This is a genomic window from Alteromonas sp. 5NW40-0090, assembly GCF_057552975.1.
Map to the genome: position 1 here is coordinate 57672 of NZ_BAAJLT010000005.1, position 57165 is coordinate 114836.

At 42.5% G+C, this 57165-nt stretch carries 61 protein-coding genes and 1 tRNA gene (2 of these 62 running past the window's edge); 47 read left to right on the top strand and 15 right to left on the bottom strand.

Annotated elements, in window-relative coordinates; all coding sequences use genetic code 11:
- The 3 genes from AC27KT_RS07460 to AC27KT_RS07470 form a co-directional block, all read right to left on the bottom strand.
- Positions 1 to 208 carry the 5' portion of an LPS-assembly lipoprotein LptE gene (locus tag AC27KT_RS07460; protein ID WP_487128713.1) on the bottom strand. It extends 329 nt beyond the left edge of the window, so the window shows 208 of its 537 coding nt (coding positions 1-208); it begins with the start codon at positions 206 to 208; its stop codon lies beyond the left edge, outside the window.
- Positions 209 to 219: 11 nt separating this feature from the next.
- Entirely contained in the window at positions 220 to 2823 is a 2604-nt protein-coding gene (gene leuS / locus AC27KT_RS07465) for a leucine--tRNA ligase (protein ID WP_487128715.1), read from the bottom strand.
- Between the two features lie 311 nt (positions 2824 to 3134).
- The gene (locus AC27KT_RS07470; RefSeq protein ID WP_487128717.1) at positions 3135 to 3752 is read right to left on the bottom strand and encodes an SRPBCC family protein; all 618 of its coding nucleotides are present in this window, start codon (positions 3750 to 3752) and stop codon (positions 3135 to 3137) included.
- Positions 3753 to 4264: 512 nt separating this feature from the next.
- Between AC27KT_RS07470 and AC27KT_RS07475 the strand changes: the two genes are divergently transcribed.
- The 3 genes from AC27KT_RS07475 (at position 4265) to AC27KT_RS07485 (ending at position 8505) form a co-directional block, all read left to right on the top strand.
- On the top strand, positions 4265 to 6661 hold the full coding sequence (locus AC27KT_RS07475) for a Lon protease family protein (protein WP_487128719.1): 2397 nt from the start codon (positions 4265 to 4267) through the stop codon (positions 6659 to 6661).
- A 126-nt stretch (positions 6662 to 6787) separates the two neighbouring features.
- A complete protein-coding gene (locus AC27KT_RS07480) occupies positions 6788 to 7594 on the top strand; it encodes an alpha/beta fold hydrolase (RefSeq protein ID WP_487128721.1) in 807 nt (268 codons plus the stop codon).
- On the top strand, positions 7591 to 8505 hold the full coding sequence (locus tag AC27KT_RS07485) for a GGDEF domain-containing protein (protein WP_487128723.1): 915 nt from the start codon (positions 7591 to 7593) through the stop codon (positions 8503 to 8505). Before AC27KT_RS07480 ends, AC27KT_RS07485 begins: the two co-directional genes overlap by 4 nt.
- Before the next feature lie 111 nt (positions 8506 to 8616).
- Here the strand turns inward: AC27KT_RS07485 and AC27KT_RS07490 are convergent, their stop codons facing one another.
- Complete coding sequence (locus AC27KT_RS07490) at positions 8617 to 9393, bottom strand: 3-hydroxyacyl-CoA dehydrogenase (RefSeq protein WP_487128725.1); 777 nt, start codon at positions 9391 to 9393, stop codon at positions 8617 to 8619.
- 114 nt (positions 9394 to 9507) lie between these two features.
- On the bottom strand, positions 9508 to 9801 hold the full coding sequence (yhbY, locus tag AC27KT_RS07495) for a ribosome assembly RNA-binding protein YhbY (RefSeq protein ID WP_039220582.1): 294 nt from the start codon (positions 9799 to 9801) through the stop codon (positions 9508 to 9510).
- 95 nt (positions 9802 to 9896) lie between these two features.
- Between yhbY and rlmE the strand changes: the two genes are divergently transcribed.
- The 9 genes from rlmE to AC27KT_RS07540 all read left to right on the top strand — a co-directional run bounded on the left by rlmE (position 9897) and on the right by AC27KT_RS07540 (position 19202).
- Complete coding sequence (gene rlmE, locus AC27KT_RS07500) at positions 9897 to 10526, top strand: 23S rRNA (uridine(2552)-2'-O)-methyltransferase RlmE (protein ID WP_487128727.1); 630 nt, start codon at positions 9897 to 9899, stop codon at positions 10524 to 10526.
- Between the two features lie 101 nt (positions 10527 to 10627).
- Positions 10628 to 12574 carry an ATP-dependent zinc metalloprotease FtsH gene (gene ftsH, locus AC27KT_RS07505; RefSeq protein WP_014949365.1) on the top strand — a complete coding sequence of 649 codons (1947 nt, stop codon included), beginning with the start codon at positions 10628 to 10630 and terminating at the stop codon, positions 12572 to 12574.
- Positions 12575 to 12784: 210 nt separating this feature from the next.
- Positions 12785 to 13609: a dihydropteroate synthase gene (folP, locus tag AC27KT_RS07510; RefSeq protein WP_487128730.1), complete on the top strand. Its 825-nt coding sequence runs from the start codon at positions 12785 to 12787 to the stop codon at positions 13607 to 13609.
- A 9-nt stretch (positions 13610 to 13618) separates the two neighbouring features.
- A complete protein-coding gene (glmM, locus tag AC27KT_RS07515) occupies positions 13619 to 14962 on the top strand; it encodes a phosphoglucosamine mutase (protein WP_014949367.1) in 1344 nt (447 codons plus the stop codon).
- Positions 14963 to 15058: 96 nt separating this feature from the next.
- The gene (gene tpiA, locus AC27KT_RS07520) at positions 15059 to 15802 is read left to right on the top strand and encodes a triose-phosphate isomerase (RefSeq protein WP_487128732.1); all 744 of its coding nucleotides are present in this window, start codon (positions 15059 to 15061) and stop codon (positions 15800 to 15802) included.
- 10 nt (positions 15803 to 15812) lie between these two features.
- Positions 15813 to 16226: a preprotein translocase subunit SecG gene (gene secG / locus AC27KT_RS07525; protein WP_039232721.1), complete on the top strand. Its 414-nt coding sequence runs from the start codon at positions 15813 to 15815 to the stop codon at positions 16224 to 16226.
- A gap of 10 nt (positions 16227 to 16236) precedes the next feature.
- Positions 16237 to 16322 (top strand) — tRNA-Leu (locus tag AC27KT_RS07530).
- A 232-nt stretch (positions 16323 to 16554) separates the two neighbouring features.
- Entirely contained in the window at positions 16555 to 18849 is a 2295-nt protein-coding gene (locus tag AC27KT_RS07535; RefSeq protein ID WP_487128734.1) for an EAL domain-containing protein, read from the top strand.
- A 194-nt stretch (positions 18850 to 19043) separates the two neighbouring features.
- Complete coding sequence (locus AC27KT_RS07540; protein ID WP_014949371.1) at positions 19044 to 19202, top strand: YqaE/Pmp3 family membrane protein; 159 nt, start codon at positions 19044 to 19046, stop codon at positions 19200 to 19202.
- A gap of 140 nt (positions 19203 to 19342) precedes the next feature.
- On the opposite strand, the gene AC27KT_RS07545 is transcribed toward AC27KT_RS07540, so the two are convergent.
- The 3 genes from AC27KT_RS07545 to AC27KT_RS07555 all read right to left on the bottom strand — a co-directional run bounded on the left by AC27KT_RS07545 (position 19343) and on the right by AC27KT_RS07555 (position 23015).
- Complete coding sequence (locus AC27KT_RS07545; RefSeq protein ID WP_487128737.1) at positions 19343 to 19798, bottom strand: hemerythrin domain-containing protein; 456 nt, start codon at positions 19796 to 19798, stop codon at positions 19343 to 19345.
- Positions 19799 to 20026: 228 nt separating this feature from the next.
- Positions 20027 to 21379: an NADP-specific glutamate dehydrogenase gene (gdhA, locus tag AC27KT_RS07550; RefSeq protein ID WP_487128739.1), complete on the bottom strand. Its 1353-nt coding sequence runs from the start codon at positions 21377 to 21379 to the stop codon at positions 20027 to 20029.
- 7 nt (positions 21380 to 21386) lie between these two features.
- On the bottom strand, positions 21387 to 23015 hold the full coding sequence (locus AC27KT_RS07555) for a diacylglycerol kinase family protein (RefSeq protein WP_487128741.1): 1629 nt from the start codon (positions 23013 to 23015) through the stop codon (positions 21387 to 21389).
- Between the two features lie 153 nt (positions 23016 to 23168).
- Here AC27KT_RS07555 and AC27KT_RS07560 point away from each other — a divergent pair, with 153 nt between their 5' ends.
- Positions 23169 to 23699, top strand: coding sequence for a DUF2878 domain-containing protein (locus AC27KT_RS07560; protein ID WP_487128743.1), 531 nt, complete (start codon positions 23169 to 23171; stop codon positions 23697 to 23699).
- Between the two features lie 19 nt (positions 23700 to 23718).
- Complete coding sequence (locus AC27KT_RS07565) at positions 23719 to 24423, top strand: SDR family NAD(P)-dependent oxidoreductase (RefSeq protein ID WP_487128745.1); 705 nt, start codon at positions 23719 to 23721, stop codon at positions 24421 to 24423.
- 90 nt (positions 24424 to 24513) lie between these two features.
- On the opposite strand, the gene AC27KT_RS07570 is transcribed toward AC27KT_RS07565, so the two are convergent.
- Complete coding sequence (locus AC27KT_RS07570; protein WP_487128747.1) at positions 24514 to 25344, bottom strand: HAD family hydrolase; 831 nt, start codon at positions 25342 to 25344, stop codon at positions 24514 to 24516.
- A 174-nt stretch (positions 25345 to 25518) separates the two neighbouring features.
- Positions 25519 to 26109, bottom strand: a complete 591-nt coding sequence (locus tag AC27KT_RS07575) for a hypothetical protein (RefSeq protein WP_487128749.1) — start codon at positions 26107 to 26109, stop codon at positions 25519 to 25521.
- 579 nt (positions 26110 to 26688) lie between these two features.
- On the opposite strand from AC27KT_RS07575, the gene AC27KT_RS07580 reads away from it, so the two are divergent.
- The 5 genes from AC27KT_RS07580 (at position 26689) to AC27KT_RS07600 (ending at position 33068) form a co-directional block, all read left to right on the top strand.
- Positions 26689 to 27735, top strand: a complete 1047-nt coding sequence (locus AC27KT_RS07580; RefSeq protein WP_487128751.1) for a DNA topoisomerase IB — start codon at positions 26689 to 26691, stop codon at positions 27733 to 27735.
- Between the two features lie 367 nt (positions 27736 to 28102).
- Positions 28103 to 29617, top strand: a complete 1515-nt coding sequence (gene putP, locus AC27KT_RS07585; RefSeq protein ID WP_487129068.1) for a sodium/proline symporter PutP — start codon at positions 28103 to 28105, stop codon at positions 29615 to 29617.
- Between the two features lie 16 nt (positions 29618 to 29633).
- A complete protein-coding gene (gene proB, locus AC27KT_RS07590; protein WP_487128753.1) occupies positions 29634 to 30743 on the top strand; it encodes a glutamate 5-kinase in 1110 nt (369 codons plus the stop codon).
- On the top strand, positions 30740 to 31987 hold the full coding sequence (locus tag AC27KT_RS07595) for a glutamate-5-semialdehyde dehydrogenase (RefSeq protein WP_487128755.1): 1248 nt from the start codon (positions 30740 to 30742) through the stop codon (positions 31985 to 31987). The genes proB and AC27KT_RS07595 overlap by 4 nt, the downstream gene beginning before the upstream one ends.
- A 130-nt stretch (positions 31988 to 32117) precedes the next feature.
- Positions 32118 to 33068, top strand: a complete 951-nt coding sequence (locus AC27KT_RS07600) for a mechanosensitive ion channel family protein (protein ID WP_487128757.1) — start codon at positions 32118 to 32120, stop codon at positions 33066 to 33068.
- A 65-nt stretch (positions 33069 to 33133) separates the two neighbouring features.
- Here the strand turns inward: AC27KT_RS07600 and AC27KT_RS07605 are convergent, their stop codons facing one another.
- Positions 33134 to 33700, bottom strand: a complete 567-nt coding sequence (locus AC27KT_RS07605; RefSeq protein ID WP_487128759.1) for an HNH endonuclease — start codon at positions 33698 to 33700, stop codon at positions 33134 to 33136.
- Positions 33701 to 34039: 339 nt separating this feature from the next.
- Here AC27KT_RS07605 and pnp point away from each other — a divergent pair, with 339 nt between their 5' ends.
- The 6 genes from pnp (at position 34040) to AC27KT_RS07635 (ending at position 39657) form a co-directional block, all read left to right on the top strand.
- Positions 34040 to 36151, top strand: a complete 2112-nt coding sequence (gene pnp / locus AC27KT_RS07610) for a polyribonucleotide nucleotidyltransferase (protein ID WP_487128761.1) — start codon at positions 34040 to 34042, stop codon at positions 36149 to 36151.
- A gap of 174 nt (positions 36152 to 36325) precedes the next feature.
- On the top strand, positions 36326 to 36619 hold the full coding sequence (locus tag AC27KT_RS07615) for a DUF1244 domain-containing protein (RefSeq protein ID WP_012518312.1): 294 nt from the start codon (positions 36326 to 36328) through the stop codon (positions 36617 to 36619).
- Between the two features lie 270 nt (positions 36620 to 36889).
- Positions 36890 to 37474, top strand: a complete 585-nt coding sequence (locus AC27KT_RS07620) for a hypothetical protein (RefSeq protein WP_487128764.1) — start codon at positions 36890 to 36892, stop codon at positions 37472 to 37474.
- Positions 37475 to 37619: 145 nt separating this feature from the next.
- Positions 37620 to 38189: a DUF6932 family protein gene (locus tag AC27KT_RS07625; RefSeq protein ID WP_487128766.1), complete on the top strand. Its 570-nt coding sequence runs from the start codon at positions 37620 to 37622 to the stop codon at positions 38187 to 38189.
- On the top strand, positions 38182 to 39117 hold the full coding sequence (locus tag AC27KT_RS07630) for a hypothetical protein (protein WP_487128768.1): 936 nt from the start codon (positions 38182 to 38184) through the stop codon (positions 39115 to 39117). Before AC27KT_RS07625 ends, AC27KT_RS07630 begins: the two co-directional genes overlap by 8 nt.
- A gap of 87 nt (positions 39118 to 39204) precedes the next feature.
- Positions 39205 to 39657, top strand: coding sequence for a hypothetical protein (locus AC27KT_RS07635; protein ID WP_487128770.1), 453 nt, complete (start codon positions 39205 to 39207; stop codon positions 39655 to 39657).
- Positions 39658 to 40159: 502 nt separating this feature from the next.
- On the opposite strand, the gene AC27KT_RS07640 is transcribed toward AC27KT_RS07635, so the two are convergent.
- The 3 genes from AC27KT_RS07640 to AC27KT_RS07650 form a co-directional block, all read right to left on the bottom strand.
- Positions 40160 to 40477 carry a CcdB family protein gene (locus AC27KT_RS07640; RefSeq protein WP_487128772.1) on the bottom strand — a complete coding sequence of 106 codons (318 nt, stop codon included), beginning with the start codon at positions 40475 to 40477 and terminating at the stop codon, positions 40160 to 40162.
- A complete protein-coding gene (locus tag AC27KT_RS07645) occupies positions 40477 to 40722 on the bottom strand; it encodes a type II toxin-antitoxin system CcdA family antitoxin (RefSeq protein ID WP_157316039.1) in 246 nt (81 codons plus the stop codon). Before AC27KT_RS07645 ends, AC27KT_RS07640 begins: the two co-directional genes overlap by 1 nt.
- Positions 40723 to 40863: 141 nt before the next feature.
- Positions 40864 to 41841 (bottom strand): transposase, encoded by a 978-nt coding sequence (locus AC27KT_RS07650; protein ID WP_487128774.1) that lies wholly within the window; start codon positions 41839 to 41841, stop codon positions 40864 to 40866.
- Between the two features lie 211 nt (positions 41842 to 42052).
- Between AC27KT_RS07650 and AC27KT_RS07655 the strand changes: the two genes are divergently transcribed.
- From AC27KT_RS07655 to AC27KT_RS07755, 21 genes are all read left to right on the top strand, one after another.
- A complete protein-coding gene (locus tag AC27KT_RS07655) occupies positions 42053 to 42223 on the top strand; it encodes a hypothetical protein (protein WP_487128776.1) in 171 nt (56 codons plus the stop codon).
- A 70-nt stretch (positions 42224 to 42293) separates the two neighbouring features.
- The gene (locus AC27KT_RS07660; protein ID WP_487128778.1) at positions 42294 to 43082 is read left to right on the top strand and encodes a PhzF family phenazine biosynthesis protein; all 789 of its coding nucleotides are present in this window, start codon (positions 42294 to 42296) and stop codon (positions 43080 to 43082) included.
- A 364-nt stretch (positions 43083 to 43446) separates the two neighbouring features.
- Positions 43447 to 43950 carry a zf-TFIIB domain-containing protein gene (locus AC27KT_RS07665; protein WP_487128780.1) on the top strand — a complete coding sequence of 168 codons (504 nt, stop codon included), beginning with the start codon at positions 43447 to 43449 and terminating at the stop codon, positions 43948 to 43950.
- Positions 43951 to 44014: 64 nt separating this feature from the next.
- Positions 44015 to 44464, top strand: coding sequence for an acyltransferase (locus tag AC27KT_RS07670; RefSeq protein WP_487128782.1), 450 nt, complete (start codon positions 44015 to 44017; stop codon positions 44462 to 44464).
- A 20-nt stretch (positions 44465 to 44484) separates the two neighbouring features.
- Positions 44485 to 45087, top strand: coding sequence for a GNAT family N-acetyltransferase (locus AC27KT_RS07675; protein WP_487128784.1), 603 nt, complete (start codon positions 44485 to 44487; stop codon positions 45085 to 45087).
- A gap of 63 nt (positions 45088 to 45150) precedes the next feature.
- Entirely contained in the window at positions 45151 to 45387 is a 237-nt protein-coding gene (locus tag AC27KT_RS07680) for a hypothetical protein (RefSeq protein WP_487128786.1), read from the top strand.
- 103 nt (positions 45388 to 45490) lie between these two features.
- Entirely contained in the window at positions 45491 to 45868 is a 378-nt protein-coding gene (locus AC27KT_RS07685; RefSeq protein WP_487128788.1) for a hypothetical protein, read from the top strand.
- Positions 45869 to 45933: 65 nt separating this feature from the next.
- Positions 45934 to 46125: a YHS domain-containing protein gene (locus AC27KT_RS07690; protein WP_071951487.1), complete on the top strand. Its 192-nt coding sequence runs from the start codon at positions 45934 to 45936 to the stop codon at positions 46123 to 46125.
- A gap of 180 nt (positions 46126 to 46305) precedes the next feature.
- Positions 46306 to 47154, top strand: coding sequence for a DUF1444 family protein (locus AC27KT_RS07695; RefSeq protein WP_487128790.1), 849 nt, complete (start codon positions 46306 to 46308; stop codon positions 47152 to 47154).
- Between the two features lie 73 nt (positions 47155 to 47227).
- On the top strand, positions 47228 to 47722 hold the full coding sequence (locus AC27KT_RS07700; RefSeq protein WP_487128792.1) for an AAA family ATPase: 495 nt from the start codon (positions 47228 to 47230) through the stop codon (positions 47720 to 47722).
- Between the two features lie 73 nt (positions 47723 to 47795).
- A complete protein-coding gene (locus AC27KT_RS07705; RefSeq protein WP_487128794.1) occupies positions 47796 to 48392 on the top strand; it encodes a DUF998 domain-containing protein in 597 nt (198 codons plus the stop codon).
- Positions 48393 to 48700: 308 nt separating this feature from the next.
- Positions 48701 to 49270 carry a hypothetical protein gene (locus AC27KT_RS07710; RefSeq protein WP_487128796.1) on the top strand — a complete coding sequence of 190 codons (570 nt, stop codon included), beginning with the start codon at positions 48701 to 48703 and terminating at the stop codon, positions 49268 to 49270.
- An 89-nt stretch (positions 49271 to 49359) separates the two neighbouring features.
- Positions 49360 to 49746: a tautomerase family protein gene (locus AC27KT_RS07715; RefSeq protein WP_487128798.1), complete on the top strand. Its 387-nt coding sequence runs from the start codon at positions 49360 to 49362 to the stop codon at positions 49744 to 49746.
- A gap of 9 nt (positions 49747 to 49755) precedes the next feature.
- Positions 49756 to 50154, top strand: coding sequence for an MAPEG family protein (locus AC27KT_RS07720; RefSeq protein WP_487128800.1), 399 nt, complete (start codon positions 49756 to 49758; stop codon positions 50152 to 50154).
- Positions 50155 to 50420: 266 nt separating this feature from the next.
- Positions 50421 to 50678 carry a hypothetical protein gene (locus AC27KT_RS07725; protein ID WP_487128802.1) on the top strand — a complete coding sequence of 86 codons (258 nt, stop codon included), beginning with the start codon at positions 50421 to 50423 and terminating at the stop codon, positions 50676 to 50678.
- A gap of 77 nt (positions 50679 to 50755) precedes the next feature.
- On the top strand, positions 50756 to 51805 hold the full coding sequence (locus AC27KT_RS07730) for a DUF2157 domain-containing protein (RefSeq protein WP_487128804.1): 1050 nt from the start codon (positions 50756 to 50758) through the stop codon (positions 51803 to 51805).
- Positions 51806 to 51951: 146 nt separating this feature from the next.
- Complete coding sequence (locus AC27KT_RS07735; protein WP_487128806.1) at positions 51952 to 52665, top strand: DUF4328 domain-containing protein; 714 nt, start codon at positions 51952 to 51954, stop codon at positions 52663 to 52665.
- Positions 52666 to 53043: 378 nt separating this feature from the next.
- Entirely contained in the window at positions 53044 to 53433 is a 390-nt protein-coding gene (locus AC27KT_RS07740; RefSeq protein WP_487128808.1) for a succinylglutamate desuccinylase/aspartoacylase family protein, read from the top strand.
- Positions 53434 to 53755: 322 nt separating this feature from the next.
- The gene (locus AC27KT_RS07745; RefSeq protein ID WP_487128810.1) at positions 53756 to 54448 is read left to right on the top strand and encodes a TonB family protein; all 693 of its coding nucleotides are present in this window, start codon (positions 53756 to 53758) and stop codon (positions 54446 to 54448) included.
- A 9-nt stretch (positions 54449 to 54457) separates the two neighbouring features.
- Complete coding sequence (locus AC27KT_RS07750; RefSeq protein ID WP_487128812.1) at positions 54458 to 55060, top strand: RNA polymerase sigma factor; 603 nt, start codon at positions 54458 to 54460, stop codon at positions 55058 to 55060.
- 2 nt (positions 55061 to 55062) lie between these two features.
- A complete protein-coding gene (locus tag AC27KT_RS07755; protein WP_487128814.1) occupies positions 55063 to 55731 on the top strand; it encodes a hypothetical protein in 669 nt (222 codons plus the stop codon).
- Between the two features lie 98 nt (positions 55732 to 55829).
- Here AC27KT_RS07755 and cdd read toward each other — a convergent pair whose 3' ends face one another.
- Complete coding sequence (gene cdd / locus AC27KT_RS07760; protein ID WP_487128816.1) at positions 55830 to 56303, bottom strand: cytidine deaminase; 474 nt, start codon at positions 56301 to 56303, stop codon at positions 55830 to 55832.
- Positions 56304 to 56372: 69 nt separating this feature from the next.
- On the opposite strand from cdd, the gene nlpI reads away from it, so the two are divergent.
- On the top strand, positions 56373 to 57165 hold the 5' portion of the coding sequence (gene nlpI / locus AC27KT_RS07765) for a lipoprotein NlpI (protein WP_487128818.1). It continues 110 nt past the right edge of the window; the window shows 793 of its 903 coding nt (coding positions 1-793); its start codon is at positions 56373 to 56375; its stop codon lies off the right edge, out of view.

The window sequence follows — 57165 nt, forward strand, 5'->3', positions numbered from 1 at the left end:
CTGTTTTATCTACGCTGACACTGGTTAGCCCGTAAACGTTCAAGCGTTTATCAAGCGCACGCGCCAAAGGCGCATGTGCTCGAGCACTTTCAATGGCAACCGTGTTAATGTCATCTGGAAGGCTAGGGCTGCTTCTTAAATGAAAGCCACAGCCTGTTACCAAAACGGTACCCAACACGGCGACTGCGAATTGTAAGTGCTTTTTCATCACTACCTGACCTAGTTAGCTACAATGTTTACAAGCTTGCCAGGTACAACAATTACTTTACGAATGGTTTTACCTTCGATGAATTGCTGAACGTTTGGCTGCTCTTGCGCAGACGCCTCAATGCTCTCTTTGCTTGCATCAGCAGCAATTGTCATTTTAGCGCGAACCTTACCGTTAACCTGAACAATGATAAGTTTTTCGTCTTCAACCAATGCAGCTTTATCAGCTTGTGGCCAAGGTGCAAGGTCAATATCTTCGCTGTGACCCAACACTTTCCATAGCTCGTGAGCAATGTGCGGCGTAATGGGGTTTAGAAGCAACAAGATTGATTCACAGGCTTCGCGCATAATCGCGATATCCTGCGCGTTTTCTTGTGGCGCTTTTTGAAGGTGGTTTAATAATTCCATCACCGCTGCTACCGCAGTGTTAAAGGTTTGACGACGGCCTAAGTCATCAGACACTTTTTCAATGGTCTTGTGTACTTCACGGCGAAGTGCCTGTTGGTCTTTCGACAGTGCCTTAATATCAATTGCTTCTGGCGTGCCTTTTTCAACGTGTTCGGTCACTAATTTCCAGATACGACGTAAGAAGCGGTTTGCACCTTCAACACCAGAGTCTACCCACTCAAGGGTTTGCTCCGGTGGCGCAGCAAACATGGTGAATAAACGCACCGTATCGGCACCGTATTGGTCAATAACTTCTTGCGGGTCGATACCGTTATTCTTCGACTTAGACATTTTCGTCATACCGCCGTGAATAACTTCTTCACCGTCAGCAGTTAGCCATGCTTTAACAATACGGCCTTTATCGTCCTTTTCAGTGCTTACTTCGGTGGGCGAGAACCAGGTTTTCTTACCTGATGCGTCTTCACGATAGTAAGAGTCGGCTAATACCATGCCTTGACATAGCAAGCGCTTGAACGGCTCATCAGAGTTTACCAAGCCTTCATCGCGTAACAATTTGTGGAAGAAACGCGAGTAAAGTAAGTGCAAGATAGCGTGTTCGATACCACCAATGTACTGATCTACTGGCAACCAGTAGTTAGCTGATGTCGGGTCAAGCATGGCATCGTTGTTAGTAGCACAGGCATAGCGCGCGTAGTACCACGATGACTCCATAAAGGTGTCGAAGGTATCCGTTTCACGTAACGCGGCTTCGCCATTGTATGTGGTTTTTGCCCACTCAGGGTCAGCTTTAATTGGCGAGGTAACGCCATTCATTTCTACGTCTTCAGGTAAAACGACCGGTAGTTGGTCGGCAGGAACTGGAACAGATTCACCGTTTTCCAAATTTAGCATTGGAATAGGTGCGCCCCAGTAGCGCTGACGGCTTACACCCCAGTCACGAAGACGGTAATTTACCTTGCGCTTACCACAGCCTTTGCTTTCAAGTTCATCAGCAATACCGTTAAATGCGGCATCGAACTCAAGACCGTCGAACTTACCTGAATTGATCAAGCTACCTTTTTCAGTAAATGCAGAGGCGGTAAGGTCGCACTTATCTTCATCACCTGCGTTTGGCGCAATGACTTGTTGAATAGGTAGGTTGTATTTAGTCGCAAATTCCCAATCGCGCTGGTCGTGGCCAGGAACAGCCATTACCGCGCCTGAACCGTAGTCCATCAACACGAAGTTAGCGACCCAAATTGGAAGCTTTTCACCGGTTAGTGGGTGAACAACCTCAAAACCAGTGGCGAAACCTTTCTTCTCCATGGTTGCTAATTCAGCTTCAGCAACTTTGGTGTTTTTACATTCTTCGATAAAGGCCGCTAAATCTGGGTTCGATTTTGCTGCGAAATCGGCAAGAGGGTGCTGCGCAGCCACTGCAACGTAAGTAACGCCGTAGAAGGTATCTGGACGCGTGGTATATACCGTCAAATCGGCAATGTCGTTAACCGCTGACGCTAAATCGAAGGTAATTTCAACACCTTCAGAGCGGCCAATCCAGTTTGCCTGCATTGCGCGTACTTGGTCTGGCCATTCTTCAAGCTGTTCCAAGTCTTGTAAAAGTTCTTCGGCGTAGTCAGTAATTTTAATAAACCACTGAGGGATCTCTTTTTGCTCAACCAGTGCACCAGAGCGCCATCCACGACCGTCGATAACCTGCTCGTTAGCCAAAACAGTTTGGTCTACAGGGTCCCAGTTCACAGTAGAGTTTTTCTTGTAAACTAGACCTTTTTCGTAAAGACGTGTGAAGAACCACTGTTCCCAGCGATAGTAATCTGATTTACATGTGGTTACTTCGCGATCCCAGTCGTAACCGAAACCCAACGAGCGAAGCTGGTTTTTCATGTAATCAATATTTGAGTATGTCCATTTCGCAGGCGCAGTATTGTTGTTAATTGCTGCATTTTCAGCCGGAAGACCAAAAGCATCCCAACCCATTGGCTGCAATACATTTTTACCCTGCATGCGCTGGAAACGGCTGATCACGTCACCAATGGTATAGTTGCGCACGTGGCCCATGTGAAGTCGGCCACTAGGATATGGGAACATAGACAGGCAGTAGAACTTTTCTTTTTCTACGTCGTCATTTGCTTTAAACGATTGGTTTTCTTCCCAGTATTGCTGAACGCGTTGTTCAATGTCTTTCGGATTGTACTGATTATCGGCCATGAAACTTAGGCTTCCGCATTAAAAGTTAAAACGTTTATGGGGCGGCATAAGGCGAGTTTGTAGCAACGCCAACTAACCGCGCGTGGGATTCACCCACTTAACATACATATAGCCCAATAGAATAACCCAGCGCTAAGCCATGCCTCAATAGCTTAACACCGAACTAGGCAATATTTATTGTTGCTTGCTTGAAAAGTGAGCATTAATGACACAGTTTACGTCGATTGAACATAAGAACTCGCCCCATTTGCTCATCTTACTTGCTCTTGGCGCCATCTTATCTTGTCGATAAACAGGCCCTAGTGTCGCATCTAATTATTGTCACTAAACGCGGTTAGCGCATTTAGCTGTTGCGCCTGCACGTTGTCAACCACTCGAACTAAATTGGCGGCGTCTTCGTTAGATGCTTTTTTGCCATTAAAGTGAATATTACCTGAGGCGTGGTAGGTAAGGGTGACTTTGGTTTTCGGTATGCGGCCGTCTTGTGTGTTTGCATCCGATGATGTGCTCGATGCTATTGTGCTGAATTCCCATGTTAGCGCTCCTGAGATACCCATCTCTTGAAGCGGGCCTAACCCGCCAGTCATTACCACTTTTTTATTCGGTTCAACATAGCTTACCTGCATATGCGCCGCACTCGCCGTGTCTGTCGTTTCACAGAAACAGCCACCAGCCTGCTCATCTATGCGCAAAGCACCTTTCCACCATGTGTGGTCTTTCGGCCACCACATATCCACATGTTGAATAAAATGAGAGTACACTACTTCAACAGGCGCATAGCTTTCACTCTCATTGGTAATAGAAAACCCTGAGTTATCTGCATAGTTTACGTTAGCGATGCTCATTGAAGAAAATGCCGTGCCCAGAAAGGTTGCAAGGAAAGAGGAGGTGAGCAGAAGGGTTGAGCGAGTTTTCAATTTTTTTGTCATTGTTATTCCCCTGTTTTTGTTTATTGGTTATTGCCCGCGAAATCTGTTCTCGTCGCCAAAACGAATTTCGATCTTTGTGTTTTCTAAGGTAATTGAAAGCAGCTTGCGTTGCTACTTACTTTAAAGCCTTACTGTTACAGGATTCTTCAGAGCTTTGTCTTGACCACATTGTCCTTACGGCTCTGACGTTGGCGCGCTTTTCTTAACGCTGTGATTTTAATGCTCTGATCCAAATTATGTGGCAGAAGTAAATGCAGCGGTTAAATTGAAGTAAGTTCTTTCGTACTTAACTCCTTTTCGGCTTTAATTAAACGCTACACCCTGTGTCGCAAGGTATCAGTTTTAATGAAGGCCACAAAAAGCTCGTGGTACTTGCCAATTCCTCTCTAAAGTCATGAAGGTGGTTGTTTGTTGTGCAATTAGCGATGCAAAGCTGTCTTATTCGGGATAAGCGTTTGACACTAATGTTAATTAGGGTTTCACTTAAGTAAAGAAACAAAGATAGAACAGACATGTCTGTAGACAGTAAATTATATGCGTTAGATGTAGACGCGCTTTCACCTACCATAAATCGCCGAGCGATAAACAGTGCCTTAAAAGATGATGAAGCGCTAAATGCGACCTTCATTGGGCAAGAGCGTGCGCGTGAAGCACTTACGTTTGGGTTAGGTATTAACACCAAAGGCTATAATCTTTACGTGATGGGTGAGCCCGCTACGGGGCGCTTCACTCTAGTGAAGGATTACATTGAACGCCAAGTTGCCCAGCTACCGGCGCCTGATGATTGTTGTTATATCAACAATTTTGACGAAGAGCGCGAGCCTGTTGCGTTAAAATTTCCTCCCGGTGGTGGAAAAGCATTCCACAAGGACATGGCTGCCCTTATCGACGATGTCTTAGACTCGCTGCCTGTTGCCTTTGATAACCCAGGGTATCAGCGCCGTCGTGCCTCAATATCCAGAGAGTTCGAGCAAAAGTACGATGCGGCAATCGACGCGGTAGAACGTTACGCACAAGCGAATGATGTTGCGCTGTACGAAGAAGGCGGCTCTATCACGTTTTCACCCATTGTTAACGGGAAGCCTATAAGCGATACCGAATTTGCCTCGCTAACTGATGAGCAGCGGGAAGGATTTTATACCCTTATTGATGAACTAGAAAATAGATTGAGTGAGAGCCTGTTAAGCCTTCCTACGTGGAAGCGCGAAAACTCTGAGCGTCTGCGTGAGCTTGACAAAAAGACCGCAGAGCAGGGGATTAAGCCGCTGCTAAAAGTGCTTGAGCACAAATACGCATCTGAATTAGGGGTAATGAAGTACCTCAAGCAGCTTAAAACTGCATTGGTCAATGCTATCTTAGTCATTCACAGTGAAGAGCAGAAAGAAGAGAAGAGTGATGACTTCGACAAGAAGATATTTTTAGAAGAGCAATTTCTTCCTAACGTTTTGGTGTCGAATAAACTCGATGACGCAGCCCCCGTTATTTACGAGCCAAACCCAACTTATCAAAATTTATTTGGCAAAATAGAGTACACCAACATTCACGGCAGCGTGTTTACTAATTATCGTATGATCCAGCCCGGTGCATTACACCGTGCAAATGGCGGTTATTTGTTATTGGATGTTGACCAACTTATTGAGCAACCTTTTGTATGGGATACCCTAAAGCTTGCCATTAAGTCACAACGCTTACGCATGGACTTACCTCAGCAAGACGTGGGTATGGTGAATAACATTACGCTAAACCCACAGCCTATAGACTTAAATGTGAAAATCGTTTTGTTAGGCTCTCGCGACCTGTACTACACGCTGCAAGATTATGATGACGAGTTTGACGAACTTTTCAGAGTGTTGGTGGATTTTGACTTGGAAATTCCCGTTACCCGGCAGGCGCTTTTCGACTTTGTAGGCAAGGTGCGTGCGCATCTTATTACATTAGGGCTTGAAGGGATAACGGCTAATGCCATGTGCAGGTTGGTTGAGTATTCGCTTAGAATGGCCGAGCACAAAGAAAAACTATCTGCGCATTTTGCTGAAGTTATCGAACTGGTTAATGAAGCCTATTATTTCTGCCAAAAATCTAACGCCGACACGCTAGAACTTGACCACTTAAAGACAGCATTAAGTGCGAAAAAGCGTCGCACCGGCCGCGTTAGTCAAACGCTTTTAAACGATATTAAAGAAGGGCACGTGCTTATTGCCACTGAAGGCAAAGCGGTAGGAAAAGTAAACGGATTAACCGTATTGGATATTGGTGATACGGCATTTGGTACACCCGCACGCATTACATCTACTGTGTTTGCTGGGGCAAGCGGTGTGGTTGATATTGAACGCGAGGTAGAGCTTGGACAGCCTATTCACTCAAAGGGCGTAATGTTGCTTAATGGGTATTTAGGTAATAAATACGCTCAGCATTTCCCGTTAACGCTTTCTGCAAACATCGCATTGGAACAGTCTTACGGTCATATAGACGGCGATAGTGCATCCCTTGGTGAGCTGGTTGCGCTTATCTCTGCGTTGACTGAAATTCCTTGCTTACAAACCTTGGCCATTACGGGTTCCATAAACCAGTACGGTGAAGTGCAGGCCGTTGGCGGTGTTAACGAGAAAATAGAAGGCTTTTTCGACTTGTGTCAACATCGTGGCCTAACCGGTACACAGGGCGTTATTATTCCTAAATCGAATGCGATTAATTTGGTATTAGACACCACCGTTATCGACGCTGTGAAAAAAGGTCTGTTTCACATTTACACCGTTGAAACCGTTGATGACGCGCTAACTATTCTAATGGAACAGGAAGCAGGTAAGATTAGCAGTAAAGGACGTTATCCGAAAAATTCAATCAATTACCATGCCGTGAATCGTTTGTACAATATTGCCCTTATTGTGAATGGTGGGGAAGGTGAGTGAAGTTATGTTAATCTGTTCAAAAAAATTTCTTGATACTTTATTATTTATTTGAAGTGTAGGTCGGCGCTGTCGTTCAAATTTTTTGCTTTTTCACGCTGACAACTCAACAACAATTGAGGTGCAACCATGCAAACTTTCCAGAGTGTAGAGGCGAGGAATAACGTAAAGATTTGTGGTTCAGGAAGTACCATCATTATGTTGGCACACGGCTTCGGCTGTGATCAAAAAATGTGGCGGCATCTACTACCTTACCTCGATGATAAATATACAGTGATACTGTTTGACTATGTTGGATGTGGCGCCTCTGACTTTGCAGCCTACGACAAGGTCCGTTACTCTTCGCTAACTGGCTACGCTCAGGACGTACTTGATATTTGTGAGGCGTTGAACTTAACTAAGGTCAATTTTATCGGTCATTCAGTAAGTAGCATGATTGGCATGCACGCTGCCATTCAGTCTCCAGATACCTTCTCAAAACTCACAATGATATGCCCTTCTCCTTGTTTTCTGAATTTTCCACCTGATTATGAAGGCGGTTTTGAGAAAGAAGATTTGGAGGAGTTAATTAACCTCATGGATAAAAACTATGTGGGATGGGCAAATTATTTGGCGCCTTTAGTAATGGGTCAAGATAGTGATGCCAACTTAACTCAGGAGCTTGAAACGAGTTTTTGTTCTACTGATCCTAAGTATGCTAAGCCTTTTGCTAAAGCCACGTTTTTTGCTGACGACAGAGCGCTACTTTCTAAACTTACCCTTCCCACACTTATTTTGCAGAGCAAACACGACAATCTAGCCTCAACAGCTGTCGGTAACTATATGAATCAAATAATTCCAAATGCTCAGCTTGAAATCGTTGATGCCCATGGGCATTGTTTACATATGACGAACCCATTGACTGTCTCTTCAATCGTGCAGGAGTTTGTCAGTTGAATGAGTGGAAGGAGGAAGATTTTCCCTGTTTATTATTAAAATCTGATATTGAAACGACGAAAATAACATGGCTAAACCCATTTGCTTATTCCTTCCTTGGTTTAACACGCCCTGTTGAAGCTAAAATAGCTAGTATCCTATCGAAAGCGAGCTTAATATTTTATGAAAGCTACATAAAGCCGATAATTCTCGCTAATGGAAAATATTTAGAGGTTCAAATAACGTTGATTTCTGATGCGGGAAGACGTGTTCCCGCCGTAGCGAATTTAACGGTTACAGACAACATCGTTTACTGGGCTATTTACGTAGCGCAGGAAAGAGATAAGCTCTATCAGGAACTATTGGAAGCCAGAGACCTCCTTGAAAGAAAGACGGAAGAGTTAACTGCAGTGAGTCGCAAAGACTCTCTGACCCCCTTACTTAATCGTCGGGCCGCTAAAGAGGACATCAATGCTTTGATAGCCCAATCGTCACGCGCCTTCTTTCCGCTATCTTTCTTGTTGTTAGATATCGATTTTTTTAAAAACATCAACGACTCCTTTGGTCACGAAGTCGGCGATAGGGTACTTATTGACCTATCAAAAGTTATTCTTGAGCAGGTGCGCGAGACAGACGTCGTAGCGAGGTGGGGAGGAGAAGAGTTTTTGATTGTACTCTACAACGCGACGTTCGAATCTATTAAATGTTTTAGTGAAAGACTGCATAGCGCTATTAGTACTATTTTATTGCCCGATGGAAGGCCCATAACCGTGAGTATAGGTGCATCGGTGTTAGATAAAGACGGATTAGCGCAATCTGATGTGATTGCGTCTCAATTGCTAAAAGCGGATAAGGCGCTGTATTCAGCAAAGGAAAATCAAAAAGGGCACACAAGGATAATTGACGAGTCTGGTGGGTTTAGCGTTGTCTGAATCGCTGTAGCAAAATACTTCCCTTATGAATGTAAAACTAAAAGATTTTATTTAAACAGGTAATAACTAAAAAAGGGAGCATTAAGCTCCCTTAATGGCAAAACCTCGCAACTATTTAGGCGGCATGCGTAAACCGCCGTCTAAGCGGATTGTCTCACCATTCAAGTAACTGTTGTTCGCCATATGGATAACTAACTTAGCAAATTCTTCTGGTAGCCCAAGGCGCTTAGGAAATTGAACGTTAGCAGAAAGGGCGTCTTGCACCTTTTCTGGCATTGCAAGCAGCATTGGCGTACCCATTACACCCGGCGCTATGGTATTTACGCGAATGCCTAAGGGGGCTAAATCTCTAGCCATTGGTAAAGTAAGGCCAATAATTCCGCCTTTACTAGCGGCATAGGCAGTTTGACCTATTTGACCTTCGTAGCCTGCGACTGAAGCTGTATTTATAATAAGACCACGTTCGCCTTCTTCATTTATCGGCGACTGTTTAGCCATCGTAGCTGCCACTAAGCGAGAAACATTAAAGCTTCCTACTAAGTTGATATCGATAGTTTTCTGAAAATCGCTAAGCGGAGCAGGGTTGCCTTCTTTATCAAGTAAACGTTTTGCAGGGGCGATCCCTGCGCAGTTAACCACTAAAGAAATGGCGCCAAACCTAGCGATTGTCGCGTCTATAGCCGCTTGAACAGAGGCTTCATCGCGAACATCGGTTTTGGTGAAAAGCGTGTTGTCGTTACCTAATTCTTCAACGCGTTGAGCGCCAAGTTCCTCATTTAGGTCAAAAAGGCTGACGTTGGCACCCGCTTCGCGAAGCGCAACAGCAGTAGCGTGACCAAGTCCAGAGCAACCGCCAGTAACAACGGCGGTAAGATTGTTTAGCGTCATAGTTTTCCCTTAAACCCTATTTGTTCACTGTTATTAACGTGATGTTAACGGGAAGTAAGGAGAAAAACTACGGTGCCGAGAGGGATCGGCACCTTTTATTCAGTTATGTTGCTGCTATTTTGGCAACTGAATTTTACAGTCTTCGCTTTGGCGATAGATAATTAGCGTGTGACCAATTACCTGAAGCTTAACCGAGTTGGTTTCACGTACAATAGCGTCCATGATAAGCGCTTTCTCTTCGCGATCATCGGTCGGAACCTTAACTTTAATTAATTCATGGTGACCAAGCGCGTTGTCAATTTCCGCAACCACACCTTCTGTCAGGCCGTTCCCACCTAGCTGCACAACAGGTTTTAACGGGTGTGCAAGACCTTTTAGGAATTGTTTCTGTTTATTTGAAAGTTTCATCTAGTAATATTTCTTACAATTAATCTGTTAGTTTATGCTTGAAATAACGTATTCTAACGCCATCTTCTCTACAATCCTAATGACATTGTACTGGAATGACAAAAAAGAAACACTCCGCCAGCAGTAAACGCTGGTTACAAGAACACGTCAACGACCATTATGTGCAAAAAGCAAATAAGGAAGGTTGGCGCTCGCGAGCTATCTATAAACTGGAAGAAATCCAGAAAAAAGATAAGCTTATAAAGCAAGGAATGACGCTTGTAGACCTTGGTGCTGCACCAGGGGGCTGGTCTCAGCTAGCTGCTCAGCTTGTTGGCGACAATGGTCAAGTTATCGCGTGCGATATTTTGCCCATGGACCCAATAGTTGGCGTAGACTTTTTACAAGGTGATTTCAGAGAGGACGCGGTTCTCGACGCACTATTGAACAGAATCGGTGGGAACACCGTAGATATTGTGTTGTCTGATATGGCACCGAACCTCGCAGGTAATGCTTCGGTTGATCAATCTCGCTCTATGTATCTTTGCGAACTAGCGCTAGATATGTGTCACCAAGTCCTAAAACCTGGTGGTTCTTTCGTCATTAAGGTGTTCCAAGGTGAGGGGTTTGTTGAGTTCATGAACGCACTTAAACAATCTTTCACAACCATTAAGACACGTAAGCCTGACTCGTCCAGATCACGTTCTCGTGAGGTGTATTTGGTGGCTTGTGGGTATAAAGTGTAGTACGCTTTGGGTTAAGCGGTTTTCGTTGCGAGTTGTGTCGTTTATTCAATAATCAACTTGTTGGATATACAAGCAATTCGGGTTTATAGAGGTTAGTAGCATTGAGCGATATGGCAAAAAATTTAATCTTATGGTTAGTCATCGCCGTTGTTTTAATGTCGGTTTTCCAGAGCTTTTCACCGAGTGAATCGTCTCGTTCGCAAACTGACTACACAACGTTTTTGAGAGAAGCAGAACAGGGAAATATTCGAGAAGTTCGCATCAACAATAGTGGCGAAATTCGAGGTACTAAGCGTTCAGGCGAAACTTTCCAAACATTCGTACCTTACTTCGATGACAAGTTAGTATCTGACTTGGTTAAGAACGACGTAAGAGTGTACGGTGAACCACCAGAAGAGCAGTCTCTTCTGACGTCTATTTTTATCTCATGGTTCCCCATGTTACTGCTTATTGGTGTATGGATTTTCTTCATGCGTCAAATGCAGGGTGGCGGCGGCCGTGGTGCTATGTCATTCGGTAAAAGCAAAGCTCGCTTGCTTGGTGAAGACCAAATTAAGACAACATTTGCTGACGTAGCAGGCTGTGATGAAGCGAAAGAAGATGTATCTGAATTGGTAGACTTCCTGCGCGACCCGTCTAAGTTCCAAAAGCTAGGTGGTAAAATTCCGAAGGGCGTACTTATGGTAGGTCCTCCTGGTACAGGTAAAACGTTGCTTGCAAAAGCTATCGCGGGTGAAGCAAAAGTACCATTCTTTACTATCTCTGGTTCTGATTTCGTTGAAATGTTTGTGGGTGTAGGTGCATCTCGTGTGCGTGACATGTTCGAACAAGCGAAGAAAGCGGCGCCTTGTATCATCTTTATCGATGAAATCGATGCGGTAGGCCGTCAACGTGGTGCTGGTCTAGGCGGTGGTCACGACGAACGTGAGCAAACCCTTAACCAGATGCTTGTTGAAATGGACGGCTTCGAAGGTCATGAAGGTATTATCGTTATTGCGGCAACTAACCGTCCTGACGTACTAGATCCTGCGCTTCTTCGCCCTGGTCGTTTTGACCGTCAAGTAGTGGTTGGTCTTCCTGACATCCGCGGCCGTGAACAAATTCTTAAAGTTCATATTCGCAAAGTGCCAGTGGCTGATAACGTAGAACCGTCAGTTATCGCTCGCGGTACACCAGGATTCTCAGGTGCTGACCTTGCTAACCTAGTAAACGAAGCTGCATTGTTCGCTGCTCGCGGCAACAAGCGCCTTGTTTCTATGGAAGAGTTTGAGAAAGCGAAAGACAAAATCATGATGGGCTCTGAGCGTAAGTCTATGGTGATGTCTGAACCTGAAAAAGAAATGACAGCGTATCACGAAGCGGGTCACGCTATTGTAGGTCGCTTAGTGCCAGAGCACGATCCTGTATACAAAGTATCAATCATTCCACGCGGTCGCGCGCTGGGTGTGACTATGTACTTACCAGAACAAGATCGAGTGAGCCACTCTAAACAGCATTTAGAAAGTATGATTTCTAGCTTGTTTGGTGGGCGTATTGCTGAAGCCATCATTTATGGTGACGACAAAGTAACCACGGGTGCATCTAACGACATCGAACGCGCAACAGAAATTGCACGTAAGATGGTGACCCAATGGGGCTTGTCGAGCAAAATGGGCCCAATGCTTTATGCTGAAGACGAAGGTGAAGTGTTCCTAGGCAAGTCTATGTCTAAGGCAACAAACATGTCTGATGACACAGCACGTGCCATTGATGCGGAAATTAAGTCACTGATTGACCGCAACTACGAGCGCGCTCAAAAGATCCTTGAAGACAACATCGATATTTTACATTCAATGAAAGACGCACTGATGAAGTACGAAACCATTGATGCTAAGCAAATTGATGATCTGATGAACCGCACTGACGTTCGTCCTCCAGCTGACTGGGATGACAGCAAACCATCGGGTGGCGATAAACCAAGTGGTGGTGCGCCGGTTCGTGAAGGTGAAATTAAAAATGACGGCGTAGATAAACCGTCGGTAGGTAAGCCGGGCGATATTCCAAGCTAAGCTTCTACACTCATTTTAAAAAACGCCAGTTTAACTGGCGTTTTTTATTAGAGCAGTTTGATTTTATTCTAGCTGTTAGTTTACGGTTTTAGGTACGTTTCATTACTAATCCAGCAGGTTAAAATCAGTTTGCTTTAAAGCTTCATCTCTCAACATTTTTTCTGTCTAAGAAATACGGTAATTTCAAAACAAAGATAATGCAGGTAATTCATGCAGTTTGGTAAGTACTTCATAGATCTGTCACAGCCTCAGGTAATGGGCATTTTAAATGTTACGCCTGATTCATTTTCTGACGGTGGCAAGCACGCAAATGTATCTCAAGCCCTTGACCATGCGCTTCGTATGATTGATGAAGGCGCAACCTTTATTGATATAGGTGGTGAATCGACAAGGCCGGGCGCCCCCGATGTATCGCTGCAAGAAGAACTTGATCGCACGATACCCGTTATTGAAGCCGTATCTAAAAATACCGCGTGTGTTATTTCTATTGATACCAGCAAGGCTGACGTTATGCGTGAAGCGGTGAAAGCTGGCGCGGGGCTAATCAACGATGTACGCGCTTTACAAGAGCCTGGCGCATTGCAAGTAGCGGCTGAAGCACAAGTACCTGTTTGTTTAATGCATATGCAGGGGCAACCCAGGACCATGCAGCAAAGCCCTGAGTATGACGATGTAGTGAATGATGTGGGCCAGTTTCTACTCGCCCGTAGCAATGCGTGTGAAGAAGCGGGCATTGCTAAAGACAAGATTTTGTTTGACCCTGGCTACGGTTTCGGAAAGTCACTGGAACACAATTATACGCTGGTGAAACACTTGCCATCGCTTATGAAGCTGGGTTTCCCGGTGTTAGTAGGCATGTCTCGCAAGTCGATGATCGGCAATTTGCTAAATAGAAAAGTGGATGAGCGCTTGGCGGGAAGCATAAGCCTCGCTACAATTGTCGCCCAAATGGGCGCACAGATAATTCGCGTTCACGACGTGAAAGAAACAGCTGATGCTGTCAATATCGTGAAAATGCTGAATTCAGTAAAATAAGGAATAATAATGACGCAGCGCAAATATTTCGGCACCGACGGTATCCGCGGAAAGGTAGGCGAGAGCAATATCAACCCAGAGTTTGTTACAAAGCTGGGGTGGGCAGCAGGTAAGGTTCTTGCCGGACGAGGGACGAACAAAGTACTTATTGGTAAAGACACGCGTATTTCTGGCTACATGCTAGAGTCGTCTTTAGAGGCTGGTTTATCAGCTGCTGGTATTAATATCGGCTTGCTAGGCCCCATGCCAACGCCAGCCATTGCTTATCTCACCAAAACATTTCGCTCAGAAGCAGGGATAGTGATTAGTGCGTCACATAATCCGTTTTATGATAACGGCATTAAATTTTTCTCAGCGCAAGGCTTTAAGCTTGATGATGATATCGAGTTAGCGATTGAAGATATGCTTGAGCGCCCAATGACATGTGTGGCATCTGATAAGCTGGGTAAGGCTACGCGTATAAACGACGCTGCGGGTCGTTACATTGAGTTTTGTAAGGGGACATTCCCTTCAGAGTTATCGCTGACAGATCTAAAAATTGTAGTGGACTGCGCACATGGCGCAACGTATCACATTGCCCCCAATGTATTGAGAGAGTTAGGTGCTACGGTTATTGAACTTGGTACAGCGCCGAACGGTTTAAATATTAACGACGGTGTGGGCGCAACGTCAATGGATGCGATTGTTGAAAAGGTTAAGGAGACCGGCGCTGACCTTGGCTTTGCCCTAGACGGTGATGGCGATCGTATTATGATGGTAGACCATTTAGGTAACGTGTTAGATGGTGACCAGATTGTTTACATCATTGCCCGCGACGCGCTTAAGAACGGCAAGATGCAGGGTGGTGTCGTTGGCACGTTGATGAGTAATTTAGGCCTTGAAAATGCGTTGTCAAAGCTTGGTGTTCCTTTCGCAAGAAGTAATGTTGGCGACCGTTATGTGATGGAGCTGCTACAGCAAAAAGGCTGGTCTATTGGCGGTGAAAACTCGGGTCATGTTCTCAATCTTAATATGAGCTCTACGGGAGACGGTATTGTAGCTGGGCTTCAGGTGCTTGCCGCAATGCTTCGTTCGCACATGGACTTACACGACTTAGCAAGTGGCTTTGAAATGTACCCGCAAACGCTAGTTAACGTACGATACGCTAATCAAGAAGTGGATTATTTAGCACACAGCAATGTGCAAAATGCTAAGAAAGAGGCTGAGTCTGCGTTAGGTAAAACGGGCAGGGTACTTCTACGTAAAAGTGGTACTGAGCCGTTAATTCGTGTGATGGTTGAGTCGAATGACGAAAGCCAATCTCACAAATGGGCAGAGCATATTGCTGAAACTGTTCGTAATCTCGCCAATTAGTTGGCGTAGCAGGAAATTTTGCTTTTTGTGCTTGTATCTTCTCAATTAAATAGTTAATATCACGCCCGCTTTGAAGACAGGGCTAAGGTCTGCGTTGTGAGTAAAAATCTTAGAAAGCCATTTGTGGCTGGCAACTGGAAAATGAACGGAAATTTGGCATTAGTTGCTGAATTTAATCAAAAGCTGGCGAATGTAAAAGCTGATTCGGAAATCGTAATATGCGCTCCTTCACTTCTTTTACACGCATTTGAAACCCATTCGTTTGACATTGGTGCTCAAAACGTAAGTCATCTAAATAACGGCGCTCACACCGGTGAGTTGTCAGTTGAAATGCTTAGAGAAGCAGGTTGCGGTTACGCAATTGTTGGGCATTCAGAAAGACGAGAAGACCAAGGCGAGTCAAGCGAACTTGTTGCATTAAAGGCAAAGCAATGTGTTTCTTCAGGTGTCGTACCCATCATTTGTGTAGGTGAGCCACTTGAAGTGAGAGAAGCAGGTAATGTTGAATCGTTTGTTGGCGAGCAACTAGATGCACTAGTTAGCGCCATGTCGGTAGACGAACTCAGCAAAACTGTTATTGCATACGAGCCGATTTGGGCAATTGGTACTGGTAAAACAGCCAGCCCTGAGCAAGCACAAGAAGTACACGAATTTATTCGCGGCTACTTTAATAAAGTAGACGCACAATTGGCTCAAGGCCTTCGTATTTTGTACGGTGGTAGTGTTAAGCCAGATAATGCTGAAACCCTATTTGCACAGAAAGATGTAGATGGCGGTTTAATTGGCGGAGCCAGTTTAAAAGCTGAAGATTTTATTTCAATTTGCCAAGCGGCAAACTGACGAGGTATTTATGATTTACGAAGTGCTATTAGTAGCATACCTAATTGTAGCGCTATTACTTATTGGATTTGTATTGATCCAACAAGGTAAAGGTGCAGATATGGGCGCTTCATTTGGCTCAGGCGGTTCAAACACTGTTTTCGGTTCATCAGGTTCAGGTAACTTCATGACTCGTACGACCGCTATATTAGCAGGCTTGTTCTTCTTAATTAGCCTTTCTTTGGGTGCAATGACTGCAAACCGTGAAAGCGCAGAAGATGAGTGGAACAACCTAGAAGTTCCAGCGGCAGTAGAAGAGCCAGTAGAATTACCAGCTGATCAAGACGTACCAGTTATTGAAGATGCAGCTCAAAGTGATGTTCCTGTTGTTGAAAGCGATGTAACAGACGTACCAAAGTCTGACGACGCTGAAGGTTCAAACTAACAAAGTTTTCGCGGAAGTGGTGGAATTGGTAGACACGCCATCTTGAGGGGGTGGTGAGCATAGCTCGTGCGGGTTCAAGTCCCGCTTTCCGCACCAATTAAAGAAAAAGGCCAGCAAAATTGCTGGCCTTTTTCTATTTGGCTTTTTGAAAGCAAGAACACGCAGCCAACAAAACAACTGTTGACCTTGATATAATTGTAACAAAGCGTTAAAAACTAAAAATTACAGGGTGTTATATCTGTTCGTATCTTTATTATTCAGCTATTCTTTTAGCTGGTCATCGTTTTACGCATCTTAAAATTTAGTCTATTCTTCACGGGGCACTAGAGTGCAAAAAACACTAAGTCAGAGTTTATTTCAAACCTTACTGATAGGTATTGTAATAGCATCACTTCTGATTATTGGCGCTGTCTGGCGTTCAGCCAACACCCTAGTAGTTCAAAATATTGATCACGACATTCTCTTGGCTGAAAAAGTATTTGATAAAGTCGTTGCCGACAGGCAAGCCGTTATCAGAAGCGTTTCAAAAGTTCTGTCTCGGTCTTTCGACTTTAGACGCGCTGTGGGCACTGGAAACATACCCTCTATAGAAGCCGCTTTTACAAGCTACGCAGAACGCTTAAATACAAACATCATTGCGTTAGTTAGTTTAGATCACACAGTAGTTGCAACCCATAGCGATTTATTTGAGCCTGGCCAAAACGTAGAAAGTAGCTTATCACTTGTAGCTAAAGGTCAAGACAGTGGCTTTTTTGTTGTTAACAACAACTTGGTGCAGCTAAATCTAATTCGGGTAGAAATTCCAACGCTCAGATATTACATGCTTATTGGTGTTGATTTTGATAGCGATTTATTAAACGAGTTAAAACAACTTGTAGATGCTGAAATTATCATTTCAGAAGCAGGTTCAAATAAGGTTATAAAGGCAACGTTAGATGAGGGAGACGCTCAGCGAATACTTTCATCTGAACGCGACCCCTCTTGGGTAGATGTCACTTTCAAGAACGAGTTGACCTATTTTGCGCGACAGGTAAGTATCGGCTCTGAGCAGGACTTGCCTATGGCGATTACGCTAGCTGTAGATGTAACCTCTTCGTTTAATGCGTTTACTCGTATTCAATTAACCATATTAGCTTTTTGTTTGTTAGCAATACTCGTTGCTATGGGGCTTTCTCTGTTACTAGCACGAAATGTGAGTGAGCCTGTTTCTAAGTTAGTTAAAGCAGTTAATAAGGTGGCTTCGGGCTCCTATGGTGCGACACTTGAAGCGCCATCGAAACTCAAAGAAATTACTGAGCTTGCTAATGCTGTTGATAGTATGCAGGCGAGTATTAAGAGTCGTGAGAAGCATATACGCTATCAAGCAGAACACGATGTGTTAACGGGGCTTTTTAACCGCAACTATGTTGAAGGCTTTTTCGAATCCGAGCTCAAAGAAGGGCGGGCTGTTCAAGTGGTGGCTATTACCGTCATTGGGTTTCGAACTATTAATGACCTGTATGGCTATTCAAATGGCGACAATACGTTAAAAGCGTTAGCTGAGCGTTTACAGCGCTGGCCTGGCACGTCTGCGCGCCTTGCTGGCGGTGAGATTTTATATATATCGCAGGAATCTCTTAATGATGATCAGCTAGAAACGCTTAAGTACATACTTGAACAGCCTGTTGAGAGTAATTTAATCGCTATTCCCGTGAAAGTTGCTATGGCAATAATCGAATGCCCACAGGACGCACAGTCTTCTGAAGAACTTTTCAGAAAAATGAATATAGTCACCGATGAAGCGATTCATAGTGACAGTTGGTGTGTTCGCTATCGAACTGATTTGGAAGATAAATATAACCGCCGACTTGCTATTACAACAGAGTTAAAACGTGCTCTTGCCAGTCAGCAGAATGAACTGTCTATGGTTTACCAACCTAAAGTTGATTTAAGGACCATGAAAGTTTGTAGTATGGAAGCGTTAATTCGTTGGAACAACAGTGCACTTGGTTTTGTTCCTCCTGATGAGTTTATCACTATTGCTGAGCAAGCAGGATTGATTGAGCAGGTCACGACTTGGGTTATGCAGCAGACTATTGCAGATTTAGCTTATTTCAGAGCTAAAGGATATGGATTTACTGTGGCAATGAACCTCTCGACTCAAGACATACAAAACAAAGTATTGCTGCGTAAGCTTGTTGCTTTGCTCACGCAAGAGGGGCTCTCCCCTGAGGCGCTGGAACTTGAAATTACTGAAAGTGACTTGGTTGCCGACGCATCGCTTGCCATAGAGAACCTAAATGAGCTAACAGCCCGTGGATTTCATTTTGCGATAGATGATTTCGGCACGGGCTACTCTTCATTGGCATACTTAAAGAATCTACCAGTCAAAACAATCAAGATAGATAAAAGCTTTATTCTTGCTTTAGCAAGCGACGAGAACGATCAACAAATAGTTCACACCGTGCTTAGTTTAGCAAGTGTCTTTAATTTAAAAGTGGTTGCAGAAGGTGTAGAAGATGTTGCTTCGCTAGAAATCTTGAAAGAGTGGGGGTGTGATATCGCGCAAGGTTATTTCATCAGTCGACCTCTTAATCGTCCAGACCTAGAAGATTGGCTGCAAAATACACCTTTCGGTGAATAGCTTTATTATTACAAAAAATTTATATTTTTGGAGTCAATGGGATGCTCAATCGTTTAACAACGCTGACATGGCATTTAAAATGCAAACAACCATTATGAAGCGTGAAAATCGCTCCGCAGGCTGAACACTTTCACCAAAGTGTGAGTTTTTTGCCTACTGAGTTGTGAAATTACTTCAAAAACAAGGAATTTACTATGGACATCATTCGTATACTTTTATCAATTTTACTTCCACCGCTAGGCGTATTTTTACAGGTCGGTATCGGCGCACATTTTTGGATCAATATTCTATTGACTATTCTTGGCTATTTCCCAGGTGTAATTCACGCGGTTTACATCATCGCTAAAAAGTAGGCACCTAAAGGCTTTTGTAAGTCGTTATAGGTGACAGAGCAATAAAGTATTAAATATGCAAAAGCCAACTTCAATAGCTGGCTTTTTACTTTATGACGCGTTTCGGACTGAATATTATCGCCATGGATACCAAGGCTATGTTACGCCGTTAGTTTTTCGTCGTCTAACTCCTGTTTCATCTCTTTTTGATATTCATCAGCAAGTTTTGTTTTCTGGCGGTCATTAAGCACATTACCCGCAACCTGGAAGAACTCTTGTTCTTCGTCAGCAAGGTGATGTTCCACTTTTTCCTGAAGTGCTTTTAAATAACGTAACCATGCAGGTGAACTCATATCGGTGTCATCAAGCTTCGCAAGTAATTCATCAATCTCGTGATGCTCTGCAATACCATGGCGGGTCAAATCTACGGTGGCGTCTTTCTCTAAAAGATGAGAATAAAAGTGGCGCTCTTCAGCAATAGCATGACTCTCAAGCTGAGTCTTGAGCTCCTGATAATATTCACGGCGTGCAGCTGTATCTCCACTTGTTTCAGCTAAAATTTTTAGCAATAAACGTTGTTTCTCATGGTCTTGGCGTAAAGCTTCAAAAATTTTCATAGGTGGTTCCTTATAAATACCTAAAAAGTTAATCACACCATGGGTAATGCTATTTTTGTTCCATGAATAAAAGGTCTGTTAGTTCATGATTTTTATAATAAAATTTGTACAACGATGGATGGGGAGATTACAGTAGGGTAGAGAAAACGCAAATTTTACAGGTTACTTACCGATAAATTCACGGCAGTTTTGTCGTGAATTTATCGAATGGAATATGTGGTAAACGTGCTACACGCCTTGTGCGACCATGGCGTCTGCAAGACGTCTAAACGCTGCGATGTTAGCGCCTTTCATATAGTCGATATAATCGTTTTCATCGCCTACACCTTGACCTTCTGTAACACAGCGCTGATGAATGTTTTCCATAATAGCGTATAACTGGTCATCAAGTATGTTCGCATTACGCTGGTTGAACATGGCGTTTTGGCTCATTTCTAAACCTGACAAGGCGACACCACCCGCATTAGATGCCTTTCCAGGCACATAAACAATTTTGGCCTCTAAGAAATGGGCCTGCGCCTCATTTGCACAAGGCATGTTCGCACCCTCTAAAACCATCTTACAGCCGTTATCTAATAATAACTTGGCATCCGCTTCAAGCAGTTCATTTTGCGTTGCACAAGGTAAAGCAATATCACATTTTAAATGCCACGGCTTTTTATCGGCTATCCATTTGCCCATGTTTTTATCAGCCATGTCCACAAGGATATTATCTCGGTTATTGTGGTTCTTAATCGCCCATTTTAATGCCGTATCCGATAATCCTTCTTCAACATGCAGAAGCCCCCGGCTATTTGACAGCGAAATTACCTTTCCGCCTTTCTCTACCGCCTTGAGCGCCGCGTGAAGCGCTACGTTTCCTGCACCAGATACTGCAATAGTATTGCCTTCAATGTGAGAATTTCGTTGTTTACAAACCGCTTCTAAAAAGTAGATTAAGCCAAAACCTGTGGCTTCAGTGCGCACATAACTTCCACCAAACTCTAAACCCTTGCCCGTTAACACACCTTCGAACCTATTGTTTAACCTACGGTATTCACCATAGAGATAACCTATTTCTCTAGCGCCTACGTTAATATCACCAGCAGGTACATCGGTGTTCGCGCCTATGTGTCGTTGCAATTCACGCATGAATGCTTGGCAAAACAACATAATGTCTCGGTCTGACCGTCCTTTGGGGTTAAAGTCAGAGCCACCTTTTCCGCCACCCATGGGCAAGCCAGTAAGTGCATTCTTAAAACACTGCTCAAAGGCAAGAAACTTAAGTACTGAAAGGTTTACGGTAGGATGAAAACGTAAACCTCCCTTGTATGGGCCCATTGCTGAATTGTGCTGCACACGCCACCCTTGGTTCACTTCAATTATGCCTTCGCTGTTCATCCACGAAACGGTAAAGTAGATAATGCGCTCTGGCATGCAAATGCGCCTTACAATATCAAATGCCTTGTAGTCTTCATTCGCATTGTAGATAGGAATGATATCTTTCAGTACTTCATGTACCGCTTGTAAATACTCGACCTCATTAGAAAACTTATCGTTCAAAAAGTCATAGATTTCTTCAAAGTTACTTTTTTGAGCCATGTACTATTTAATCCTTTTCTTCAAAATTAGTGAGTACGGTAAGACTGCGTGGGCATGTTTCTATGACGAGTTTATCGCCCTCGTAAATTTCACCGTCTACAGCGTATGCGGTAGGTTTGTCGAATGTTAACGTTATACGTGCTGCGCGTTCATGGCGTATTGAATCTGATTGTTTTTTTGCTTCTGCCGGGCTTAACACCAGTTCCGCTAGAGAAGCGAACTGTCTATCAGAACTTGGTTGTGGCAATAGCCAAGTTAAATCAAGCTTACCATCGGTTATATCTGGCGGCTCAGCACCTTGTGCAAGTGCGGTAGTCATTGGCGCCGCGTTTGCTATAACAAAGCTTGGTGTTTCTAATGTCTCGACAGGTAGATCATCCATAGCTACCTCAAAAGTCATATTTTCGTTATTTGAAATAGCATTCCAAAGCCCTTTTAAGTAAGCAAACTGACCGCCCATGTTTTTTTCTTCTCTGTCAGCAGCAGAGATCATTTGTTCTTCAAAACCAACAGCTGCAACTAAAAGCATAACGTTGTCGTTACACCGCGCCGTATCAATAGAGAGCGTGTTACCCTTTATTATGATGTCGCAGGCGGTACTTATGGGGGTGACTTTACTGATGTATCCGTGAAGTACTTGGCTTAATGCGTTAGCGGTACCAAAGGGAATGATTCCCATGGTAATGTCGGTATTCACCAACGCAGAGGCTACCTCCGTTAATGTACCATCACCGCCACATGCAACAACAATATGGGCACCATCTTGCTTAGCTTGTTCAGCGAGTGCCTTGCCATCTATATCTGGCGTGGTTTCCTTAACAGTGACTTTGAACTTCTCGTTAAGTCTAGAAAGCACTTCGTCTCGGTATTGAGACCACTTACCACCACCTGCGACGGGATTAACAATAAGCGTTAGCTTTTTCTGTAGTGACAGCAAGCCGCCATCTCTTACTTTTTGAAGTGATGCTAACTGACGTTTATTGAGCCTTGCAGTTTGGCGTATTTTGTTAATTTGACTTAAAGCTTCATCCACTGTCAGTTTTGGGTTTTTCGCCAATAAAAAAGCGGCAACGACTAATACAGAGCGGCCACGCCCTAGCGCGCAATGTACTACTACATTTTTACCTTCAGATATCTGCTGATTTAGCCAATTGATTGCGAGTACCAGTTGCTCTGGTGTCGGGCTGGTATGGTCAAGTACAGGTACGTTTAAATAGCGAAAGTCTTCCTGATAGGCAGTCCAGTCCAAGCCGTCAAACTCTGCGGTTACATCTAAGATTGCTTCAATACCGCTTTCGTTTAGCAGGCCCACATGCTTGCTAGACATTCGGCACGCAAGAAATAGGTTGGGCTCAATTTTTTGTAGTGGGGGGACTTTATCGGTTCTGCGTGCATATTCATTGTAAAGCCACGAACCCAGCAGGAAAGGGACAAAAATCCAGCGAGTATAAAAGGGGATCGACCCATCTTCGCGTTTGCGAAACAAGCTTGGGATATTAAGTAAGTAAGCGCTGCTAACCGCGATTAGCGAAAACGCAGTCCAACCAAATACCACTTTTAGCAAAACCATTGGCACAGTTAGCGTTAGCGCTAACGCCATTAATGCGCCGAGTACGTAATACTTCACCATTTTCACGATTAACACATCCTTTGTAAGTGAGAAAAGCAAACACTTTAGGCATATGTATACTGGCGTAGGTTTGTTTTCGTTTACTTTTTGTATCGCGTTATTTGAACTATCACTTAGCAGTAAACGTATGCGTTGGTATAGAAAATATGAGCTTTTGCGATGAAAAATACTGCAGTAATAAAAGTTGCTAATTTTGCTTGGTTCCAAGGAATTTGGTGGCTAGTCATTTTGTATCAAAATAGCGCTGTGATACCGGTACTGGCGTTAATTGGATTGTGGCTTTGGGTTTCCCCTAAGCGTATATCAGATATTAAGTTGATGAGCGCTGTATTTTTACTCGGCACTGTAATTGACGCATTGTTGACGCTTACAGGCCTATTCATTTTTAATCAGTCAGAGGTGTTGGTAAGCTTTTGGCCAATTCCCATCTGGCTTAGTCTTCTTTGGGCTGCGTTTGCAGGTACTGTGTATCACAGTTTAACCGCCTTTAATGACCGAATGGTCATTGCATCAATTGCCGGAGCAATCTTCGCCCCACTTAGCTATATCGCGGGTGCCAAGTTTGGCGCTGTTGAGTTAGGTGCCAGTATGACGCTTTCTTATATTTATATCGCTTTAGTGTGGAGCGTAATTTTTCCACTGTGTTTTTATTTATCCAATCGGTTTGAGGTAAAGCAAGCTCAAACGTAAATGCAAGGAGTGTATTGGCATGACGAAAAACGTATTAGTGACAGGCGGCAATAGAGGTATAGGTCTAGAAATAGTGAAGGGAATGCTTTCCAAGGGCTACAAAGTGCTAATGGGTTGCCGTGATGAAGAGTCAGGCCTAGAGGTCAAAAAAGATATTGTAGGAGGTGACCTACATGTTATTGAAATGCCGCTTGATAATGAGACTGCCATCGTTGATGCTTTCGTTCGCGCTGAAGCAGTTTTTGGCCCAATTGATATCCTTATAAATAATGCGGGGGTACTAGACGATACCTCATGGCAGGATGTGAATGCTGAAAGCTTAGCCAAATCTATGCAAATTAATGTTAATGCGCCATTAACGTTAATTCAGCAAACGCTACCACAAATGATTGAACGCGGCTTTGGGCGCATCATTAACGTAAGTTCAAGCTACGGAAGTTTCGCTGAAGGATTAAAAGGCCCGTTGAGTTACGCCATATCTAAAGCTGCAATTAACGCCCTTACCGTTAAAATGGCAGCCGTTGTCGATGAAGCAGCTGACGGCAAACAGATTGATGTAACGGTAAACAGTATGACGCCAGGCTGGGTACATACCCGAATGGGGGGCAGCGACGCGCCTAAAACTCCCGAAGAAGGTGCAGATACAGCAATATGGCTTGCAACGATGGAAGCAGGCGGCCCGCATGGTCAGTTCTTAAAAGATAGAGAGCCGATTGAGTGGTAATGTAATGGTAGCCTAATACACATAAGCGCAAGACTACCGCTACTTCTTGGCTTTCTAAGGGTATAGGTTGTAGGCTTTTTATCGTAACGACTAAAGTGAGAATCGTTCTCTTAAAAAGCGAGCGATTCCATCTTCATCGTGATGTCCGATAACTGAAGTTGCAGCATCTTTAACATAAGGTTTTGCGTTTGAAGGTGCATAAGCCTCATCAGCAAGCTTAAACATACTTAGGTCATTATCGCTATCGCCAAACACAATGACATTGCTTGCATTCAATTGACTGCGCAGCAGTTCGACAGCACTCCCTTTGTTGGCAAGGTTGTGGTGAACATCCATCCAACGATACTCATCTCCTTCGATAGCGGGGCCTGAGTAAGCAATGAGCTCTTCGTGCATGTTCAGCTGTTTATACATGTCGTAAACAAGCGCAGCGTCGCCAATCATACTGATATTAGTAATATGTGCACTAGCAGGTAACGACTCGATTGACGCTAATCTAGCTTTCGTTCGTGAAAAGTATTTTTCGATTAAATCGAATTCCACTTGATGCTTCGGTGCTGAATGATAGATCACGTGTTCGTGGTCAGGACTGTCCATGTTTACCGTGTTAATAAACGGCGTGATATTGTTTTTAACCGCGTGGTCAATAATAAGATTGACTTCACTAGGGGCGAGCAAGTTTTCCAGTGTTAGCGCATTTCCGCTTGGATCCCATATAGCTACGCCATTATTGTAAATATGCGGAAGTACAAAAGATTGACCCTGCAAAACAAATTGCGCAGAGTGCATAGTGCGACCTGTTGCAACGGTGAAGGCAATATCCTTTTCGCTAAGTAAATCCAACGTTTCTTTTGTAAACGCAGAAATTTCTGAAGACTTATTTAATAATGTCCCGTCTAAATCAAAAAATATCAAATCCATACAGTTGGTGCCTAGTTTTTAAATAACGCCGACCAAACGCTAAAGGGCAATACCCACCACATTTGGTATGTTGCCCTTTAGCGCTTTTAAATGCGGCTGACTTCATCAATAAGTTATAGACACCTTATCATATTCTCTGTTTAAGCAGTGTTTCATATCATGTAATTAATCTTACTAGCGAATGGATTCAACCACTTTGTCGGTGTGCTGCCTCAATAACTGCGACACCTTCGACGATGACTGTGATTTTTCAAGGTTGATCACAAGTGCTACTTTACCAAACCTAACCGCATGTCTAACGGTCTGAATAACTTGATTTCTGTCTGGGCGTAGACCAATTAAACCCGCAATAAATAACCCAATGAATATACCTGGGCTAATCAGTGCTATATAGGTAAATAATGGGTTTTGCTGAGTAAGCGCAGGTCCAAATAGTGTTAATAAAAATGCCGTGACAAGGCCAACAACAAGACCAACTGATCCTAGCAATAAGTGCGACGACCACATACTTTTGCCAATGGATGCACTATTGCGTTCAAGCTTTTCGCTCATATTTGGGTCGCCCGCTTCGATAATCTCTATCTGAGACGCTTCAACCGACGTTTCTTCTTGTACAATTTCTAATACTTCTTGCACTTTTCTTTTTGAAGGGAACACAGCCGCCACTTGCAACTCACCGTTTGATACAACGTTGGCTCTTAAATTCACATGTTCGTTGCCACTGGCGTTATCAGAGTTAGTACTGTTCGGATTTTCAATGGTCATTTTTACATCCTCGACTTCTTACTTGGACTCTATGAATTGATTCGTTTCACTTGTAAGTCATAACGAGTGGCTGGTTATACCAGCACTGAACATACAGGTAACTCGATCGCTAATGTCTTAGATATTCAAGTTGCATTCCGGCGAACAAGTATCGGTGCTCATACTTTAGTTCGAGTTATGGATGCATTGGGTTTATATTGTTGTTTTTAATATGAATTTTAAAAATGTTAAATATGATTTAGTTAGTGAAAAAGTAACTTAGGTAGGTACTTCAAACACATAAGGTAAGGTTTATGGACTCTTACTGACTGGGTCAGTTACTTATACTGTGATTATTTTACACGGGGCGTGAAAAATCGTTATAGCCATGGAATCAGTACGTTAAATAGACATAAGGCTCAGAGGAAAGGCCACCTTTATGTTGTGATCATTTCTCGACGTAACTCTGTAAGTTTTAGTTATACATTTTGCTTTGGTTGTCGTTTTAGTTTTTTTACGGAAAGCGCAGCGAATCTGAGCGACCTTCGCATTACCTTAACAGAGAGTCTTACTTGAGGTTAAGGAAAGGAGCAACTACAAATGAAACGGACGAAAGGTTATTGCAACCTATACAGTGACGATAGCCACCTATCAATAAGGCGAATAGCTTGTGGGGACAAGCGGTTTTACTATCGTTACAGCAGTGGAAAAAAAGTAACGGGCGAGCGGGTGATTAAACGTATTAAGCAGCTTGTTATCCCCCCGAATTGGCAGAATACATTCGTAAGCCGTGATAGTAAGGCGAGTATTCAAGCCGTTGGCTATGACGAAAAGGGTCGTAAACAATATATCTACCACGACAAATGGCATGAGCAGCGGCAAAGAGAAAAGTTCGAGCGTTTGATTGCGTTCGGCAATGCACTTCCTGAGTTCCGAGAATACTGTCTTTCCTTAATTTCGCAGCCTTCATGGACTCAAGAAAAAGCGTGTGCGCTGGTGTGCCTATTGTTGGATTATACAGGTGCTAGAGTAGGCAATGCTCAATACAGCAAGGAAAATAACACGTACGGCTTAACCACACTGCGGCGCAAGCATGTTCAAGCCCAGTGCGAAGATAGTGTTGAGCTTGCCTACGTTGGAAAGCACGGTAAACCAAGGACGTTAAAGGTAAACGACCCTGAGCTTGCTACATTAGTTTGTGACTGCGCACAACAACAAGGTTATTGCTTATTTCGTTATCAAGATGAGCATAAACAATGGCACGACGTAACAAGTGAGGACGTCAATGCGTTTATACACTCTGAGTTAAGTGAGCAGTTCAGCTGTAAAGACTTTCGGACGTGGGCTTCTAGCCGGTTTGCATTAACTAACCTTCCGCATGTTTATGAGCAAGTGAATACTTCTAAAACTAAAAAGTGGGAGAGTACCTTAAGTAAAGTTGTAGCAGCAGAGTTGGGTAATACTCCTACTGTATGTCGAAAATATTATATTCATCCGAAACTATTTACTGTGAAAAATGACGAAAAGGCGTGTGAGAAGCTCATTAATCGGGTTCGCTCGCTTCATAGTGAAGATTGTACGCAACTTACCCATCTACTGCCTGTAGAAAAGCTTCTTTTGGATGTTATTTCGTCTGAGTACGCGTAACAAAGTATTTTTAATGAAAATGTTATAGCTGATAGTAAAGTTGCTGGTTTTCGCGACTTTTCAGCTAAAGTTAAATTGTTTCATAAATGACTTAGTGTTTTTAAAGTTATGAAAATTAAAGGTAATTTAGGATATTTTTAACTTAGTATACTGTGAAACATGGTTGGTGCTAATTTGAACATAAGTTCCTGTTAAACGATGTTGTTTAAAAATTGCACTTGAAATTTTCTGTCAGATCCTTATATTGTTAGAGCTCTAATGATTATTGTTCGATTTAATTATTTGCTTTTGAATCTGAATTAGCAAAGGTTGAATGGCGTTTTCATTTACGAGTTTTCGAAGAGCAATAGAGGAAATAACGAACGTTATGCCAATGGAAAGTTACCTATCACTTGCGGTGTATTTTATAGCGATGTTAGGGATAGGGTTGTTTGCTTACCGACAATCTACCAGTGATATATCTGGTTATATTCTGGGAGGGCGACAAGTCAGCCCTCAAGTAACCGCATTGTCTGCGGGTGCGTCTGACATGTCAGGTTGGATGCTAATGGGCTTACCAGGTGCAATGTACTTAACCGGTTTCGATGCGGTTTACATTGCAATAGGGTTGGTTGCAGGTGCGTTAGCAAATTATTTATTAGTAGCACCGAAACTTCGTGTTTATACCGAAGTTGCGAACGATTCGTTGACTGTGCCTGAGTTTTTTGCCAAGCGCTTTAATTCGCCTAACTCAAGCTTACGCATTGTTTCAGCCGTGATTATCGTACTGTTTTTCACGCTATACACCTCTGCCGGGCTAGTTGCAGGTGGTAAGTTGTTTGAAAGCGCGTTTTCGGTCGATTATCAGTTGGGTTTATTTATTACGCTGGGTGTCGTGGTGTCTTATACGTTACTTGGTGGTTTTTTGGCAGTAAGCCTTACGGATTTTGTACAAGGGTGCATTATGTTCGTGGCGCTTGTGCTGGTTCCAATTGTTGCGTTTACCGAGTTCGATAGTGTGTCGCAAATGACAAGCGCCGCTTATCAATCTGTACCGAATTTTTCTGAATCGTTAGAAACGCTAACGATTGTAGGGTTGCTATCGAGTTTAGGTTGGGGCTTAGGTTACTTTGGACAGCCTCACATTATTGTTCGCTTTATGGCAATTCGTTCTGTTAAAGCCATTGGAACGGCAAGAAACATTGGCATGTCGTGGATGACAGTGACAATTATTGGTGCATTAGCAACTGGTTTTGTGGGTATTGCTTACGCTAACCAGTTTGGTCTTGCAGTTGACGACCCAGAGACGATATTCATTATCTTCTCACAGTTGCTGTTTCACCCACTTATCAGTGGATTTTTAATGGCCGCTATTTTAGCCGCCATAATGAGTACAATTTCGTCGCAGCTATTAGTTAGCGCAAGTTCGTTAACAGAAGATATTTACCGAGTAATGGTAAATAAAAAGTCTTCAGAAAAATCGTTAAGCGAAAAGCAAACGGTAACAATTGGCCGATATGGTGTTGCAGGTGTGGCTGTAGTTGCATTGCTGTTGGCTATGGATGCGTCGAATACAATTTTATCTTTAGTAAGTAACGCTTGGGCCGGTTTTGGCGCAGCATTTGGTCCGCTAGTACTGTTTTGTCTGTATAAAAAGGACCTGACAGCGAAAGCGGCAATGGCGGGCATGATTAGTGGTGCGGTAACCGTACTGTTTTGGATTTATGCACCCGTTTTAGCTGGCGGTAAGACGTTAAGCAGCGTTATTTATGAAATTATTCCAGGGTTTGCGGTAAGTACGTTAACGCTATATATGGTAAGTCGCTTTAGCGAAGACCCATCGTCGAACGTGCAAAAAACGTTTGTGCAAGCCAGTGAAGAATTAGCGAATCAACAATCTTAAGGTTAAAAAGTTTATTATGAGTCATCCTAATTGGAAACGTGTAGTCATCAAAGTAGGTAGTGCACTAATATCGCCCAACCAGCGAGGTTGTAGCAGTCATTACCTTTTGAGCATTGCGCAATTTATCGTACGTTGCAGAGCTAACGGTACACAAGTGGTGCTTGTGTCATCGGGTTCTGTCGCGGCAGGTGCGCACCTGTTTCCTGAGCAAGAAAAGTCAGATATTGCGGTAAAGAAAGCCATGGCAGCAGCGGGTCAAACCGAGATGATTGCCACGTGGGATAGACTGTTTGATTTCCCGTCTGCCCAGATGCTACTTACTCATGCTGACTTAAGAGACAGGGAGCGTTACGTAAGTATTCGTGAAACCATATTCAGTTTGTTAGACAACAATATTCTGCCTATCGTAAATGAAAACGATACTGTGACTACTGACAAGTTGAAGGTTGGTGATAACGATAATTTATCGGCCATGGTGGCGTCGGCGGCTGAAGCTGATGCACTTATCATCTGTTCAGACATTGATGGGCTTTACGACAAAAACCCACATGAACATGACGACGCAAAACTGCTCAAATCGGTTGATACCATCGATCAGAGCGTTTATGACATGGCCGGTGGTGCAGTTAAAGGCGGTGTTGGTACCGGCGGTATGCGCACGAAAATTGAAGCGGCCGAGAAAGCTGTTTCGCATGGTATAGATACATATATTATTAACGGCTTTACTGAACTGTCGTTTAATATGCTGCTAGCAGGTGAAAACCCAGGCACGCATTTCAAACCTCACGCCAAGCCAATGCAGGAAAATGTGCATTGGATGCGCCATACGTCAAACGCGCAGGGCGAGGTGATAGTAGAAGGGGACTTTGATGCCTCTTTGGCTGGCGACGCAGAGCAACTGACAAGTAGCGAAATAATTGACGTGAAAGGTGAGTTCTCGGTAGGTGATACCATTTTAGTACGGAAAGAAGACGGCACTAAATTGGTAAAAGCCAAGTCAAATTACAGTAGCTGTTTACTGAATTTTATTGCGAATCAGGAAAGTGAAGAATTTGCCCACGAGTTTGAGGAAAAAACAGGGCCGATTATTTCTGATCAGCACATAGCAAATCTGGAGAAAGAATGAGTATTATTACAGAGTTAGCACAACAGGCGAAAAAAGCTGCACGTACACTGGCAATCCTTAGTGAAAGCCAGAAAAACGCGGTGTTAACTGATATGGCCGCGGCAATTCGTGCAAACAAAAGCAAAATTATTGAAGTAAACGAAAAGGAAGTAGCGCGCGCTAAAGAAAATAATCTAGATGCTGCCATGGTAGACCGCTTAATCCTTGATGATGAGCGCATCGAGTCGATGGCTGAAGGCATTGAGGTTATCGTTGAGCTTGACGATCCGGTAGGCAAAGAGCGTGTTATTGGTACTCGTCCCAACGGAATCGAAATTAAGAAAATGCGTATACCGCTAGGCGTTGTATGTATGATTTATGAAGCACGACCTAATGTTACTGCTGACGCAGGTGCGCTGTGTTTCAAATCGGGCAACGCCGTAATATTACGTGGTGGTAAAGAGGCTCTTGATACAAGTTTAGCTATTGCTGAACTTATGCAGGACGTGCTTGAAAAGCATAACTTGCCCAAAGCATTAGTCACGGTTGTACCAAATCCAGACCGCGCATTAATGCAAGAGCTTATGGAACAACGTGACTACATTGACGTAATTATTCCTCGTGGTGGTGAAGGTCTTATCAACTATGTGACTGACAACGCAAAGGTACCGGTGATTCAGCACTTTAAAGGTGTGTGCCACCTTTATGTAGATAAGGATGCTGATTTAGACAAAGCCATGGCCATACTCCTAAACGGTAAAACCCAGCGCACAGGCGTATGTAATGCGTTGGAAGGTCTGGTTGTACACCAAGCCGTTGCTGGTGATTTCTTACCCAAAGTGGCTGACGCTTTTAAAGAAAAAGGCGTTAAAGTTCACGTTAATGAAAAAGGTAGCCAGTACTTTGATGGCGCAGACGTCATTGCAGAAGACGCATACGGTGAAGAGTACCTAGGTTTAGAAATCGCAATTCGCGTAGTTGATGACTTTGAAGGTGCAGTAGACCATATTGCGCAGTTCGGTAGTAATCACACCGAAGTTATCGTTACCGAAGATGCTGAAAAAGGTAAGCTTTTCCAACGTGCGGTAGATGCAAGTGTGGTAATGGTTAATGCTTCTTCACGCTTCTCTGACGGTAGCCAATTAGGCCTTGGCGCAGAAATTGGTATTGCTACAACCAAGCTGCATGCTTACGGTCCAATGGGCTTAGAGTCGTTGACTTCTGAGAAATACCTGGTGAACGGTGAAGGCCAAATTCGCGACTAAATAATAGTGGTTGCAACTGGTCGGCATTGTGCCGCAGGTTTACATGCTTCATAATAAATAGCGCTGACATTCGTCGGCGCTTTTTTATTTTTATTCAAAGATTTACCCTCGCAGCACAGATGGAGCATACATGGAGATTGTGATAGACCCTAAGCAGTTATGGAACCAGCTTATTGCCTTTGCCAATGAGTATAAACTGCTGACATCACTACTACTTTTAATTGTATTGCACTTCATCAAAAAAGGCATGTTGCTGCTTATCAGGCGTATTAGCTCGCAGCGCGGTGAAGACAGAAGAAACCAGATCAATATTTTAGAGCAATTAGGTAATGCCTTTATTATCATTGTATTGATGATGGTGTGGAGCTCTGAAATACAAACGCTTGCTATATCTATTGCCGCATTCATGGTTGCCATAGTGCTAGCTACCCGTGAATTTATCCAATGCTTTATGGGCTTCATTTACTACCTAGGCGCAAGGCCGTTCAGGGTAGGGGACTGGATCCAAATGAATAATATCATTGGTGAAGTCGTAGAAATGGATTGGGCAAAAACCGCACTTTTAGAAGTTGACCCAGAAAGCTTTAACTATACGGGTAAGCACGTATACGTACCTAACAGCCAGCTAGTTACACAAACCGTGCGTAACCTTAACTTTATGCGCCGCTACCGTTTACACTCGTTTGAAATTGTTAACGAGCCTACCGTAAACGCATACAGCTTGTTACCCGCTTTTCATGCCCGTGCACAAGCGCACTGTGAATACTTTCGCGATGTAGCAGAGCGTTACAAAGGCTTAATTGAGCGCCATTTAGAACAAGAATTTATTCGTATAGACCCAGAGGTTGAAATCAAGACTAATGAGCTTGCAAAAGTGGTGGTGAAGGTTAGCCTTTTCTGCCCAACTGCGGAAGCTCATGAGTTAGAACATAAGATGTGCTCCGATTGGTTGAGCCTGTGGTTTAGAGCGCAAAAAGAAGAACAGGCAATGCTAATGCAGCAACAAAGCGAGAATAACAACGCCAACCTTCAAGCGTCGGCTACAACAGAACAGCAAACAACAACGAGCACTGGGCTGTAAATTTCCATCAACGAGCGATCTATTTCTTAAATTACTGGTCGCTCGTTGCTATTCATTACACTTCATCAGTCACGAATGCATTCGTTACATTTCCATTCCCGCTGGTGGGAAAAATGCCCTTCTAAAAATGCCATCTGATCTGCCAGTATGCGTCTGTTCATTAAATAAAAACGCTCGTAAACATTGGGCCTAAAAGGCACAGCGAGCAAAGGCATATTCGCTTCTTCGGGAGTTTTAGCTGCTTTGGCATGATTGCATCGCTGACAAGCCGTGGCTACGTTCGTCCAACTATCTTTTCCGCCGCGAGAGCGGGGAATGATGTGGTCTCGGGTAAGTTGTTTAGGCGTAAACTTGTTGCCGCAATACATGCACAAATAGCTGTCGCGTCTAAACAGATAACGGTTGGTGAGGGCAACTTTGCCAGATAAATCTGTTACCTTGCCGTCGCAAGCAATAATACTTGATAGGGTAAGTTCGCTTTGCAGCCCTTCGTGATTCCAGCCACCTTTAAGCGTAATGGCATCGCTGCCTAGCTCGAATAGCACCTTGTCCTGACTGTAAAGTTTTGCGGCTTGTTCAACATCTATCCACTCTTGTGGCATGCCTGCTTTGTTAAGTCGAAGTACCAACATGGTTATCTCCTTAGCACACTAATATTAGACGTTCTTGTTATGAAGAATTCTTATTGCCCGTTTATGGTTCAAAGAACTGTTTACGGGTTGTTTCTTTGTTCGCTTTTTGTTCTAGCATACGCTGTTTTGTGTCAGTATGATGAAAATATAGTCAATAATTGAAATTTCACAGATATTTCATATAGTCATGGTGCTATAGGTGATAGCGATTTAGCGCAAATTCACAAAATAAATTCCACGCGGGGCTGTATTTGGCAATGGCATTACAGCTACTTCAAAGCTATACTATGCGCCGCGTTTAAAAGCGATAAAATAAAGATTGAAATTAAAGGACAAATAGTGACTCCTATTACTAAATCATTTCAGTATGGACAGCATACTGTAACTCTAGAGACGGGTGTAATTGCTCGTCAGGCGACAGCTGCGGTTCTTGCGAGCATGGACGACACGTCTGTACTGGTAACAGTAGTTGGTAAAAAAGAAGCCAAGCCAGATCAAGACTTCTTCCCTCTAACAGTAAACTACCAAGAAAAAGCATATGCTGCGGGTAAAATCCCAGGTGGTTTCTTCAAGCGTGAAGGTCGTCCATCTGAAGGCGAAACATTGACTGCGCGTCTTATCGACCGCCCAATTCGCCCATTATTCCCAGAAGGCTTCAAAAACGAAGTACAAGTTGTTGTTACTGTAATGTCTGCTAACCCAGATATCCCTACAGACATCATCTCTATGATTGGTACTTCTGCAGCGCTTGCTATCTCAGGTATTCCGTTCAACGGCCCAATCGGTGCGGCTCGTGTTGGTTATAGCAACGGCGAATACATTCTAAATACACGCGCAGAAGAGCAAGCTGAAAGCCAGCTTGACCTTGTTGTTGCGGGTACTGAAGGTGCAGTACTTATGGTTGAATCAGAAGCTGACGTGCTTTCTGAAGATACTATGCTAGGTGCGGTAATGTTCGGTCACGAGCAACTTCAAACTGTGGTTAGCGCAGTTAACGAATTTGCTGCTGAAGTTGGCACTGAGAAGTGGGACTGGGCACCAGAAGCAGAAAACACGGCACTTAAAGATAAAGTTAAAGCACTAGCTGAAGCTGAAATGACAGCGGCTTACCAGATTTCTGACAAGTTAGAGCGTAAAGACGCGGTAACTGCAGCAACTGAAAAAGCATTAGAAGCTATCCTTGCTGAAGACGAAGAACAAGACAAGAAAGAAGTGCTAGACCTTCTTCACGATCTTGAGTCTGACGTAGTACGTTCACGCATCCTTTCTGGCGCGCCACGTATCGACGGTCGTGAGCCTGCAATGATTCGTGCTCTAGACGTAGCGACAGGCATTCTTCCTCGTACTCACGGTTCTGCACTATTCACCCGTGGTGAAACGCAGGCAATTGTTGCTGCTACTTTAGGTACAGAGCGTGACGCACAGATGATTGACGAGCTTCAAGGTAAGCGCGACAGCCGTTTCATGCTTCACTATAACTTCCCTCCATACTGTGTTGGTGAAACCGGTATGATCGGTTCGCCTAAGCGTCGTGAAATTGGTCACGGTCGTCTAGCGAAGCGTGGTATTCAAGCAGTAATGCCAAGTGAAGAAGAATTCCCGTACGTAGTACGTGTGGTTTCTGAAATCACAGAATCAAACGGTTCATCATCAATGGCGTCAGTATGTGGTACTTCACTAGCGCTTATGGATGCAGGTGTTCCAATTAAAGCGTCTGTTGCGGGTATCGCAATGGGCCTAGTTAAGAGCGACGACAACTTCGTTGTACTTTCAGACATCCTTGGTGACGAAGATCACCTTGGCGATATGGACTTTAAAGTAGCGGGTACTACCGACGGTATTACTGCACTTCAAATGGACATTAAGATTGAAGGTATTACTAAAGAAATCATGCAAATTGCGCTTAAACAAGCAAAAGAAGCACGTTTGCACATTCTTAACGTAATGGACGAAGCGATTGGCGGTCACCGTGAAGAGCTAAGTGAATTTGCTCCACGCATTTACACAATGAAGATTGACCAAGACAAAATCCGTGACGTTATCGGTAAAGGCGGCGCAATGATCCGTCAAATTACTGAAGAGTCTGACACTAACATCGAGATTGAAGACGACGGTACTATTAAAATCTTCGCGACAGAGCGTGCGAAAGCAGACATCGCTATTGGCAAGATTGAGCAAGTAACGGCTGAAATTGAAGTTGGTAAGACTTACAACGGTAAGATTACACGTATTGTAGACTTCGGTGCGTTTGTAGAAGTACTTCCAGGTAAAGAAGGTCTTGTTCACATTTCACAAATCGCTCACGAGCGTGTGAACAAGGTTACTGACTACCTTAAAGAAGGTGAAATGGTTGACGTTAAGGTTATGGAAATCGACCGCCAGAACCGTGTACGTCTAAGCATTAAAGAGCTTCTAGAAAAGCCTGCGCCTAAGTCTGACGACGCAGAGTAATAGCAACTAGGTTTTAAACCTAGTTAGTTATGTTTAAGTAAAAAGGGAGCTTGGCTCCCTTTTTTCGTTTTAGGTTTCAAAGGCAACAACGGGTTGGGTTTTACTTGTTAACCCGCACATTTAAGCCTTACATTTAGGCCATAACGAAAAACGCTTTTTTAGAGGTAATAGATAATGGATAAGCAAACGCAAACCGAAGTAGAAGCAGCGGTATTCCGCCGCTTAGTAGAACACTTAGACGCGAACAAAGACGTTCAGAACATTGACCTGATGATTTTGGCGGATTTCTGCCGTAACTGCTTAGCTAAATGGTATTCGGCTGCTGCAAGCGAGCAGGGCGCTGATATCGACTATGAAGCCGCACGCGAAGTGGTTTATAAAATGCCGTATTCAGAGTGGAAAGAGAAGCATCAGCTTCCTGCTACTGACGAGCAGTTGGAGAAGTTGGCTGCTAGGCAAGGGAAGTAGTTTTTAGTTCAAGTGACGTTGAATTATTTTTTTTGAAGCCAGCGGAAGCTGGCTTTTTTGTGTTTGGGTGGGGAAAAGCATTAAAAGCGCTCGCATGCTGAATGGGTGCATTTGATATGTGAGCGATAAAAGGTATTACGGTTTTTCTTTATTTTTCTGTTGGTTGTGGGGTATTGTATTTCTTAATACAAGGACAGGTTCCCGAAAGTGTTGTGGATTAGCATGACGGTTTGGGGACGAGTAAGCTGTTATGCACTATAGGAAACCACAGTGGAAGTTGAAGTAATAAAAAGTATTGAGACTGTTCTTATTGAAGCAATAAAGATTATAGGTCCAGCTATAATAGCGTCTTTTGCCACCTATAAAGCAACAAGCTCTCAGTATAAATTTAAAATTAAAGAGCTATCTAAAAATCACGAGTTTAAGGCTAGAGAGCACTTATTTTCATATTACAAAGACCGGCAGCAAAAGCTAGCCTCAGGGCATTCAGAGCTTTCAAATTCACTGGGGCAAATATTAGGCGCCGCTTCTTCTGCGGGAGAAGAAAAGGACACTCCAGAAATTGTGAACGGGTTTATATCAATGCTTGGTCTTTATGTAAATCAAGCACCTTTCGAAATAAGTACAACGATCAGTGACTTTGATAGTAAAAGACTGTCTCATTCACCAGAATATGCAAAATTATTGGAATACAAAAAATCTGCCGACAACTTAATATTTAAAAAAGAGCCGAAATTAGCCAAAATAATGATTATTCAGTTATTGGAGATTTATTCATTTTTAGAGCGTTGTAATCACATGCTACTCGAACGGCAGATCAAACAACTTTTTTTAAATTACGTTGATAATGCATAAAAAAACCCTGTAGTCGGTCACAAGCTCCCTAGGACAATAACACGTGGGCTCAGTTGCTTCGCTCCATTTTTAGCCCACATATTATTGCCCCTAAGCGGAGCGTTATGTGTTCGTGGCAACTGAGAGATCATAGGAAGATTAAAGAGTGATACCAAAATTAAACCAATCAGGAGTATTGCCTCCATTCATCCCAGAACAGGGGCCTACAGACCCCGCTGGCATGGCTCCCTACAAAACAACGATCTCTGAATTTGTCCACCGTTATTCTCATTCACCAGAGAGGAGAACTATACTTAAAGGGTTATTAGAATATCGAAAAAAACTCAGGGAAGTCGGAATTTCTAATGGTTTCCAATGGCTTGACGGTAGTTTTGTGGAAAATGTGGAGGCCAATAGAGGTCGTCCACCAGCAGATGTAGATATAGTGACTTTTGCATTTAGGCCTACAAATGACGTGGAGCACTGGAAAAAATTAGTAAATGGGAATACAGATCTATTTCTCCCTCAGAATGCTAAGAATAAATACCATTGCGACGCCTATTTTGTTGATTTGAATACACATCCTATACATGTAGTTAGTAACACACGATACTGGTTTGGCTTATTTTCACACCAGCGAGAATCATATTTATGGAAAGGTATGATAGAAATTCCTATTGAGTGTACAGACAATGAGGCCTTTGATATTTTGGATGAGGAGGCAACTAATGCCTAAAAAGCTCAGTATAGATAGCCTTAACTCTGAAATTACCACTCTCAATGCGCTTCTTTCTAGTGCACAGCAATCAGGCGATATAGTAGGCGAAATGCAACTTGAGTATCGGATAACCGAACTTTCGCACAAGTTAGAATCACTGAAAGAGGAATCATTAATCGATAATAGTGCCAGCGTTGCTCTATTTTTTGGTGGGCAACCCGTCTTAGGATCTAAAGGAATTGCTGCAGAGTTCGCTGGCCTAGCGTTAGAACAATTTCAGAATTTAATCGCTAAAGTTTTTGCAAATAGCGAAGTTGGTGGGCTAGGAGAAAGGGGGAAAGTCCCTTTCAAAGCAAACTCTGAGTTAATGGTTACTGGATTGGCTAGAGGATCATTTGGCTTCGTACTTGATGAAATGAGTGATCAGGTGCAACTGGAATCGTCACAACTGACACATGTTATAGATAAGGCCGCGCATTTACTTCGGGATTCTGCCGCTCACGATGATGCAGTTTTTGAATCTCTTCTTGAAGAATTAGAGCCTAGAACGTTAATTGCTCTACGTGATTTCTTCACAAATCTTGATTCAAGCAAGGCAACCATAAGGGTTGTAGAGAAAGAGTTAGATTTCACGCTCGATACTGCGTCAATACATCGCGCAAGAGTAAGAATAGAGGCTACAAGTATTGACGAGGTTACCACTGAAATTGAAGGTACACTAGTCGGCTTTTTACCTGAACACAGAAAGTTTGAACTTGCCGATAAATCAGGAAAGCTTTTTTATGGTTCTGCAACTAAAGAAGCTGTCGAACAGTTCTTAAAGGCTTCTGATACTGTAATTGGTAATAAATGTCTGGTTAAGGTATCGGTTAAAACTGTCGCACCTCTAAATAGACCGCCTAGAGAAGTGGTTCGCTTAGTTGAGTTCCTTAGATTTGGCGAATAAACTCAAATCAATCAACTTCGCGCCTTCTGCGCCGGACGCAGTAAAGCGCCGGTTATAGAGGCGTTAGGGTAATCCAATGGATATTAAATGGACTGGAAATTATTTTTCGTAGAAATAGTGCAAGTGTTAATATGGCCAACTCTATTATTAATTGCTCTTCTTTTATTTAAGGAACAAGTTAGAGAACTGTTAGGTTCAATTTCAAAATTAACAGTTGGCAATGCGAGTGCAGAATTTGGCAAAAAGATGCTGGCTAAAGAAATTCTTCCTCAAAACAAAACGCAAAAGAAGGAAAATGGACGTTCATCTAACATGTCAAAAGAGGAGATCTTCAACATTCCTGATGAAGATTATGAGTTTATGATGAAGATAGCAGCTAACAAAAATTTTATGCCGACTGATAAACGAGAGATATTTAAATATAACTCTTTGGTAAATCATGGCTATTTCACAAAAGAAGACAATGATGAGTATAAGCCAACAGGAAAAGGTTCTGAAATCATAGGTGCACTTAAATCAATATATCACTCTGGTGAATGAACACTCTAATACTAAACAAGACAGGCATATTTCTCTTCTGGGCTTGCGCGAAATATGAGTAAGACTAATAAGACAGGCATGTCTTTGTAAAAATGACTAAACAAGACAGGCATTTTTATGTACTCCAGCTAAGGGTACTAAATGAGACAAGCATGTTTACGTACATTGCAAAGTTATTACTATCCAATCAATATAAATGAGATGATAAGGCCAAGAATACTTAATAAGACAGGCATGTTTGTGTACAAAGTCGAACACTGAGACTGTAACTAATTTTGTGTAACTGCCTATCTCAATTTACTCTATAGAGAGTTAAGGATAGGCAGATGAACATGAATAAGAAAGAGCTTGAAGCTTTCGCTAATACTTCTTAATAAGACAGGCATGTTTGTGTACAAAGTCGAACACTTACTTAAAAAACTAAACAAGACAGGCTCATTTGTGCACTTCTCTAAGCACATTACGTCGTCATTCCCACCTGTCTGAGTCTCTTATAGAAAGGCTATATTCCAGTAATAGCAAAGTCTATTGCACCTATTAGCAATTCGCGAGATTGCGCTAAAGAACCGATGCAGTCCTTTAGTACATCTTCGGGTATGGAACTAAGTTGTTGAGTCAGGAATAGGTATGTCTCGCCTTCAAATTCTATCTCCGGCGTAAGGTTTTTCATATAAAGACTATTTTTAGTCTTACTCTTTGTCAGCGGTACAACTAGCCTTGTTGCTAATTGGTCGATTACAGAGTTCTGAACATCTACAAGAAAAGGGTAAGCTTTATTTGTTTTTGAGCTTGGGTTTCTGTAAACATCAAACTGTGCCATTAGAAGTTCCTGTACTCATCACCTATACAGCCGTTCTCAGCAATAAACTCGTTGTACGCAGCAATGGCAGCTTTGTTTTCTTTTTTCCACCTTTCTTCTTCAACACTTTTCAACTTGTCTTTAAGTGCTTGTTCCAAGGTTGCAGATAGGTTAACTTTTAAGTCTCTAGCTTTTTGTAATAAGTCACTGTTTAAGCTTAAATTAGTCGCTTTTTTTGGGGCATGGATGTCATATAAATCTTGCATGCTATCACTCCAAATTGTTCTACATTTTAAGTATACGCATAGGGATGCGCATTGCAAAAAATAGGTTCTTAACAAACCCGGAATTGTTATGTAGAGATGTATACATATAGTGCCTGTCTTACTATCTATTAAACTGCAAAGTTAACCAAGTAATCGCATTGCACTTTGTCGGCCCTGAACCCGTTGCTGATGTTGATTCTGCGCGTATTGCTCTAAGTGAGTCACTTTGCCGGCGGCGTGCTTAAAGCAGGTTTCAAACTGCGTGGTTAAAGTTATCCAATGTTCTTGTTCAATATTGAGGCGCTCTAAAATAGAGGGTAGGTTATGCTCAACCATGCCGCTCTTGTTTGGGTGAATATATCGGCTGGTTATATCTACAAGCTGTAAGTAGTTTGGAAGAGTAAAAGGTAAACCGTGTGGCATCTCTTGACTTGGATTGCCTGCAAAAGGCATAAGTCTTTTAGGTGTTTTGCCTACCTTAGCAGCGTTAATTCGGTATTTAATACTGGTATGCTCTGATGTTTCAGGTGTTTTGGCCATCTTTGCTCGTACTGGGTTTAAATCAACATAAGCCATACAGGCGGCAAGGGCTGACTCATCCAATAGCGCTTGAGATTTAAACCGTCCTTCCCAAAAATGCCCTGTGCAGTCGTCTTCTTTATTAGCTGCCCTAGCAATGTATTCATTCAGTGCACGCATAAACCAGCTGATATTAAATAGCCTTTTACGCCATACTTCAGCCGTTAACTCCACCGCTTTAATTTGAATTTCATGTAAATCTTTACGTGAATCTGGTGACATGTAGCGCTGCGAGAGTAATGTGCCTTTGTACAGTTTATGCCAACGTTGAATCACATCTTCTGTACTCAGTGCGTCTGCTTTCTCTTTGTTTACGTGTAATACCAGGTGCGTATGATTACTCATTACCGCATAAGCACATACATCAATGGCGAACACCTCACTTAAGACATGAATACGGTCTTCTACCCATTGGCGACGATGTTCAAAGCTTCTACCGTTTTCCTCGCCACATAAATAGGCACGACGCACACAGCGGGAAATACAGTGATAATAGGGCGTATCCGATAAACTAATTTGTGACTTTCGGGCTTTAGGCATTTTGACTGTCCAACTTTGATTAAATCGATTAGCAGTTTGAATGGGGATTTAGATTAAAGAAAGTGTACGAGGGGACAGTTTTGATCTTGCTAGATATGCCTGTCTTGTTTATTTGTCTAGTTATGCCTGTCTCGTTTATTCTCATTAGACTAGATTAAACGAGACAGGCATCTTTGTGCCTTTTTATTAAGCATTTAAAAGGAGAGTTTAAATGAAAGGTATTTATCGAATTCTTATTGCTCTGGCTCTTCTAGTCGCAGCTATAACATCTTACAGTATGGGTATTCAGTCAGGTGTGTTCCTGTTCATTATTTTGGGGCTCGTTCTAGAAGGGGCATTTTGGTTCGGCTTGTTTTCAATTAAAAGACGAAAAGAGGCCTAGCGATACGTACCAGCACTTGAATAGCCATAATTGCTGAGCGTTGGGTTTTCAGCATACAAAAGGAAGATAGATGAAGCTTAAGATGTTTCAGGTTGATGCTTTTGCAAACCATGTTTTTGAAGGTAATCCGGCTGCCGTATGCCCATTAGAAGCTTGGCTTGATGATAGTTTGTTGCAGGCCATTGCTGAAGAAAATAACCTCTCTGAAACCGCATTCTTCGTTCCGGTGGGGAACGCCTATGAATTGAGGTGGTTTACACCAGCAGATGAAGTTGATCTTTGTGGGCATGCGACACTTGCTGCGGCTCATGTACTCTACACTCATCTAAACTACACCAAGCAGGAAGTAGTTTTCCATACCCGCAGTGGGCCACTTACTGTCACGCGAAGTGGCACTGGTTTTAGTATGGATTTTCCGGCTGCATCGCTTGTCAACACTAAAGCACCTTCAGCGCTAGTTAATGCGCTCGGCAAAGCCCCGAAGGAAGTACTATCCGGGTTCGACTATCTCGTTGTTTTTGATTCTGAAGAAGAAATAAAATCACTAAAACCGGATTTTGAAAAGCTCAAAGAGCTTGGGCTACGGGGTGTGGTTGTAACTGCCCCGGGACACGAGGTCGATTTTGTCAGCCGCTGTTTCTTTCCTAAGCTTAGAGTGAACGAAGATCCAGTCACAGGGTCTGCTCATTGTGAACTTGCGCCATACTGGGCTAGACGTCTCGGTCGCAACAAGCTTAGTGCTCGACAGCTGTCTAAGCGGTCGGGCAGCGTGAAATGTGAAGTCAAAAATGATCGAGTATTCCTATCGGGGAACAACGTGGACTACATGACCGCAGAGATTAATATCCCGCAAAATTAACTAAAGAAGACAGGCACTTAATATTTTGCAAAATTAACTAAAGAAGACAGGCACTTTATATTTTGAAGACAGGCACTTTATATTACAGCGTTAGGGTTACAAGGAAAGTATGTACAAATCTGGTCAATGCTAGATATGCCTGTCTTGTTTATTGGTTTATTTGCAATTAAAGGTAAATTTTCAATTAAAAGTGACTGGTAACTACCGAGAAATTAAACTAGACAGGCATGTTTGTGAGTAAATTAAACTAGACAGGCATGTTTGTGGGAGGTTGACTAATTACCTCAAAGACAACTCATAACCGTATTTTATAAACTAATTTTATCAACTCACAATAAACAAAGAATAAAGGTAGTCTCTAAAAATGATGTGTCCAAGAACGCAAACACCGCTAAAAAGAGTCACAGTTGGTAAAGTTCCGGTTTATTACAGCAAAGCATGTGGCGGTGTCTTACTCGAAAATCAAACATTAAGTGACTTTGAAAATCCGCAAGAAAAAAGAGGGAGTGTGTTAGCAAAGCACCTTAGCCAGTTTCATAACGAGCTCGACTCTTTAAATAAACGGATTTCCTGTCCCAAATGCCCTGATACCGTGATGTTGCGCAGGTACTATAGCCCGCTACATGCGGTAGAGATAGATGAGTGCCCAAGCTGTGGAGCAATTTGGTTAGACACTGGCGAACTAGAAAAAATACAGTCATTAATGCTGAATGAAAAAGAACGCGCACTTTTAAGAATAGAGCTAATGAAAAAACATGAAAGGATCGAGGTGAAGGGCATGCCTCATACTCATGATAACTGGAACAAACGCCGAGACAAGGTCGATGCTTTTTTAGATTTAGCATCATACATCTCAAACAGTTGGTAGGTTCAACTACCCATAGATATATACTCGTTCGTAAAAAGAGTACTCATTTCGGGGCTAACGTTCAATGAAAAGCACACTGTCTCTTGCGCAATATGTTAAAAAACGAAATGGCGTGTCATTGGGGGCAAGTGATTCAATGAAGAACATGCTTTCCAGGTCTTTTGGTGCTTCTTCTTTTCCAGCGTTTTGGAATCATTGGAACCCTATCTGGGGTTATTATTTATCGCGTAATATTCTACGTCCGCTTGCGAATTTTTTGCCCATTTCTTTAGCTACCTTTACCACATTTCTTTTTAGTGGAGCGCTTCACAATATCGCTGTATCAATTGTTAAGTGGAAAATCATTCTTTTCTTCACGCCGTGGTTTGGGTTAATGGGATTAATAGTTATTTTTTCTAAATGGGCTGGGATATCGTACGGTCAGGTTAGTTGGCCTGTCCGCGCATTAACTAATGCGTCGTTTATTTTCGTCTCGCTAGGTATAACGTACTTTTTGGAAACCTTGTATGCTTAACAACATACAACTAATAAGATATGGAAAGTGATGTGTGGTTCAAAGACGTAGAATTAGAATCTGAAAATATAACGCTTACTCCCTTAACAATGGCACATGCTGACGCCTTAGTGAATGCAGCGACGGACGGTGAATTGTGGAAGCTATGGTTCACATCAGTACCAAATGCTGAAACTATTAGTGAATATATTGCGACTGCACTAGAGCAGAAAGACAAAGGGCTATCGTTACCTTTTGTAGTGATACAAAAAGCGAGTGGGAAGGTTATTGGCTCAACGCGCTTTTGTAATGCTGACCATATTAATCAGAGAGTGGAAATTGGCTATACTTGGTACAGTAAGGCATACCAAAAAACCTCATGCAACACCGAATGTAAGCTACTTCTGCTCACTCATGCATTTGAAACTCTCAATGCTATCGCGGTAGAGTTTAGGACAAGCTGGCAAAATCAAGCTTCACGTGCCGCTATCGCTCGTTTAGGGGCAAAACAAGACGGTGTACTTAGGAATCATCAAAGATTGCCAAATGGTGGTTATAGAGACACCGTTGTGTTTTCAATCATTAATACAGAGTGGCTGGCTGTTAAAGAGAACTTAACTTTTAAGCTCTCAATGAAAAGCTAACAAAGCACGTTATTCTGATGAATGGCATGCGTAGCGTGAAACATATGAAAAAGGAGAGCTTAGATGCCAATTAAGAAATGGATTTTTCAGTACAGTATTGCTTTTCCCATATTGTCTGCTTTGTTTTCTAGCGTTCAATATATTAAAGGTCAAACAGTTTCTTACTCTGTAACATTTGGACTAACCTGGGCCTTTATTTCCATAGCCATATTTGCCACCCGTCGTGCATACAATTTTAAAGAGAACATCGACTGCCAGTTGTGTAACGACTTAAACCGAAAAGACGCGCAGCGAAAATAGGGCTTCTTGTTGTGAAAGGGTGATTCACGATGTAAGCGTTAAAAAAGCGTATGCTTTTCGTCGAATTTTTACTCTGCAAGGTTAAAAGGATTTAGGTTTATATATGAACAGTAGAATTGCTTTGTTATCGTTTAACACTCTAGGTGGTGCCATACTTTCATTAACTGCTTTCATAGCTGGTGGCGGGTCCACGTCATCTCTTAATTTATTATATTGGGGCATATTGCCCGGTTTGCCTTTTATAGTACTTGCTGTTTTAGGGGTCTTTAACAAAAAACTGAGCCAGCGAAGCCTTCTCTTTATGACTTTAGCTGCATTGTTAGTGACATCTGCTAGTTACGGGCAGATTTTTTTGTATGTTGGTGGTGGCGCGAATATTGGTGCTGGCCTTTTGATTTTATACAGCCCAATCGCTTATATAGCCGCTATATCAATTGGATGGGCAATCGGCGAACTTTTTCACTTTAATCATGGTAAGTAGTGAACCTTGCGCTCGTTCATTTGGAATTTGAAAGCAATGTGGTAAGTACCTTTTAAGGAAAAGCAATGGAGCCCATTAACAAGTTCTGTCCTAGATCTGGCAAACCAGTAAAACCTGATTCGCTAACCGATTATCGTGGCTATACGGTAGGCTTTTGTAATCCTGGGTGTAGCAGCGATTTTGCTAAAAACTTCCAAGCAAGCCCGAACGATACTCAGTATTTTGATGTGCTAATAAAAGAAAAGTTTGGGAAGTAAAAAGTTTGGATTTGGTTAACGCGTACTAGCAGGCATGAATGTAAATAATAAAATCGAACCCTGCGTATGTTACCGTATCAAGAGCAAGCAGACACGTCGTTCAAGCAGTTCATCATTGCCAGGTTAGATCAAAAAAGGAAGTCGTAGGCTATACAATTAATAAGGAAATATGTGAGTGAAATGAAAATATTCATATTAGCGTTTGTGAGTTTTTTTATTAGTAGTGCTTTTGCCGAAAGCATTTTAAATGAAAGCGCGTTTACTCGAAGATATGCGGACGCAGTTATCACCAAAACTGAGGTTGTAAGCGCGGATATAAAAGGTCGTCTAGAGATTGAGATGACTTATAGTGGTGGAGGTACGTCTACCGCTTATCTCGATAACGCTTATATGAATTACCTTTCTGACCCCGAAGAGCTCGACGTAATTATAGAGTCGTATATTAGTGCGTTAACGAAAAACAGTAGTGACGTTAAGGCCAATATGGAGAAAGCTCATATCGTCCCCGTTATTAAAGATACAGGTTATATTAACCACATAACGGAATTAATGAGCAAAAATAAAGAAGGTGAGTTTCCTTTCTTTTATGAAAAGTTAAATGACGTTCTTTATATTCTTTATGCCATTGATACGCCTTCTTCTATTAAGTTTATGCCAAAAGAAGACATTGCTAACTTAGGTGTAGAGCCAAAAGACCTTAGAGGCCTTTCATTGTCAAATTTGATGAATACTGTTGAGTCACTACAAATTAAAGGTGACCCTTCGACCATCTCGATGGTTGTGGCCGATGGTACTTATGAAGCGTCTTTTTTAATGTATGACGCGCTATGGTCAAAAGAAAACTTTCCTGTGAAAGGCGATATAGTAGTTTATGTGCCCTCTAGAGACGTTGTAATTGTAACGGGCTCAGAGGATGTGGAAAGTTTAGAGACGGTGAGAGAGATCGTGCATAACCCAGATAATCACTGGCCACATCCCGTGTCTAACATTGGGTTTATTCGCAAAGAAGATAAATGGGTTAAGTTTTAGGAGTAGCAGGTTAACGGCGATAGAGTGATCAGTGTTTCTTGACACCTTCTGCTAACGAATTAAGGAAAACACCTTGGCTAAAATTTTAATATTCGGAAATTCCGGTTCCGGCAAATCTACGCTAGCGCGCCGTTTGTGTGAAACTCACAACTTATCACATTTGGATCTCGATACCCTTGCATGGAAACCCACTAGCCCGCCTGAAAGAAAGCCCATTGAAGAGTCGGACCAAGAGATACAGGCTTTTACTGCTTCTAATGAGACTTGGGTAATCGAAGGGTGTTACACAGATCTGCTTAAGCTTGTAGAAGCCCAGTCTACAGAAATAGTATTTATGAATTTACCCATTGAGTCGTGTATTGCAAACGCGAAAGCAAGACCTTGGGAGCCCCATAAATACGATACCAAACAAGCGCAAGATGATAATTTACCCATGTTGATAGACTGGATTGGCCAATATACAAAAAGAGACGATACGTTCTCTTATACTGCACACCAGCAGTTTTATGAAAACTATAGCGCCAATAAAAAAATGATAACGCAAAATATTCAGCACCAAGCCGATTAAAACGTTATTCGGCTTATGAATAGGGACTTCGCTTAATTACTGTAAGCGCAATAAAATCAAGGAGGACATTAATTTGGGTAGCTTTTTATCTTTTACGGGGATAGCCGCATCGGTTTGGATAGTATTAGGTATTTACATCGCTTCTCGTTTCTATCCAAACTATAGCCATACGAAGCAGTTTTGTAGTGAACTTGGCGCATTTGGTAGTCCAACGCAGAAACTTTCACCTGCAATTAATAATTACCCGTTAGGCTTATTATTCGCTCTATTTGGGTATTACCTCATTAACTCACATCTAGGACATATGCCAACTATGGTTATCGGTGCAATGACGATAATACATGGTATCTGTACTTGGGTTTGTGGCTACTTCCCAATGGACGCCGACCCATATACAACAACACCTTGTAAAAGTTGTAAAATTCATACGTGGTCAGGGCTAATAATGTTAGTTTCGTTTATCGTGGCGCCGCTGATCGTTACTTTCTCTAGCTACTATTCTTGGTCGCTGAGGATTTTGTCTGCATCGAGCGTTATTGGCTGCGTTTTCTTTTCTTATAAACTAGCCAAATCCCTTGAACGAAAAACTGTACCAGGGCTTTATCAACGCCTAAGTTACGGCTGCCAAATTCTTTGGCTGTTAATCTACTCGATATTCATGATTTTATAGAGCCGTGCAATGAACACTCGCTTTAAAAGCTCTATCCCTCTAGCGTTCTTATGTTTAGCATCTCTTTGGTGGTGGTTTTACTATTCCTCCTCGAACTCTATCAATGACTATGGTGATGAAAAGCACGAGTGGTTATTTATACTAGAAGTACTGCTCGTACTGTCAGCACTTCAATCATTTGCAAAGCTATCATTATTCAATCAACATAATTTAGCTGATACGGTCAATAAAAAATGAGTTAGAGTATTTTTTGAAAGAAGCTAGCTATATAAATTGTCGAGCTTTTAAAACTTAACATAAGGATTTAAATGGCACTGCACTTACTTTGGGATGAGTTTAGATCTTCCTTCGTTAAAAGTTTAGAAGCTTTACCTGTTTCTCAATTCAATGAGTCTTGGAAGACATCGAGGAATCGTACTCGCCTCTATGAAGATACTATTTTAGAGCCACTTTCTCGTAAAATGGGCTTAAATTACAAAAAAGAGCTCTTCAAAATTGACTATACATTTTGTCGAAAATCTAGAAATGGAACAGATGTTCCACTGATTTTCATTGAGTCGGAAAATGTTGCGCTTGACGCTGAGCACGAAATGAGAAAGTTATGTTGCCTTTCAGCCCCGCTAAAAGTGCTAATTACTTGTGCAGAATGGAGCGATATACCGGGTGACTGGAAAAATGGTGGTTATAAAGAACTCTTAACCAGAAGGTGGTCCGAAATGATTTCTGCACACAATTCAATTTGGCCGCAACCTGCATTAACTGGAGTGCTAATAGCAGAGGCGTTAAATGAACGTTTGCGTTACTACAGCATACTTTTCGGTCCAAATGGTTCCATAGAAAAGGAGAGCGAAACCATATTTGAAGTAAAGCTGGGTTAATGTAAAAAAGTGAAATAGTCGAAGTAGCACGGGTATGAAAAAAAATTTAAAACTCCGTTAGTTATTCAATAAACGCAAAGGACGGCAACGTGATCGTAATCTATGGCATAGACAAACAATTAAACCCAATAAAACACAAACTTTCAGATGTTATTCATTCTTGTATGCAAACAGTTTTAGGCTTGCCTGAAACTAAAAGAGCGCATCGTTTTGTGCCGCTGTCAAAAGACGACTTCTTTTACCCTGACGATAGAACCGAGGCATACACAGTTATCGAAATAAACATGATGAAAGGGCGAGAAATACACACGCAAAAGTCACTGATAAAAGCATTATTTAAACAAATTGAGCTAGAGTTAGGGATCTCGCCTGTAGATATCGAGATTACGATTAAAGAACAAGAAAAATATCAGTGGGGTTTCCGTGGAATGACAGGTGATGAAGCCTTTGATTTAAAGTATAAAGTGAACGTGTAGCGCATTAATATGTTCAGTTTAATACTTCCACTATTTACGCATGTACTTCTTTGTTTTGTACTTTATGCATTACTCACTATAGCTCGCGCACCAGTCGTGTGGGGAGTGGGGCAAAGAAAAGATGGTTCAAATCCCTTCGGCAATATTCAGCCTAAAATCAGCGCGAACCTAAGCAATCAATTTGAGTGGCCACTATTTTTTTACATTGCCATTGTATTGCTTATCGCAAAGGATGAGCCAATAGATAATGTGCAAATCTACTTGGCTTGGGTATTTGTAATTGGCAGAGTGCTACACAGCATTGTTCAAATATTTACCTACAATATCAGATTGCGTGGTATGGTTTTTACCGTCAATTTTGTTGCTGTTTTGGCAATGTGGGCTTTGCTTGTTATCGAGCATATGTAAGAATCAAGAGCATTAAAGTTATGGAAGACGTTTTAGAACCGCTGGGCCGCTTTGTACTTCGAATGCTTAAGTGGATAGTGGTAGAAGCAATCATTGAATTAGTTATAAAAAGTACAGGCCATGTGGTGCTTTAGCTTCTAACATTTGGCAAATACCCGCGAGCGGGTAGAGACGAAGGAAGAACTTTCGCTGTTGGTTTTGTTAGCTTAGCCGTTGTCTTGGTCTGCCTTGTGCTGATTGCTTAACATTGAAAAAGGGTATTTACAATGAACATGGATAAGTGGGCCAAAATACGAGAGAAGGGAAAACAGCGCTTCGTTTTAGTAAACGGTATTTTGGGGTGGGGCGTCACAACGGCTATCCTCTGGTCCGTATTGATGGAACTTATCGAACCATCACAGAATATCTGGGTACGCCCAACCATTGCTTTGATCATTTTTCCCATTGCAGGTATCGCTTTTGGCCACTTAACATGGAACAAATCTGAGAAGGCTTACGAAAAAGCGACGAGTAATACTCTGTAACTTCTCTAGGCTGGCTTTTCACTTGTAACCCAGTAAAGTAAAAGTTCTATTTTCTACAAGCTAACTCAGAGAAGTACATGGAAGTATCGAAAACAAGTATTCAAAAAGCAGTCGCGAAGAATATTATCTCTGAACAGCAGGGCGTTGACCTCTACAACTTCTTTCAGGCAGAAAGCCAGCATGATCCCGCTTTCACCTTTACTCATATTCTTTATTATCTGGGCGGCCTTATTGCTATTGGCGCCATGACTTTATTTATGAATTTAGGGTGGGAAGAGTTTGGGGGGCTGGGGATCATCTTCATATCATTGCTCTACGCTGGTGTAGGGTTAAAGATGGCGAACTCTTTAGCAAATAAAAATCTTATTATTCCTGCTGGTATTTGCGCAACTTTTGTAGTGTGTTTAACACCGCTTGCTATCTACGGTTTTCAGCAATGGCTTGGCCTTTGGCCCGAGGACGATACAGTCTATCGACAGTTTCATACACGCGTTAAATGGCTGTGGTTGTACATGGAACTAGGCACATTGGTGACCAGCATGATAGTAGCTTGGCGCTACAAGTATCCGTTTTTGATAATGCCTATAGCAGTAACACTGTGGTACATCAGTATGGATGCTGTCATGTTTCTCATCGACCAAGACGATATGTGGAATTCCTACACATGGGAATTTCGCGCAAAAGTATCCATGTACTTCGGCATGTTTATGACCTTACTGGCTTTTTGGGTTGACTTGCGGTCAAGGCACACTGCCGACTACGCATTTTGGTTATATTTATTCGGCGTTATTGCGTTTTGGGGCGGGCTCACTAGCCAAAACTCAGACAGCGAAGTTTCAAAGTTTTTCTATTTCTGTATAAACCTAGTCATGGTAGGGCTAGGCGCATTATTGGTTCGAAAAGTATTTGTGATATTTGGTGCGTTAGGCTGCTGTTTCTATTTAGGGCACTTGGCCTCGAGTGTGTTTAGAGACAGTTGGCTCTTTCCTGTTGCCTTAACGGCTATTGGTTTAGGCGTGGTATATGCGGGAATATTATGGCAAAAAAATGAAGTTAGGATCACAGGTAAAGCCCGTAATGTTTTGCCAAAGTCCTTTCAAGAACTCTTAGAGAACAAACTAAAATGAAAAACTTTATTAAACGCTAGAGAGTAAATAAACGCTCTTTAATTCTGATAGCAGTAGGTATCGAATAATAAACATAAACAATAGCCTCGGCGAGAGCAGATAAATGATCTTAGAAAAGTGGCAAAGACGCAAGGCAGTAAATAGAAATGTCAGATAAAAAAGAAGAATTTAAAGACCCTAGAAACATTATGGCGTGGATTAAGTACTTGCTCGTGGTGCAAGTGGTTCTGGCATTTGTCGCTATTGGCTCGAACTTAATGGAGTACCAACTTTTAACAGACTTTCAGAACGGCGTTTACTTTAGCCAAGAAATGGCGGTAGCTGATGCAGAGGCTAATGATAAAAGGCAGCAGGTTATTGCATTTTCTTATCTAGCAGTGTTTATCATTTCTGGTATTTTGATTTTAAACTGGATTTATCGAGCAAATCAAAATGCGCGTCAATTTGGTGCGAAAGATATGGCGTTTTCACCAGGCTGGTCGATAGGTTTTTATTTCATTCCCATTGTTTCTCTTTGGAAGCCCTACCAAGCAATGAAAGAAATCTGGCAGGCTAGCCAAAACCCGTCAAATTGGCCAGTTGAAAAAGTGAGCTCAATCTTAGGCATTTGGTGGTTTTTCTGGATTGCGAACAGCATAGTGGGTCAGGCGGTATTTCGAATGTCCAGAAGGGCGGAAGAAATCTCTGAAATTATGAATGTGAACTTAGTCTCACAGGCATCAGAAGTTATTTCAATTCCTCTAGCATTAGTCACATGGTTATTAATAAAAAAAGTCTCTGCTGCGCAGCTAGCAATGCGCGAGCAAACTAGTGAACAGCCAGAAACTGATGAAGTTTCAGGCCTAGAATCAGCAAAGTGAAGTTGACCAGCTTCTTATTTCGATAGACTAACGAAATACCCGCTTATGGCGGGTATTTTTTGGGAACGGTGTTTTAAAATACGTGTTATTGATTAAGATAAAACGTTCTATCACTACTAGTGCGTAATTTTCCAATGAGTTTTTAAGTATGTTGTTTAAGAAGAAAGCGTTAGCCGGTGTTCTTGTTTCCCTCTGTTCCCCGTTAAGCCTTAATGCTACAAATAAACCTTATGAATTGATGGGCGTGACCACCCAAACGGGTGAAAAAGCGTCCTACCTTGCTACTGAAAGCATATTGCCCTGCCAGTAACCGTTATTAACGGAAAAAGCGACGGCCCAAGAGATCCTAATAATTCAATTTCATACCCTAACACAGCGATGACAAGGGGAAAGCCCGGTCTTACTACCGAAATAGGGCGCTTAGCGCAGACAGATGAAGAGTCTGTAGCAAAAGCGCTAGAAGTGGCAAAGAACGCTATGTACTTTCTAAAAATGTTGCCAGAAAAGCCAAAGGCGCACCCCGAGCCTATTATCTACGAAGCTATAAAATATCCAAAAAGCTCAAACACCGGTTTCTTTAAAGCCTCAGTGGTGATAGGTGATAAAGTGTCAACTGGGCAGGATATTGGTACGGTCACTGACTATTTTGGTAATCTTATTGAGTCCCTCAAATCGCCTGTTGATGGCACCGTAATGATGGTTAATCAAATGCCAGCCATTAAAGATGGTCAGTCTGTAATGGCTATTGGTGTAGAGATGTCTGAATAACATATTCACTAAGTAAACTGGCTCGATAATCTAATTCGCCTACTCAATAAAATAAATGTTAAAGTTAAGAAACAAAACTGTGATTAGGGAACAAGATGGACTTTCTTTTGAACGTATTGATTTGGGTAGGCGTGGTTATTTTCGGTATCTTTATTGTTGGCTTTATGGCAGCAGCGAAACTAAATAAGCGCCAAGATGAGGGTAAGGACAAATAGTCCTGCCAAGCTTGCTATAGAAACTGCAAGAGCAATTGTAGAAAAACAATAAATATTTTCACCCCTTTACTTATGTTCCTCCGTTTACTGAAAAAAGGGGGAACAACATGCAAACAACAATTCTACCAAGCGCTAATTCGCAAGATTTGGTACAACACAGCGTACTACCTTTTGCAAAAGCGCCTTTCCACAAACGGGCTATAAGCCTTGCCACTATTGCTCTTGCTGGTGGTACTGTAACCGCTGGTCTATTCGTTTTGATGGCAGAGATGATAAGGCAAGATAGGGTGAATATCAACGAAGCGCCGCCCGTGCTTTTTGAACCCGTCATTTATCAGCCTGAAGAAGAACAGACTATTACAAGAAAGCCCATTGCGCCAATTGAGCAAGTCATTAAAACGCCGCCGCAAAAAGTAGTCGAGATTGATCCTGAGCCAAATGAAGGCCCAGGTAATTTCGAAATAAATACTCAGGTTCCTAATACTGCGTTAAATTTATCAATAAATTTAAATAGTGCACAAGGAGATATGCAGGCTACGCCTCAATTTAGGGTTGATCCTACGTACCCGCCAGAGGCAAGTCGCGACGGTATTGAAGGTTGGGTAAAGCTTGGGTTTACGGTAAGTGCTAGCGGCGCTGTATCTGATATAAAGGTATTAGATTCTGAGCCCAAGCGTGTGTTTGATAGAGCAGCACGCCGCGCGCTTAATAAATGGAAGTACAAGCCCAAACTGGACGGCGGTAAACCTGTTAGTCAACCAGGTATGGTTGTAGTATTAGATTTCAAATTAGAACAATAAGGATAGCCTATGAGTATAGGCGCAAGCTTGCAAAGCCTGTTTCAAGGCAAGCGCGAAAAAGCGCTGGGAGTGAGTGAAAGGCTAATGCTGCAATACAGCGCAAAAGGTGATGAAGCATCGTTAGCCGCACTTTTTGATTTACACAGCCACAAGCTATTTTATTTTCTTAAGGTATTAAGCGACAGCAGCATTGCGGAAGATGTATGCCAACGTACATGGATAAAGGTCATTGAAAATCGCCATCTATTTAAAAGCGGCGACAATTTTCAGGCATGGCTGTTTACCATTGGAAGACGAGCGCTTATTGATGAGTTTCGTAGAAATTCCAAGCTTCAATATAGCAACGAAACTGTAGATGAATTTACTGTTTCTGAGCTTATTAAACACGCACAGTCTTCGGTCGAAGAAGACGTGGCTAATGGATTAGAAAAAGACCTATTTAAAGCCTGTTTAGAACAATTGCCTTATAAACAGAAAGAGGCACTCTCATTACAGTTTGAGGGGTTCAGTTTGTCGCAAATTGCCAATATATGCAGTGCTGAAAAAGAAACGGTTAAAACACGAATTCGATATGCCAAGGACAGTCTTAAATCTATGCTGGAGAAATTGTAATCATGTCTATCTCAGATAAAGAGCTACAAGAAGCGTTCAGACGCAGCCAGCAGTTACATAAACAAGGCGATGTAGCATCCGATATGGCAAACGCAAGGGTACGTGCCAATGTGCTTGCACATAACAAGCTTAAAGCAAACGGAAGTGAGACAGAGCGTATGTTCGCTGCATTGGCTTCGTACCTTCGTGCCTATTTCGCGTCATCAACCCTTCGATTTACCGCTGTGGCTTTTGCTATTGTTGCCATGCTAGGTGTGTACAACATCGGAACATTTCAAAGCCGTCACTCGCAAGGTATGCAAACTGCTGCACACAGCGTAGATATTGTTCATTATCACGGTTTTGAAGGTGAAGATGAATTGTTGGCTAATAATCTCAATAACGACTATCAAGCTCGTTTCAATGCCTATACTCGCCAATATGTCGAGAGAAATTTAGTTGCTAAAGCGGTAACCCAGCAGCCAGCTACATTGCAATCACAAGATGGTTATTGGCTATTAGTAAATTGTGAAAAACAGCAAGTTGTCGTTTCTGAGCGCCTTATTGCATCGTTAAATATTTATGGCCGTATAGATGGGGATATTAACGTGGGTACACAAGTCGCGCTAGCATTCGATAGTCAAGGACGAATACTGTCTATCAAACAGTCTACTAAGCCTTTGATGTGCTGATATATTTGCGCTGTATTGATGAATAGAAACGAAGAAACGAGGCTGGTAGATGTGAAAACTGCCTTAGCCTCGTTTGTTGCAAGGTATGGTTATTCAACTTACTTGTCTAAATCGTGCGCCCTAAAGGCATTTGGCAACAATTCACCAATAGTGGTTTCGAATGTCTCGCCACTTTGACTTACCATAGTGACAGGGGTTTCATCTGGGGCAAATTCAGCAATTTTCTGCCTGCACCCGCCACAAGGGAAGCAAAGCTCGTCATTTGGGCTGGCAATAACAATATGTGAAATACGGTTTTGTCCATTTGTGACCATATTCCCAATGGCCGTGGCTTCGGCACATTGTCCCAAAGGAAAAGCAGCACTTTCTACATTACAACCAGAGAAGGCTTCGCCGCTAGGAGTGAGCACAGCAGCACCAACTTTAAAATTGGAATAGGGTGAATGAGAGTTTTTCTGTGCGTTAAATGCAAGTTGTGATAGTTGTTCTAAGTTATTTTTCTTCATAGCTACCTGTGTTAACCGCCCATTACGCTTTACTTTTATCATCAAATGCGAGAAGGTTGGCGGCATTAGCGCCGCAATAAGCGTATACTTAATACTCAGGCGGTTTTTTCTTTTTTTATAGAATGCTTTTTTACCATGTGCAGAAACGTTAGTCTCATCTTTTTTTCTCTATTCGCTGCTATTTTAACCGGTTGTGCGCAAACACCGCCTGTTTCAGAAAAGCCACAAATGGGAAACTTGCTTTTAGCTGAACCTGCGCCCATTAATCCTCGTTCTGAAATGGCTATTGCTCGATATAATCAGGTGCTTACCAGCCCGGCACTTTCGGATGAAGACAAAGCCGAACTGCACTTTCAACGAGGCATGCTATATGACAGTGTGGGTCTTGCTGGCTTAGCGCAGTTTGATTACACCCAGGCGATCAACTTAAAGCCAGATCTGGCAGAAGCCTATAACTCTATGGGCATTCATTATATTCAGCAGAGTGACTTCATTCAGGCTTACGACGCATTTGACTCTACGTTGGAAATTAATCCTGAATACGATTTCGCGTTCTTAAATCGTGGTATTGCGCTTTATTACGGTGGTCGCGCAGAGCTTGCTACTAACGATCTAAACCGTTTTTTTGAGAAAGACGACAGCGACCCATTTCGTGCTCTGTGGGCCTACTTTGCTCATCATGACGTGTCAGAACTTGAAGGGCAGAGATATTTAGCCTCTATTCGACCAACGCTGGATAACAAACACTGGGCAACGGCGCTGGTGGATTTGTTTCTAGGTACCGTTAATGAAAACGACGTACTTAACTCGTTGTTAGACGGCGTGCAGAGCCAAAAAGCATTAACAGATAGGCTTTGTGAGGCGTATTTTTACTTAGGCAAGTTTCACACCCAAAATGGCAACAGCGGGATTGCATCAAACTATTTTA

Excerpts from the sequence above, each read along its gene's own strand:
- leuS (WP_487128715.1), bottom strand. The coding sequence starts at position 2,823 with ATGGCCGATAATCAGTACAATCCGAAAGACATTGAACAACGCGTTCAG.
- AC27KT_RS07470 (WP_487128717.1), bottom strand. The coding sequence starts at position 3,752 with ATGACAAAAAAATTGAAAACTCGCTCAACCCTTCTGCTCACCTCCTCT.
- AC27KT_RS07475 (WP_487128719.1), top strand. The coding sequence starts at position 4,265 with ATGTCTGTAGACAGTAAATTATATGCGTTAGATGTAGACGCGCTTTCA.
- AC27KT_RS07480 (WP_487128721.1), top strand. The coding sequence starts at position 6,788 with ATGCAAACTTTCCAGAGTGTAGAGGCGAGGAATAACGTAAAGATTTGT.
- AC27KT_RS07490 (WP_487128725.1), bottom strand. The coding sequence starts at position 9,393 with ATGACGCTAAACAATCTTACCGCCGTTGTTACTGGCGGTTGCTCTGGA.
- yhbY (WP_039220582.1), bottom strand. The coding sequence starts at position 9,801 with ATGAAACTTTCAAATAAACAGAAACAATTCCTAAAAGGTCTTGCACAC.
- rlmE (WP_487128727.1), top strand. The coding sequence starts at position 9,897 with ATGACAAAAAAGAAACACTCCGCCAGCAGTAAACGCTGGTTACAAGAA.
- folP (WP_487128730.1), top strand. The coding sequence starts at position 12,785 with ATGCAGTTTGGTAAGTACTTCATAGATCTGTCACAGCCTCAGGTAATG.
- glmM (WP_014949367.1), top strand. The coding sequence starts at position 13,619 with ATGACGCAGCGCAAATATTTCGGCACCGACGGTATCCGCGGAAAGGTA.
- secG (WP_039232721.1), top strand. The coding sequence starts at position 15,813 with ATGATTTACGAAGTGCTATTAGTAGCATACCTAATTGTAGCGCTATTA.
- AC27KT_RS07540 (WP_014949371.1), top strand. The coding sequence starts at position 19,044 with ATGGACATCATTCGTATACTTTTATCAATTTTACTTCCACCGCTAGGC.
- AC27KT_RS07545 (WP_487128737.1), bottom strand. The coding sequence starts at position 19,798 with ATGAAAATTTTTGAAGCTTTACGCCAAGACCATGAGAAACAACGTTTA.
- gdhA (WP_487128739.1), bottom strand. The coding sequence starts at position 21,379 with ATGGCTCAAAAAAGTAACTTTGAAGAAATCTATGACTTTTTGAACGAT.
- AC27KT_RS07560 (WP_487128743.1), top strand. The coding sequence starts at position 23,169 with ATGAAAAATACTGCAGTAATAAAAGTTGCTAATTTTGCTTGGTTCCAA.
- AC27KT_RS07565 (WP_487128745.1), top strand. The coding sequence starts at position 23,719 with ATGACGAAAAACGTATTAGTGACAGGCGGCAATAGAGGTATAGGTCTA.
- AC27KT_RS07570 (WP_487128747.1), bottom strand. The coding sequence starts at position 25,344 with ATGGATTTGATATTTTTTGATTTAGACGGGACATTATTAAATAAGTCT.
- AC27KT_RS07575 (WP_487128749.1), bottom strand. The coding sequence starts at position 26,109 with ATGACCATTGAAAATCCGAACAGTACTAACTCTGATAACGCCAGTGGC.
- AC27KT_RS07580 (WP_487128751.1), top strand. The coding sequence starts at position 26,689 with ATGAAACGGACGAAAGGTTATTGCAACCTATACAGTGACGATAGCCAC.
- putP (WP_487129068.1), top strand. The coding sequence starts at position 28,103 with ATGCCAATGGAAAGTTACCTATCACTTGCGGTGTATTTTATAGCGATG.
- proB (WP_487128753.1), top strand. The coding sequence starts at position 29,634 with ATGAGTCATCCTAATTGGAAACGTGTAGTCATCAAAGTAGGTAGTGCA.
- AC27KT_RS07595 (WP_487128755.1), top strand. The coding sequence starts at position 30,740 with ATGAGTATTATTACAGAGTTAGCACAACAGGCGAAAAAAGCTGCACGT.
- AC27KT_RS07600 (WP_487128757.1), top strand. The coding sequence starts at position 32,118 with ATGGAGATTGTGATAGACCCTAAGCAGTTATGGAACCAGCTTATTGCC.
- AC27KT_RS07605 (WP_487128759.1), bottom strand. The coding sequence starts at position 33,700 with ATGTTGGTACTTCGACTTAACAAAGCAGGCATGCCACAAGAGTGGATA.
- AC27KT_RS07615 (WP_012518312.1), top strand. The coding sequence starts at position 36,326 with ATGGATAAGCAAACGCAAACCGAAGTAGAAGCAGCGGTATTCCGCCGC.
- AC27KT_RS07630 (WP_487128768.1), top strand. The coding sequence starts at position 38,182 with ATGCCTAAAAAGCTCAGTATAGATAGCCTTAACTCTGAAATTACCACT.
- AC27KT_RS07635 (WP_487128770.1), top strand. The coding sequence starts at position 39,205 with ATGGACTGGAAATTATTTTTCGTAGAAATAGTGCAAGTGTTAATATGG.
- AC27KT_RS07640 (WP_487128772.1), bottom strand. The coding sequence starts at position 40,477 with ATGGCACAGTTTGATGTTTACAGAAACCCAAGCTCAAAAACAAATAAA.
- AC27KT_RS07645 (WP_157316039.1), bottom strand. The coding sequence starts at position 40,722 with ATGCAAGATTTATATGACATCCATGCCCCAAAAAAAGCGACTAATTTA.
- AC27KT_RS07650 (WP_487128774.1), bottom strand. The coding sequence starts at position 41,841 with ATGCCTAAAGCCCGAAAGTCACAAATTAGTTTATCGGATACGCCCTAT.
- AC27KT_RS07655 (WP_487128776.1), top strand. The coding sequence starts at position 42,053 with ATGAAAGGTATTTATCGAATTCTTATTGCTCTGGCTCTTCTAGTCGCA.
- AC27KT_RS07660 (WP_487128778.1), top strand. The coding sequence starts at position 42,294 with ATGAAGCTTAAGATGTTTCAGGTTGATGCTTTTGCAAACCATGTTTTT.
- AC27KT_RS07665 (WP_487128780.1), top strand. The coding sequence starts at position 43,447 with ATGATGTGTCCAAGAACGCAAACACCGCTAAAAAGAGTCACAGTTGGT.
- AC27KT_RS07670 (WP_487128782.1), top strand. The coding sequence starts at position 44,015 with ATGAAAAGCACACTGTCTCTTGCGCAATATGTTAAAAAACGAAATGGC.
- AC27KT_RS07675 (WP_487128784.1), top strand. The coding sequence starts at position 44,485 with ATGGAAAGTGATGTGTGGTTCAAAGACGTAGAATTAGAATCTGAAAAT.
- AC27KT_RS07680 (WP_487128786.1), top strand. The coding sequence starts at position 45,151 with ATGCCAATTAAGAAATGGATTTTTCAGTACAGTATTGCTTTTCCCATA.
- AC27KT_RS07685 (WP_487128788.1), top strand. The coding sequence starts at position 45,491 with ATGAACAGTAGAATTGCTTTGTTATCGTTTAACACTCTAGGTGGTGCC.
- AC27KT_RS07690 (WP_071951487.1), top strand. The coding sequence starts at position 45,934 with ATGGAGCCCATTAACAAGTTCTGTCCTAGATCTGGCAAACCAGTAAAA.
- AC27KT_RS07695 (WP_487128790.1), top strand. The coding sequence starts at position 46,306 with ATGAAAATATTCATATTAGCGTTTGTGAGTTTTTTTATTAGTAGTGCT.
- AC27KT_RS07710 (WP_487128796.1), top strand. The coding sequence starts at position 48,701 with ATGGCACTGCACTTACTTTGGGATGAGTTTAGATCTTCCTTCGTTAAA.
- AC27KT_RS07720 (WP_487128800.1), top strand. The coding sequence starts at position 49,756 with ATGTTCAGTTTAATACTTCCACTATTTACGCATGTACTTCTTTGTTTT.
- AC27KT_RS07725 (WP_487128802.1), top strand. The coding sequence starts at position 50,421 with ATGAACATGGATAAGTGGGCCAAAATACGAGAGAAGGGAAAACAGCGC.
- AC27KT_RS07730 (WP_487128804.1), top strand. The coding sequence starts at position 50,756 with ATGGAAGTATCGAAAACAAGTATTCAAAAAGCAGTCGCGAAGAATATT.
- AC27KT_RS07735 (WP_487128806.1), top strand. The coding sequence starts at position 51,952 with ATGTCAGATAAAAAAGAAGAATTTAAAGACCCTAGAAACATTATGGCG.
- AC27KT_RS07740 (WP_487128808.1), top strand. The coding sequence starts at position 53,044 with ATGACAAGGGGAAAGCCCGGTCTTACTACCGAAATAGGGCGCTTAGCG.
- AC27KT_RS07745 (WP_487128810.1), top strand. The coding sequence starts at position 53,756 with ATGCAAACAACAATTCTACCAAGCGCTAATTCGCAAGATTTGGTACAA.
- AC27KT_RS07750 (WP_487128812.1), top strand. The coding sequence starts at position 54,458 with ATGAGTATAGGCGCAAGCTTGCAAAGCCTGTTTCAAGGCAAGCGCGAA.
- AC27KT_RS07755 (WP_487128814.1), top strand. The coding sequence starts at position 55,063 with ATGTCTATCTCAGATAAAGAGCTACAAGAAGCGTTCAGACGCAGCCAG.
- cdd (WP_487128816.1), bottom strand. The coding sequence starts at position 56,303 with ATGCCGCCAACCTTCTCGCATTTGATGATAAAAGTAAAGCGTAATGGG.